General features: G+C 50.0%; 62 protein-coding genes, 1 other RNA gene and 4 riboswitches (1 of these 67 running past the window's edge). Of the genes, 23 read left to right on the top strand and 40 right to left on the bottom strand.

The window, feature by feature from the left end:
• The 4 genes in view from H9X84_RS10130 to H9X84_RS10115 are tightly spaced (at most 53 nt apart) and all read right to left on the bottom strand, a layout consistent with a single transcriptional unit that may run on beyond the window.
• Positions 1–1200: the 5' end (the start) of an SNF2-related protein gene (locus H9X84_RS10130; protein ID WP_205134187.1), read on the bottom strand. 2025 nt of this gene lie to the left of the window's left edge; only the first 1200 of its 3225 coding nucleotides appear in the window; its start codon is at positions 1198–1200; its stop codon lies beyond the left edge, outside the window.
• Between the two features lie 53 nt (positions 1201–1253).
• Entirely contained in the window at positions 1254–4145 is a 2892-nt protein-coding gene (locus tag H9X84_RS10125) for a hypothetical protein (protein ID WP_205134188.1), read from the bottom strand.
• A 2-nt stretch (positions 4146–4147) separates the two neighbouring features.
• Positions 4148–7429, bottom strand: coding sequence for a UvrD-helicase domain-containing protein (locus tag H9X84_RS10120; RefSeq protein WP_205134189.1), 3282 nt, complete (start codon positions 7427–7429; stop codon positions 4148–4150).
• Between the two features lie 30 nt (positions 7430–7459).
• A complete protein-coding gene (locus H9X84_RS10115; RefSeq protein WP_205134190.1) occupies positions 7460–7669 on the bottom strand; it encodes a helix-turn-helix domain-containing protein in 210 nt (69 codons plus the stop codon).
• A 218-nt stretch (positions 7670–7887) separates the two neighbouring features.
• Here H9X84_RS10115 and H9X84_RS10110 point away from each other — a divergent pair, with 218 nt between their 5' ends.
• From H9X84_RS10110 to H9X84_RS10070, 9 genes are all read left to right on the top strand, one after another.
• Entirely contained in the window at positions 7888–8157 is a 270-nt protein-coding gene (locus H9X84_RS10110; protein ID WP_205134191.1) for an Ada metal-binding domain-containing protein, read from the top strand.
• Positions 8158–8169: 12 nt separating this feature from the next.
• A complete protein-coding gene (locus H9X84_RS10105; protein WP_205134192.1) occupies positions 8170–8430 on the top strand; it encodes a hypothetical protein in 261 nt (86 codons plus the stop codon).
• A 227-nt stretch (positions 8431–8657) separates the two neighbouring features.
• Positions 8658–8921, top strand: a complete 264-nt coding sequence (locus H9X84_RS10100) for a helix-turn-helix domain-containing protein (protein WP_205134193.1) — start codon at positions 8658–8660, stop codon at positions 8919–8921.
• Positions 8921–8996, top strand: a riboswitch (cyclic di-GMP riboswitch). (Overlaps the previous gene by 1 nt.)
• 309 nt (positions 8997–9305) lie before the next feature.
• Positions 9306–10679: an AfsR/SARP family transcriptional regulator gene (locus tag H9X84_RS10095; RefSeq protein ID WP_205134194.1), complete on the top strand. Its 1374-nt coding sequence runs from the start codon at positions 9306–9308 to the stop codon at positions 10677–10679.
• Between the two features lie 186 nt (positions 10680–10865).
• Positions 10866–11153: a helix-turn-helix domain-containing protein gene (locus H9X84_RS10090; protein WP_205134195.1), complete on the top strand. Its 288-nt coding sequence runs from the start codon at positions 10866–10868 to the stop codon at positions 11151–11153.
• Positions 11154–11660: 507 nt separating this feature from the next.
• On the top strand, positions 11661–12116 hold the full coding sequence (locus H9X84_RS10085) for a type II toxin-antitoxin system PemK/MazF family toxin (protein ID WP_205134243.1): 456 nt from the start codon (positions 11661–11663) through the stop codon (positions 12114–12116).
• Positions 12117–12171: 55 nt separating this feature from the next.
• Positions 12172–12357 (top strand): helix-turn-helix domain-containing protein, encoded by a 186-nt coding sequence (locus H9X84_RS13325; RefSeq protein ID WP_334298082.1) that lies wholly within the window; start codon positions 12172–12174, stop codon positions 12355–12357.
• A 128-nt stretch (positions 12358–12485) separates the two neighbouring features.
• The gene (locus tag H9X84_RS10075) at positions 12486–13400 is read left to right on the top strand and encodes a helix-turn-helix domain-containing protein (RefSeq protein WP_243423727.1); all 915 of its coding nucleotides are present in this window, start codon (positions 12486–12488) and stop codon (positions 13398–13400) included.
• Between the two features lie 14 nt (positions 13401–13414).
• Positions 13415–14806: a tyrosine-type recombinase/integrase gene (locus H9X84_RS10070; protein ID WP_205134198.1), complete on the top strand. Its 1392-nt coding sequence runs from the start codon at positions 13415–13417 to the stop codon at positions 14804–14806.
• Between the two features lie 608 nt (positions 14807–15414).
• On the opposite strand, the gene H9X84_RS10065 is transcribed toward H9X84_RS10070, so the two are convergent.
• The 7 genes from H9X84_RS10065 to tenA all read right to left on the bottom strand — a co-directional run bounded on the left by H9X84_RS10065 (position 15415) and on the right by tenA (position 20501).
• Positions 15415–16278, bottom strand: a complete 864-nt coding sequence (locus H9X84_RS10065; protein WP_205134199.1) for a YihY/virulence factor BrkB family protein — start codon at positions 16276–16278, stop codon at positions 15415–15417.
• Between the two features lie 4 nt (positions 16279–16282).
• Positions 16283–17035, bottom strand: coding sequence for an SDR family NAD(P)-dependent oxidoreductase (locus H9X84_RS10060; protein ID WP_205134200.1), 753 nt, complete (start codon positions 17033–17035; stop codon positions 16283–16285).
• A 61-nt stretch (positions 17036–17096) separates the two neighbouring features.
• Entirely contained in the window at positions 17097–17225 is a 129-nt protein-coding gene (locus tag H9X84_RS13220) for a hypothetical protein (RefSeq protein WP_275552252.1), read from the bottom strand.
• A gap of 60 nt (positions 17226–17285) precedes the next feature.
• On the bottom strand, positions 17286–18323 hold the full coding sequence (locus tag H9X84_RS10055; protein WP_205134201.1) for an ABC transporter substrate-binding protein: 1038 nt from the start codon (positions 18321–18323) through the stop codon (positions 17286–17288).
• A 4-nt stretch (positions 18324–18327) separates the two neighbouring features.
• Entirely contained in the window at positions 18328–19071 is a 744-nt protein-coding gene (locus H9X84_RS10050; RefSeq protein ID WP_205134202.1) for an ABC transporter permease, read from the bottom strand.
• The gene (locus tag H9X84_RS10045; RefSeq protein ID WP_205134203.1) at positions 19068–19820 is read right to left on the bottom strand and encodes an ABC transporter ATP-binding protein; all 753 of its coding nucleotides are present in this window, start codon (positions 19818–19820) and stop codon (positions 19068–19070) included. Before H9X84_RS10045 ends, H9X84_RS10050 begins: the two co-directional genes overlap by 4 nt.
• Before the next feature lie 21 nt (positions 19821–19841).
• Entirely contained in the window at positions 19842–20501 is a 660-nt protein-coding gene (gene tenA, locus H9X84_RS10040; protein WP_205134204.1) for a thiaminase II, read from the bottom strand.
• A 61-nt stretch (positions 20502–20562) separates the two neighbouring features.
• Positions 20563–20665: riboswitch (TPP riboswitch) on the bottom strand.
• 203 nt (positions 20666–20868) lie between these two features.
• Here tenA and H9X84_RS10035 point away from each other — a divergent pair.
• Together H9X84_RS10035 and H9X84_RS10030 are read left to right on the top strand one after the other, a co-directional pair.
• Positions 20869–21624 (top strand): threonine/serine exporter family protein, encoded by a 756-nt coding sequence (locus H9X84_RS10035; RefSeq protein ID WP_205134205.1) that lies wholly within the window; start codon positions 20869–20871, stop codon positions 21622–21624.
• A gap of 22 nt (positions 21625–21646) precedes the next feature.
• Positions 21647–22123 (top strand): threonine/serine exporter family protein, encoded by a 477-nt coding sequence (locus tag H9X84_RS10030; RefSeq protein ID WP_205134206.1) that lies wholly within the window; start codon positions 21647–21649, stop codon positions 22121–22123.
• Between the two features lie 51 nt (positions 22124–22174).
• Here H9X84_RS10030 and recR read toward each other — a convergent pair whose 3' ends face one another.
• The 8 genes from recR to H9X84_RS09990 all read right to left on the bottom strand — a co-directional run bounded on the left by recR (position 22175) and on the right by H9X84_RS09990 (position 28350).
• The gene (gene recR, locus H9X84_RS10025) at positions 22175–22771 is read right to left on the bottom strand and encodes a recombination mediator RecR (RefSeq protein ID WP_205134207.1); all 597 of its coding nucleotides are present in this window, start codon (positions 22769–22771) and stop codon (positions 22175–22177) included.
• Positions 22772–22786: 15 nt separating this feature from the next.
• On the bottom strand, positions 22787–23122 hold the full coding sequence (locus H9X84_RS10020) for a YbaB/EbfC family nucleoid-associated protein (protein ID WP_205134208.1): 336 nt from the start codon (positions 23120–23122) through the stop codon (positions 22787–22789).
• A 79-nt stretch (positions 23123–23201) separates the two neighbouring features.
• Positions 23202–24800 (bottom strand): DNA polymerase III subunit gamma/tau, encoded by a 1599-nt coding sequence (gene dnaX / locus H9X84_RS10015; RefSeq protein ID WP_205134209.1) that lies wholly within the window; start codon positions 24798–24800, stop codon positions 23202–23204.
• A 144-nt stretch (positions 24801–24944) separates the two neighbouring features.
• An RNA gene (gene ffs / locus H9X84_RS10010) (signal recognition particle sRNA large type) lies at positions 24945–25208 on the bottom strand.
• Between the two features lie 80 nt (positions 25209–25288).
• Complete coding sequence (gene tadA, locus H9X84_RS10005) at positions 25289–25768, bottom strand: tRNA adenosine(34) deaminase TadA (RefSeq protein WP_205134210.1); 480 nt, start codon at positions 25766–25768, stop codon at positions 25289–25291.
• Between the two features lie 7 nt (positions 25769–25775).
• The gene (locus H9X84_RS10000; RefSeq protein ID WP_205134211.1) at positions 25776–27134 is read right to left on the bottom strand and encodes an FG-GAP repeat domain-containing protein; all 1359 of its coding nucleotides are present in this window, start codon (positions 27132–27134) and stop codon (positions 25776–25778) included.
• Positions 27135–27238: 104 nt separating this feature from the next.
• Positions 27239–27772 carry a spore maturation protein gene (locus tag H9X84_RS09995; RefSeq protein ID WP_205134212.1) on the bottom strand — a complete coding sequence of 178 codons (534 nt, stop codon included), beginning with the start codon at positions 27770–27772 and terminating at the stop codon, positions 27239–27241.
• Positions 27769–28350: a nucleoside recognition protein gene (locus H9X84_RS09990; protein WP_205134213.1), complete on the bottom strand. Its 582-nt coding sequence runs from the start codon at positions 28348–28350 to the stop codon at positions 27769–27771. The genes H9X84_RS09995 and H9X84_RS09990 overlap by 4 nt, the downstream gene beginning before the upstream one ends.
• 149 nt (positions 28351–28499) lie before the next feature.
• On the opposite strand from H9X84_RS09990, the gene H9X84_RS09985 reads away from it, so the two are divergent.
• The 3 genes from H9X84_RS09985 to H9X84_RS09975 all read left to right on the top strand — a co-directional run bounded on the left by H9X84_RS09985 (position 28500) and on the right by H9X84_RS09975 (position 30932).
• Positions 28500–28760, top strand: a complete 261-nt coding sequence (locus tag H9X84_RS09985; RefSeq protein ID WP_205134214.1) for an AbrB/MazE/SpoVT family DNA-binding domain-containing protein — start codon at positions 28500–28502, stop codon at positions 28758–28760.
• Between the two features lie 150 nt (positions 28761–28910).
• Positions 28911–29723, top strand: coding sequence for an AAA family ATPase (locus H9X84_RS09980; RefSeq protein ID WP_205134215.1), 813 nt, complete (start codon positions 28911–28913; stop codon positions 29721–29723).
• Between the two features lie 12 nt (positions 29724–29735).
• Positions 29736–30932 carry a vWA domain-containing protein gene (locus tag H9X84_RS09975; protein WP_205134216.1) on the top strand — a complete coding sequence of 399 codons (1197 nt, stop codon included), beginning with the start codon at positions 29736–29738 and terminating at the stop codon, positions 30930–30932.
• Between the two features lie 60 nt (positions 30933–30992).
• On the opposite strand, the gene thiM is transcribed toward H9X84_RS09975, so the two are convergent.
• The 14 genes from thiM to H9X84_RS09900 all read right to left on the bottom strand — a co-directional run bounded on the left by thiM (position 30993) and on the right by H9X84_RS09900 (position 44738).
• The gene (gene thiM / locus H9X84_RS13470) at positions 30993–32486 is read right to left on the bottom strand and encodes a hydroxyethylthiazole kinase (RefSeq protein WP_330612334.1); all 1494 of its coding nucleotides are present in this window, start codon (positions 32484–32486) and stop codon (positions 30993–30995) included.
• Between the two features lie 121 nt (positions 32487–32607).
• Positions 32608–32717, bottom strand: a riboswitch (TPP riboswitch).
• Positions 32683–33117, bottom strand: a complete 435-nt coding sequence (locus tag H9X84_RS09960; RefSeq protein WP_205134217.1) for a hypothetical protein — start codon at positions 33115–33117, stop codon at positions 32683–32685. Its footprint overlaps the riboswitch before it by 35 nt.
• Before the next feature lie 319 nt (positions 33118–33436).
• Complete coding sequence (gene trxA / locus H9X84_RS09955; RefSeq protein ID WP_205134218.1) at positions 33437–33751, bottom strand: thioredoxin; 315 nt, start codon at positions 33749–33751, stop codon at positions 33437–33439.
• A gap of 281 nt (positions 33752–34032) precedes the next feature.
• Positions 34033–34839, bottom strand: a complete 807-nt coding sequence (locus tag H9X84_RS09950) for a hypothetical protein (RefSeq protein ID WP_205134219.1) — start codon at positions 34837–34839, stop codon at positions 34033–34035.
• Positions 34839–35531, bottom strand: coding sequence for an ABC transporter ATP-binding protein (locus H9X84_RS09945; protein WP_205134220.1), 693 nt, complete (start codon positions 35529–35531; stop codon positions 34839–34841). Before H9X84_RS09945 ends, H9X84_RS09950 begins: the two co-directional genes overlap by 1 nt.
• Entirely contained in the window at positions 35528–35899 is a 372-nt protein-coding gene (locus H9X84_RS09940) for a GntR family transcriptional regulator (protein ID WP_330612335.1), read from the bottom strand. Before H9X84_RS09940 ends, H9X84_RS09945 begins: the two co-directional genes overlap by 4 nt.
• A 13-nt stretch (positions 35900–35912) precedes the next feature.
• Positions 35913–36719, bottom strand: coding sequence for a hypothetical protein (locus H9X84_RS09935; protein WP_205134221.1), 807 nt, complete (start codon positions 36717–36719; stop codon positions 35913–35915).
• Between the two features lie 262 nt (positions 36720–36981).
• Positions 36982–37458, bottom strand: coding sequence for a DUF2798 domain-containing protein (locus H9X84_RS09930; RefSeq protein WP_205134222.1), 477 nt, complete (start codon positions 37456–37458; stop codon positions 36982–36984).
• Positions 37459–37604: 146 nt separating this feature from the next.
• Complete coding sequence (murI, locus tag H9X84_RS09925) at positions 37605–38408, bottom strand: glutamate racemase (RefSeq protein WP_205134223.1); 804 nt, start codon at positions 38406–38408, stop codon at positions 37605–37607.
• A gap of 18 nt (positions 38409–38426) precedes the next feature.
• Entirely contained in the window at positions 38427–39500 is a 1074-nt protein-coding gene (locus H9X84_RS09920; protein WP_205134224.1) for a D-alanine--D-alanine ligase family protein, read from the bottom strand.
• 205 nt (positions 39501–39705) lie between these two features.
• A complete protein-coding gene (locus H9X84_RS09915) occupies positions 39706–40281 on the bottom strand; it encodes an ECF transporter S component (RefSeq protein ID WP_205134225.1) in 576 nt (191 codons plus the stop codon).
• A gap of 157 nt (positions 40282–40438) precedes the next feature.
• Positions 40439–40555: riboswitch (FMN riboswitch) on the bottom strand.
• Between the two features lie 134 nt (positions 40556–40689).
• Positions 40690–41313 (bottom strand): copper amine oxidase N-terminal domain-containing protein, encoded by a 624-nt coding sequence (locus H9X84_RS09910; protein ID WP_205134226.1) that lies wholly within the window; start codon positions 41311–41313, stop codon positions 40690–40692.
• A gap of 94 nt (positions 41314–41407) precedes the next feature.
• Complete coding sequence (locus tag H9X84_RS09905; RefSeq protein ID WP_205134227.1) at positions 41408–43558, bottom strand: Tex family protein; 2151 nt, start codon at positions 43556–43558, stop codon at positions 41408–41410.
• Between the two features lie 130 nt (positions 43559–43688).
• On the bottom strand, positions 43689–44738 hold the full coding sequence (locus H9X84_RS09900; RefSeq protein ID WP_205134228.1) for an MBL fold metallo-hydrolase: 1050 nt from the start codon (positions 44736–44738) through the stop codon (positions 43689–43691).
• A gap of 251 nt (positions 44739–44989) precedes the next feature.
• Here H9X84_RS09900 and H9X84_RS09895 point away from each other — a divergent pair, with 251 nt between their 5' ends.
• The 6 genes from H9X84_RS09895 (at position 44990) to rpsR (ending at position 47139) form a co-directional block, all read left to right on the top strand.
• A complete protein-coding gene (locus H9X84_RS09895) occupies positions 44990–45190 on the top strand; it encodes a helix-turn-helix transcriptional regulator (protein ID WP_205134229.1) in 201 nt (66 codons plus the stop codon).
• A 3-nt stretch (positions 45191–45193) separates the two neighbouring features.
• Positions 45194–45628 (top strand): DUF6773 family protein, encoded by a 435-nt coding sequence (locus H9X84_RS09890; protein WP_205134230.1) that lies wholly within the window; start codon positions 45194–45196, stop codon positions 45626–45628.
• A gap of 109 nt (positions 45629–45737) precedes the next feature.
• Positions 45738–45992 (top strand): helix-turn-helix domain-containing protein, encoded by a 255-nt coding sequence (locus tag H9X84_RS09885; RefSeq protein WP_205134231.1) that lies wholly within the window; start codon positions 45738–45740, stop codon positions 45990–45992.
• A 142-nt stretch (positions 45993–46134) separates the two neighbouring features.
• On the top strand, positions 46135–46422 hold the full coding sequence (rpsF, locus tag H9X84_RS09880) for a 30S ribosomal protein S6 (RefSeq protein ID WP_072853122.1): 288 nt from the start codon (positions 46135–46137) through the stop codon (positions 46420–46422).
• Between the two features lie 18 nt (positions 46423–46440).
• Positions 46441–46884 (top strand): single-stranded DNA-binding protein, encoded by a 444-nt coding sequence (locus tag H9X84_RS09875; protein WP_205134232.1) that lies wholly within the window; start codon positions 46441–46443, stop codon positions 46882–46884.
• A gap of 24 nt (positions 46885–46908) precedes the next feature.
• Entirely contained in the window at positions 46909–47139 is a 231-nt protein-coding gene (gene rpsR / locus H9X84_RS09870; RefSeq protein WP_022255722.1) for a 30S ribosomal protein S18, read from the top strand.
• A 135-nt stretch (positions 47140–47274) separates the two neighbouring features.
• Here rpsR and H9X84_RS09865 read toward each other — a convergent pair whose 3' ends face one another.
• The gene (locus H9X84_RS09865) at positions 47275–48111 is read right to left on the bottom strand and encodes a helix-turn-helix domain-containing protein (protein WP_205134233.1); all 837 of its coding nucleotides are present in this window, start codon (positions 48109–48111) and stop codon (positions 47275–47277) included.
• 285 nt (positions 48112–48396) lie between these two features.
• Here H9X84_RS09865 and H9X84_RS09860 point away from each other — a divergent pair, with 285 nt between their 5' ends.
• Positions 48397–48957 carry an RNA polymerase sigma factor gene (locus H9X84_RS09860; RefSeq protein WP_205134234.1) on the top strand — a complete coding sequence of 187 codons (561 nt, stop codon included), beginning with the start codon at positions 48397–48399 and terminating at the stop codon, positions 48955–48957.
• 302 nt (positions 48958–49259) lie between these two features.
• Positions 49260–50114, top strand: a complete 855-nt coding sequence (locus H9X84_RS09855) for a hypothetical protein (RefSeq protein ID WP_205134235.1) — start codon at positions 49260–49262, stop codon at positions 50112–50114.
• 54 nt (positions 50115–50168) lie between these two features.
• On the opposite strand, the gene dapD is transcribed toward H9X84_RS09855, so the two are convergent.
• Positions 50169–50879, bottom strand: coding sequence for a 2,3,4,5-tetrahydropyridine-2,6-dicarboxylate N-acetyltransferase (gene dapD / locus H9X84_RS09850; protein WP_205134236.1), 711 nt, complete (start codon positions 50877–50879; stop codon positions 50169–50171).
• A gap of 189 nt (positions 50880–51068) precedes the next feature.
• Between dapD and H9X84_RS09845 the strand changes: the two genes are divergently transcribed.
• A complete protein-coding gene (locus H9X84_RS09845) occupies positions 51069–52229 on the top strand; it encodes a M20 metallopeptidase family protein (protein WP_205134237.1) in 1161 nt (386 codons plus the stop codon).
• Positions 52230–52282: 53 nt separating this feature from the next.
• Here the strand turns inward: H9X84_RS09845 and H9X84_RS09840 are convergent, their stop codons facing one another.
• From H9X84_RS09840 to H9X84_RS09820, 5 genes are all read right to left on the bottom strand, one after another.
• Positions 52283–53188 carry a DegV family protein gene (locus H9X84_RS09840; RefSeq protein ID WP_205134238.1) on the bottom strand — a complete coding sequence of 302 codons (906 nt, stop codon included), beginning with the start codon at positions 53186–53188 and terminating at the stop codon, positions 52283–52285.
• Between the two features lie 107 nt (positions 53189–53295).
• Positions 53296–53868 carry a uracil-DNA glycosylase gene (locus tag H9X84_RS09835; protein ID WP_205134239.1) on the bottom strand — a complete coding sequence of 191 codons (573 nt, stop codon included), beginning with the start codon at positions 53866–53868 and terminating at the stop codon, positions 53296–53298.
• A 196-nt stretch (positions 53869–54064) separates the two neighbouring features.
• The gene (locus tag H9X84_RS09830) at positions 54065–55111 is read right to left on the bottom strand and encodes a rhomboid family intramembrane serine protease (protein ID WP_205134240.1); all 1047 of its coding nucleotides are present in this window, start codon (positions 55109–55111) and stop codon (positions 54065–54067) included.
• Between the two features lie 240 nt (positions 55112–55351).
• The gene (locus H9X84_RS09825; RefSeq protein ID WP_205134241.1) at positions 55352–55600 is read right to left on the bottom strand and encodes a pro-sigmaK processing inhibitor BofA family protein; all 249 of its coding nucleotides are present in this window, start codon (positions 55598–55600) and stop codon (positions 55352–55354) included.
• Between the two features lie 15 nt (positions 55601–55615).
• On the bottom strand, positions 55616–55843 hold the full coding sequence (locus H9X84_RS09820; RefSeq protein WP_205134242.1) for a DUF2508 family protein: 228 nt from the start codon (positions 55841–55843) through the stop codon (positions 55616–55618).
• Between the last annotated feature and the right edge of the window lie 184 nt (positions 55844–56027).

Here is a 56027-nt window from a genome sequence, read left to right as displayed (position 1 = left end):
ATTTAGATCGACAGAGGAGACTAGTTTCTTCAGCGCGTTGTCTTCCAACGTGTCAGCTATCTCTGTCAGCTTGTCAAGGATTATCTCTTTGTACTCGTTGTATCGATCCAAACGTCCAAGCTGCTGATTAACAGACTTTTGTATGCGCTGCTGCTTTTTCACCATCCATGAGAAACGTTCTGGCGTCATTTCTTCGTATTGTTCAGGGTTAAGCAATGCAAGCAAACGACGATATTCTTCATTTCTATCCTGTATAGGGGTAGCAGAAAGAAGCAAAATATGCTTGACTCTACGACTTAAAGACTGCACATGGTGATACCATTCTTCTTGAGACAGCAGTCGGTGTGTTTCATCGACAATTGCCAAATCCCATGGCGCCATTAATGCCACGCGAGAATTCGATACTTCTTCCATGGGGATAATGCAGATCTGGGACATAGGAGAATTAATCTGCGCTTCCATGCCGAATTTGTAATGCAGTTCGTTTTTCCATTGAGTCGCTAATGCACCAGGGACAATCAGGAGTGTGCGAAGCTTTTTGTTTTCACTTGCCAATATGCTGAGAATGGAGCAGGCTTCAACAGTTTTTCCAAGACCAACTTCGTCGGCCAGCATATATCGAACTGGCATTGTTTCAAAGCATCGTGCAACTGTGCTGATCTGATGAGGCATTAAAAATGCTCGGCATCCAGCGAGAACACTAAATCCATAGGTTGCATTATTTACTAAATGCAGATTGCGACTTACTTTAAGATGGTTTAAAAACCAAGTCGGATTTTGGAATTCATAATTGCGAAACTGTTTTACTGGAGAGTAATTCATCTGAGAATACTCAATTTTTAAGGCGGTTTCGCATTCTTTTATGACTTTACCATTAGGGAGTTTTATCCAATACCAATAAGGCTGATCCTCACTGTACGGTTCAGCTGCACGAGCGAGAATAGTTCCACGTCCGTGGGTAGATTCAACCACCCCGCCCGGAATTGCTTCACAACGGGTAACGGCATCAGCTCGAAAAACATTGTGAACAAAGATGTTGCTGTAATATTCTCCGCTACCGAGAAGATCATGCATTTTTACTTTAATCGCATCAGCCAGCTCATTGTATTCAATTACCTGGGCAAGAACGAAGAAACGAGGGAATTCATCATCGCCTTCTTCGATTACGATAGGGCATCGGTAATAACATCCTTTTATCATGTAAGATCTCTCCTTTGAAGTTTCCCCGCTGGAATGTGGAAAGCGTCTGCTTCTTACTCACCGACGAGGAATGGCTCCATGCACATTCCTCGATGGACACAATAAGTGCACCAATCAGAAGGAATGGCAGTTTTATCTGTGCTTATTGTTTGATTGACATAGTCTCGAGCTTCCGATCTTAAAGCGTCTGCAAGTGGTTGCTGTGCAGGCTGCGGATTTTGTGGCGGAAGCTTATGGAGTGAATATTCCTTTTTAGGCCATGAAGTTGTTGCGAGTGAATCGAATTTGGCATAAGGATTTTTAATTTCCACTTCCGAAATATCGATAATATACTTTGCTAAACCGAACTGTTTTCGAATCTGCATGTGGTTGTGATCAAAAGCAGTAACGATTGTCCCTCGACTTTTATTAATCACTTCATGAAGTAAATAGTTATATGCTCTATGTTCCAGATCGTGTATTTCTGTAGCTTTCCAGAATTTGAAGTATTCCTTCAGTTTTTCGCCTTCATCTCTCACAAACTGATTTAAGTGCTGCGCCGCAGTTGTGCAGGGCTGCTTTTCAATTCTTTTCCACACAGCTTCAATCAAAAGATTTTCGAACTGCTTTTGGTACAAGAAGCTCCCCTGAACTACTGGCGAGTTCTCTGTGACATAATCCAAGAAAAACTTATATGGGCATAAATACATATCCATCATCTGGAATGCATCGTACTTAATTCCTTTTGTTTTTTCTTGCCCAATGTTAATGGACATCGGAATTGATGCGGACGGAGATTCAATTGGTTCCACGGTAGGTTCTTTAAAACCAAGAATTGATAACAGTGCATACGGTTCCGTTTCTTCTTCGCCGTATTGTTTAACGTAACTGATTCTTACATCACACCTATTGAAGCAAAGACCATAGAACAAAGCATATCTAAGGAAATTACTTCTTTCTCCCAACGCGGTGTAATACACCTGAAACTGAAGATCCACTGGAGCGTAGGCCACACGGATAAATTCATTTGTTAGTGGCCAAGGGAGCTGGTCATTTACCGACATGTTCATATCTCTGTCGGACACACATCCGAAGTGGTAAGTTTTGGCCTGTTCCTGTTCAAATTGATGTTTGCTTTGAAGAATGTCACCATCAATCTGTTCGAAGTTCTTTACAATCCAGTCTACGGCAGGTTCCTCGGTTTCTTTTTGTTTCAGATAATAATACAGGCCTTCTCTCAGATCTCTAAATGTTCCAGAAAACTCCGACTTGTCAGGTCTAATTTGGCTAAGTCGTAATTGCAAAGCATTGATTAACTCTCGCTCTTTTGATGTTGCCAGTGAGAGTTCTCTTTGCTTAAGAAATTCCTCTAAATTTTGGAAGTGACTGCCAAAATCAATGTAGTCTCTACGATCGGATTTTTGATCAAATAGATACCTGGCTATCTCGTTGATTTCCTCTATTGCTTTAATCAATGCAAGGATATCTTTTTCGGGCACCTTGTATTTGTTATAAACAGAAAGTGTACGGAGTCCGGTATTGCCGCTGGATGCCGAATTGATTTTCCTGTAATTATTCAAGAACTTGTCGGCGATTTCAGAACGGAACTCTTCATAAGTACTGATATTTTCAAAAAGAATCTCAATGGAATAGAACGTTCTAAGCAGGACTTCTCCCGGAGCAGCATTCAGAATCTTTGAAGACAAGCATTCTTTTAGTGCGGGGATATCAATGCATATAGCCTGTCTCTCGTAATCCCATAACTTATAAATGGCCGAAAAGAACTGACCAATTGGATATGCCAAAAAATGACGATCCTGAGAAAACTCCGGATGATAAATTCGGAGCAGTGTGTGAACGTCCTTGTTGGCTGTATAAACTTGTTCTGTCATAGCATTCAGAACTTTTGCATTGCTTAGCGTCATACTGCCTCTGATTTGAACAGGCGCTTTTTCATAACAACGATGTTTGGCGTCTTCAACATGAGTAGAGACAAAATGTGCATACTCCGTAATGTTTGCAAATTCCCTCAGCTGAATACTCTTGTATAGTTGACGCCATTGAGATAAAAGTGCTCTGTTGACAGAGGCCCTATTTTCGCAAATTTCACCGAGAGCACAAGCAAGAGCATTGCTTGGGTTTTGCATTGTAGGCATCTGATATTCAGCGATGGCAGTATCGTGTTGGATAGGGACTCCAAAACAACTGTAGATGTCGTTCCAAGAAGAGTAAATCTTTGAATATTTTTTCTGGTAATTAAACAGGAAAATTATATTTACTCCTTGCTTGTCCAAATCCAAAAGCAGTCGTAATTGAACTGGAGTAAATTGATGAATTCCATGAACAACTATGCTTGTAAAATCTTGCTTTCCAATCAATTCAGCTGCCCGCTCGCAACGCTTCTTTTCACGTTCTGGACCGCGACAGTCGTCGATTTCTTTTTTTGCAAGAGCTATGAGAACTCCTTTGATTTTCGACAGATTAGGAGTCTCAGGGAATTTAAAAATGCCGTTATTCTGGACACTGCGTAAAATCTCGACAAATAGCTGCTGCTCGGTATTTCCTTGGGAACCATCAATCGACTGTGCAGGGATATCTAACTCGATAAACAGTCTCAAGGCTTCAAGAAAATGCTTTTGATTTTGCATAAGAGCAAGAAGAAACTGATTATCAATAGTCACATTTCCAATCTGTTTTCCAAGAAGACGGCTATAGATAGATGTCAATCGGCTATATTGCTGAACACGAAGATTGATATTATCTGTCCAGGACTTGTATATATCCTCATGCTGCACAAAATCATCAAAAGCGCAAATAAGTCCTTTGATTTCATCACCATAAATATCTTTAAGGCCGTTTACAAGAGTTCTTGCAGAACAAAAATGTGGCAAGGAAGATACTTCGGCCCAAAAATCAGTCTTATCTAATTGATATGGATCTTCATATGTATAGATTTTGAATGACATTTTTAATCCTCCTTGTTGATGAGGTTTTGCCAAGAAAGAGCATTCTTGCCCTCAAGTTCAATCCAAGAAAAAGATCTGATTGCACGAGTCATGGCTACATAGAGAATTCTGGTCTCTTCTCGGCTCTTCTCTGCCTTCTCAACGGCGTTGTCAAAATATAGGTTTTGGATAGTGCTGCCGGTTTCACCGATACTCAGGCTGTAGCCGATATGATACTGCCCATTTTCTTTTGCAACACTAACATGCAGCTGGGAAGACTTGATTCGATCAATAGGAGCAGAACAAAACGGCATAATCACATGACCGTATTCCAGGCCTTTAGATTTGTGTACTGTTATACAGTGAATTGAGTCTGCGTCACTGCTTTCAGAAGGAATTCTGCTGTCAACAGACACCTGTGCAATTATGCTGTTATATAGCTGCTCTCGAAGTGTGTTTATAGTGAGTCGATCCACATTGCATGCATTGATCAACTGCTCAAACAGTAGATCTACATTGAGCTGGTAATAGTGCTGTTTTGTGGTATCGTCAGGGGCATAATTCTTCCAGGGCTCCAGCCTTGCGTAAATTGACCGAATTGCTTGCAATACGGGTTTGGTTCGTAAACTCTCTACAACCAGTTCCCAACTTTTTTCTGGATCTTCTGTATTGGACAACATAGGATTAAGACACTTGATAAGATAGTTTACCTGCTCATGTTCATCTGCTTTTGCACGCCAACCGCCTGTTCGAATTTTCATGCGAATTTCAAACAGATTCGATTTCGGTATATCCAAATTAAAAAAGTTCGAAACAGCGAGATTATATAAATATTCTGCTTGATCATAGTTAACAAGCGCATTTATAAGAGTCATCATATCAAGCGCAGGCTGGGACATATACAAATCACCACCAGTATTCGTTTGAATGTTGGTAATGCCCAGCTTTGCACATTCTTTTCTGACCATTTCGGCTTGCCAATTTTCGCGGACTAAAATAGCAATGCTTCTTTCTTCAGGAGAGAGTTTTGCTCCATTTTGCTTTTCATAAGCAATCCAGCGCTGGATACGTTTGATTTCTTCAACCAAAGCAGGGATTCTTTTCGCCTCATCCTGAACAGAAAGCCTTCTATAAAATCTATTAGTATTGGAAGCAAGGTAAGAATTGTAGTCCTTGGTTCCAATAAGCCTATCACTGCGAGACATCGATACTTGATATGCAAGCAGTCTATCTGCTCGAGCTCCCCAATTTGAGAAGGAACGATCGAAAATGTTCAACAAGGTTGAATCCGTTCGATAGTTCCGCTGAAGAGAGAAGTCCAACCACTTTTCAGGATGTTCTTCAATTCCAAGTTGATTGAAGGCTTCTTCTTCAGCACCACGGAATCTGTAAATGCACTGCTTAATGTCACCGACAACAAACAGCTTGTAATCAAGATATTCGGCAATTTTTAAGAGTGATTCAATCTGGGAATCATCCGTGTCCTGAAACTCATCAACAAACATAAACTGTTGTGCGTTTTTATCTTGCTTCAGTTCGCGAATACGCTTTTCGCTTTCCGGTGCACTAATAAAACGGCTCAACATCGACATCATCATACTAAGATGGACCTTGTTATCTTCTTGAAGCTCTTTCAAATATTCCCGCTCGACTTGAGGGATTACTGCTGCGAGCAATTCATGAAGAGCAGTATGTGAATCATCAGAGGACAGAGACCCGAAATCTGCTGCAGAAATTTCAGCAACATTTACGCTCTTATTATGTAGCTTCCCAATAAAGTCCAAAATATTATCTCTGATGGCATAAACTGGCATGCCGAGCATCTGACCATATTGTGCACTACCATATTTTCTGGCATTTTTGCGAATTTCTGAGTCGAGGATATCTGAAATCTTACGACGACGATTATATTCACTCGAAGTGATGCCAAGGTCAACTCCATATCCGAAGGATGTACCCAACTGAGAAATCAATTGTTTGGCATAAGAGTGGATAGTGCTGATTTGCATGGAATCAACGCGAGAAATAATGCTGAGATACTCAGAATTAGAGGTGAGTAAATAGCAATTACGGAAATACTTTTTTAATTTGCGTTCCATTTGATCGGCAGCTTCATTTGTGAAGGTAATCATCACGATTCTGTCAGCCATTTTTTGAAGGGTGACATTCTGGGTATAGCAAACAAACGCAATACGTGAAATCATAGTGTAGGTTTTTCCTGTACCTGCACCTGCGCGTATTACGATATTTTTATTGGCATCTGCATGTTCGACGAGGTATTGCTCAACGTTAAATGAACTAATACCGGAAAGAGTTTTTAGTGCAGAAATTTGCTGTTCTGTAACACAGCCATTTGAAATCTTAATGGTCGGAATGTTTGTGACCTGGCTGGTAATACACAAAGTGATATGAAAGGCCTTGAAGTCTTTTGCTGCATCGGTGAGCACAGGAATACTTGCGCTCGAATTCTCGAAGGCGTATTCGAGATTCTCCCCGTTTCGAATTATTCCTCGTGATAGGAGTGCTGAATCAACCGCTGCAGCCAAAGCGTGCAGCTGAGAGCCATCAGAGAAAACGCCGTATATTTTACAACCCGCAAGATATTCAGTCACCAAATCATCTAAGTCTTGGCGAGTAAACGACTCATTCGGAGACATATATATAAATCTGGAGTAATCATGCTGATGAAAATCTATATTTGTTATTGAACTTTCACTATCGTTATCTTCGGACAGGTCGATTCCAGTTTCAAACAGATTTCTGACTTCAAGCATTGTTCTCTTGTCGAATGGATCTCGTTTCCATGTAGCCACTTCGCGCAACGCCTGGTCAAGTTTTGCAAAAAAGGCGGTGTTGTCTTCCAAATCTTCTTTAAGAAGGGTAAATCGCTCTTCCATAACAACATCAAGTCGGTTTGCGTGGTAGAAACTCTTTGATACCTGAGGAAGACATACTAGCTGGCAAACCAAAGGGAATTTGTCAATGCTTTGTCTTAAGTGGCGTTCGAGAGAAAAACGATAACCTCTTGCCTGTTTTTGAGGAGAAGAATGTATTTCACCATTTTCCGTTTGAACTACAACATATTCATTGTTTTCAACACGGAGAATGTTTTCTTCGCGCCAGCCTTTAAGCTCTACAACCAGAATTCCTTTTCCGGGCATAAGAATACACACATCAAACTCACGGCCAAAAAGCTGGCGGTTCCAGTAGATGATGTGGTTGTTATCTAAATATTGACAGGCTTTTGATACGAACAGTTTTTCTCCAAAATTTCCTTCGTTCGCACCACCAATTAATCTGGCCATAACACAACCTCGGTTCTATAAATTTGGTTCTCAATTCTCATCAGGTAAAAATTCTACAAAATCATCGATAGGGCAGCCTAATGCCACACTGATCTTACCCAATACTTCAACAGAAACATTTTCGTTTCGTGTTAACTTTTTGGTTGTATATTCATTTATTCCCGCCAAGCGTTCCAAATCTTTCTTTTTCATATCGCGGTCGATTAGAATATGCCAAAGCTTTTTGTAACTGATTGCCATTTTAAGGTCCTCCATGTTCGAGTCCGAAAGTTCACGCATCTTATATTATTATAGCATTTGACTCGGCTGTAGTAAACCGATAACGGCGAAATATCGCCGAACATGTCGAAAAACAGACGAAAAAGGATTGTGAATTAACGGGGCTGATGATAAAATATTACTGATGTTTTATACATGGGATGTATAACGCTAATAAAACCTAAAATGAGGCTGATATCATGAACGAAAAGAAAATTTATCATTTGATAGGGGCCGATGGAAAGTCCTATGATTCTGATATGCCAGGTACTCTGGGCGGCCATTGTAAATTGAAAATATATGGTAGGCTGGATTGTCCATCGGCTCTTCGTTACATTGCCAAAGGACAATATGTTCAGCATCGAGTGTTTTTCAAAGATGAGGAAACAGCAATTGCTGCAGGATACCGTCCATGCGGTGTGTGTATGAAAGAAACATATAAGAAATGGAAAACTCAAAAAAATCAGTGAGATAAAGTTATTATGTTTGGATTTGGTAAGAAGTTGCGAAAGGATCTCCCGGCGATTGATATCAGTAAGAAGAAAGAAAAAGGTCTCTTTGGCCGGGAAAAGATTGTGCCTCGCAGCAAGAAGGAACAGCGAAAATTGAAGGCAGAGCTGATAAAGCAGTATCCTGACCGGTACTTCATTGATGATCTTGGTGAGTACAATTCCATTAAGCCTAGGGATGAGCTCTCCTGGATCGATGATATCGAAGCCTTCGACGCTTTTATGAACGATTAAAGAATTACAAGAAAGGAACTATTAACCATGACATTAGCTGCAGAGAAAAATTCTGGCATCTAATGCCCATCTTGCTCTCGATGGAGCAAAATGCCACAATTCAGCACAAATGCTGCTGATAAAAACAGATTGCTCAAAATATCAGACATATGCTCTATGACGAGAACTGATATCAGAGTCCCTTTTTCCTATAATAAAAGTAACAAAGGAGAAAGGAGGACGGCTCGATGAGCAAGGATGTTTCACCAACAAACCGGGACCGGTTTATCGAACTTGGTATCAAAATCGGAGCTCTTCGCAAGATGCGCGGCATGTCGCAGGAACAGCTTGCAGCAGAAGCTAAAATGAGTCGATCCCACCTTAGTTCTATCGAGGCACCGAACTCGGTTAGACCTTTCTCTCTTGAGGTTCTTTTTAATATTGCAGATGCGCTGGAGGTTGAACCAAGCGAATTACTTATATCTTCCTTCCCTGCACGAAAAGAGAAATAATTTAAAGTTGGCAAACCCGGAGAAATCCGGCGACGCAAAGCTATAGGGCCTGTAAAATGGCAGCCAGTTGCAACATATCGTAGCTGTAATTGACTGTCAGGCCACCATCGGTCTGGCAGTTTTTGTATTCACAGGGGGGTGATAATCATGATCTTTACCATATCAAGCATCCAATTGATGAGGACGGATTCCCACCAACCTGAATGCTGCGAAGGGGCTTGACCCCGAATCAAAAGCAACTTGTTAACTCATCAAATAGGATGCTGCTATCGTTCTTCTACATCGAACGGCAGCAGATATATGGAACCCGCAGAGCTGCCGTAGGTGTACTACCGGTATTGTTCTGCGGGCTTTTTTTCATAAACGAAGGGAGTAATGCATCGAATGACAACGAATTCTGAAAACAATGGTAATCCCGTTATGCCCTCTCAGATGGTCCTGCCAACCGTGGATGTGCAGTATCTGTTCCGCTTTGAGCGCACGCTGGCAGGACTGGAAAAAGGACTTCACAACGACGATGATCCGGAAGAAATCGCTATGCAGACCATTGAGGTTGCTCGTGATTTCTATGATGCCGACTGGTGCGGCCTGATCAGCGGTGACCTGGATGCCGGAATCTTTTATCCATACTGGTGGGTAAACAGAGCTGAAGGAAGAATGGCGCAAACAAAATTTGATGAATTTGAGTTCCTGCAGGATTATGATACCTGGACTCATGCGCTCCTTCATGGAGAAAATGTGGTGCTGAACGGGCTCGAACAGCGTAAAGCCGGAGTGACCAGCAGTGAGTTCCGGCACTATCAGAAGATGGATGTGCAGAGTGTTATCGGCGTTCCGCTCTTCTACCACAAGCCTTGTGGTTTCATGATTGTAAAGAATCCAAAGCAGTATTCCGATCAGCCGACGATGCTAGCCATTCTTGGTTATGTTGTTCTGAACTGCTGGAAGGAGCAGCAGAATCTGGAGGCTTTGAAGCTGCAGATGAAGCAGCCGTGTGCTGAACTGACTTCTGAAAAGGATGTTTACATCCGTCTGTTTGGTGATCCGGAGCTCCACACCCTGAAGGGACAGCTTTCTGCACAGACCTTGAACTCACCAAAGGGATGGAGACTGCTTTCGTATCTCGTTCTGCGAAAAAAGCCTGTACCGATCCGTACTGTTGCGGAGGCGTTGAGTAATGATGAGGAGCTGGATCACGCACAGAATGCACTCCGTGTTGTTATGAGCCGTATGAAACCGAAGCTGGAATCTATTCTGGATCCTAAGGAATCTCTGATTACCAATTCCAACTATAGCTATCGGATTAATGAACACTATAATCTCATTTCCGATCTGGAGGAATTTGAGCGCCATATTGCCACTGCGAAGGCGCAGGTTGATATCTGCCCTCGTATTGATGAGTACAAGCGGGCTATAAAGCTGTACCGTGGTCCGGTTTATAGCGAGGCATCCCACGAACACTGGCTTCTTCCTACAGCAGAACACTATGCTATCGAGTATCTGTTTGCAGTTAATCATCTGCTGAAGGACCTGGCCGAGCTGAAGGATTATCAATCAGTGCAGCATTTTGCAGCCAAAGCACTGGAAATTGAACCCGGCAATGCAGAAGCTGTTTACTGGATGATCTACGCACTGATAAAGATCGGCTCTGTCCAGAGCGCACAGGCGGAATATGACCGCGCAAAGCAGATGCTGCCGGAGCCCGCCTACAAAGAGCTGAATGTAAAGCTCGCAGAAGAAAAAATACATCTGAAATAATGCCTATTATTGCCCGCGTAATGGGAAACGGCACTGTAATAGCTGATGAAACACTGAGGCTATGAGTGGCGTAATCCTGCAACAGGCCGCGTAAGTCCATAGATAACAAGCCATACAACCCCCGAAAAGTAGACTAAAACCAGCTTAAGCGCTTGAGCTGAAATCTACTTATCGGGGGTAATTTTTATGTATTTCGATCAAGTTGATTGCGGCAACCGCGTAAGGAGAGTTCGTACCGCTCTTGGATACACGCAGGAGAATGTCGCAGAACAACTGAATATTTCCCATTCTCATTACTGCAATTTCGAGAAAGGTAAAAGAATGCTCTCTATTGATGCTTTGATAGAGCTGGCAGCTCTGCTGCATCTGTCGCTGGATTTTATGCTGATGGGCCAGGAGCCCCAGAACGATATCATCCGGCATAAGGTTCGATCCATGATTGAATTCATGACAGCCATTGAAAAAGAGCTTTAAGGTTTTCTATTTGAAAATCAGACTTTTCTACCAGCCTATAAAAAATCATGAGCAAAATACTTAAACTTTAATCAGACAGATGGAGCTGACCGCTCCTCCTGTCTCGTACCTTGAAAGCTGAATACACATTCTCCCAGGTAAATCCTCGAAGCAGTAGCCTTCGTCAGCTCGCCGTGACGTTCAAAGGAGCAGAGCGATTCGCTGAAGCAAATGCCGGACAGCAACCGGCGGTGGTAGTGACTGTAAGAGGGATAATGATACTTCCGTAAGACGCGGCCCGGCCACAGTGAAGGCGGGGAGGTTAAATTCCTATGATTGCAGTTAGCTGCTGCGGCCTGGTGAGGCACCGAAAGGTGTCTGAGCGATGAGGAGAAATCCCTGACTTCCGGGGTAGCGAGGCAAAATACGGAGGAAGCATATCAGCAGAAGGTGCTGCCGGATCACTGGTTCGGCGGCATCTTATCCATATAAGTCAAAGACTAAAATGGACTGGAGGATGACCACATGATGAAATCAGGTTGGGTCTTTCGCCGAGGTGATTTATATCTGGCAAATCTGGGTAAGCCGGAGGGCTCCAGACAAGGCGGCGTGAGACCGATTGTGGTGTTGCAGAATGACGTGGGCAATTACTATGCTCCCACGCTGACGCTGGCACCGCTCACATCAAAAACAGAAAAGAAAAAGCAGCAGCCGACACATTATCTGCTGCGCAAGGCAAAGGGGCTCCAGCGTCCCTCAACAGTTCTGGCAGAGCAGCTGGGTACCTTCGATAAAACCTGTATTATCCGTTATCTGGGTCGGGTATCCGGCGGACAGCTGCGAGGTATTGATGAAGCAGTGAAGGTACAGCTTGGCTATTACATTCCTGAAAGATACAGCCGCGACGGACATTTCCGTCATGGCAAGTACTACGATTACAAGGAGGAAACACATAATGAAGGAACACCGGGTGGACAGACCTGACAAGACCAGCATCATCGGATGCATTGAAACCTATGAAGTGGATCCCTCCGCTGCAGTGGCTGCGCCTGAAAAGCGCTGCTATACCGTAGAGGATCTGCAGATTATCCTCGCCTGCGGCAGGGAGACGGTTTACACCTTACTTAAGAAAAATGAATTCCGCCGGTTCCGTGTTGGCGGCAGCGGCGGTGCTTACCGTATCTCCAAGAAGAGCTTTGATGAATGGCTCGATAACAAAATCTGAAAAGCTTGTCAAGGGTGCCGATTCAGCTAATATTGGTTGATCGGCACCGTGGGCTTTTCTTAGCAGAAATGATACGCTTTTCCCGGTCATTGAGATGACCGAAATCAAGGCAAAGGAGGTGCAGCGTGATGATCAAGGAACGTGATGAGTCCATTGAATTCATCAACGAGGAAAGTCCCTATAAGGAAAAAGCTGTTGAAGTGGACCGTACAACCATGTCTGTGCCGGAAATGCGCAGGATGCTGGGGCTCGGCAAGACAGACTCCTACTGGCTTGTGCATAAGAATTGCTTCGAAACCATTCTTGTGGCCGGGAAAATGCGGATCAAGCTTGACAGCTTTGAAAAATGGTACTCGATGCAGATCAAGTACAAGAAGGTAGATGGTCCTCCTCCGGGGGAAGCTCTGAAGCAGCTTTCTTATTCTCCGAGGGACATCGCACAGATGCTGGAGGTCAGTGAGGACATTGTCTACAGCATCATTAAGCGGGATCATCTGGAAACCATCAAGGTGGATTACTGGATGAGAGTTCCGGTGGATGTCTTTGAACGCTGGTATAATTCCCAGACTCGCTATCGCACAAAGGAAGACAGAGAACGCGATGCCCAGCTGGAGCAGGATACGGTCAGTATGCCGGAGATCGCCTGGATGCTGGGAATTCATCGCAAGGATGTGTACGCATTCATCAATGCAAAGGAAAATCAGGGACGCTTCCGTTTTGTTATGGTTGCGGACCGCAAAAGAATTACAAGAGACAGCTTCATGCGCTGGCTGGATACACAGGACAGATATCACATTCTGACTGCAGCCGAGCGTGAAAAGCTGGAACGGGAAAAGGCTCTGGAGGAAGCAAAGAATGCTCCCCGAGAACCTAAAAATCCCAAGTTTTATACCATTGAGGAAATTACATATTTCTTCGGTATTCACAGGTCAAGTATTTACAAGTGGATCAAGGAAGGAACCATTCCTGCCAGAAAGTTTGGCAACAGCTGGAGAATTCCCCGTGAGGAATTTGAAGACTGGATGGATTTCCGCAGCTGCTGAAAGGAGGAAGCAATATGGCATCACTTGTACAGCGCGGCAACCGCTACTGTGTTGTGTATCAGTACACCAATGAAAACGGCGAGCGCAAACAGAAATGGGAAACCTACAAGACCTCTTCCGAGGCGAAGCGACGCAAGAAGGAAATCGAATATAAGGAGGAGGTTGGAACCTTCACCGTTCCGAAGTGCAAATCTCTGGATGATCTGCTGAAGGAATATGTTGCATTATACGGCAAGGCCACCTGGGCCATGTCCACCTACTCCTCAAATGTTGGTCTGATCGATCACTATATTTCCCCGATCATCGGACATATGAAGCTGAACGAAATCACCACCCGTGTGATTGAAAAGTATTATCAGCAGCTTCTGAAGACAAAGCCGGTGGATCCAATCATCGGCAAAAAGAAGAATGAGTTTCTGACACCACACACGGTTCGCTCCATACATAAGCTTCTGCATTCCTGCTTCGAACAGGCAGTTAAATGGGAGCTTATGGAGAAGAATCCAACAGATTACGCTTCTGTCCCTAAGGCAGAATATAAGAAGCGTGATATCTGGACTGCAGAAACCCTGTTTCAGGCCCTGGAGCTTTGCGAGGACGAACGATTGAAGCTCTGCCTTAATCTTGCCTTTGCCTGTTCTCTCCGTATGGGAGAGCTGCTGGGGCTTACCTGGGACTGTGTGGAGATCTCAGATGAGGCTATTGCTGAAGGTAAGGCTTATATCCAGGTCAATAAGGAGCTGCAGCGTGTCAGCCGTGATACTCTGAAAAAGCTGGACAGCAAGGATGTCATGCTGGTATTTCCACCGATGTCCTCCAGAACCACAACGGTTCAGGTGCTGAAGGCTCCGAAAACCTCATCCTCTGTGAGAAAAATCTTCCTTCCCCGCACAGTTGCAGAAATGCTGATCCGGTGGAAGGAACAGCAGATGGAAACCATAGAGGCGCTGGGCGATGAGTATCAGGACTTTGATCTTGTCATTGCCGGTCCTCTTGGTATGCCGACAGAGGCAGGCACCATCAATGCTTCATTCCGCACTCTGATTGAGAAGAACGATCTTCCGAGAGTTGTATTTCACAGCCTTCGCCATTCCAGTATCACCTATAAGCTGAAGCTGAACGGCGGCGATGTCAAAGCAGTTCAGGGAGATTCCGGTCACGCACAGGTTAAGATGGTTACGGATGTGTATTCGCATATTCTGGACGATGACAGACGGAACAATGCAAGACTCTTCGAGGAAGCCTTTTATTCCGGAGCTGGCAAAGATCCGACGAAGCAGGAGCCTGAGCCACAGCCGGAAGCTGCACCGGCTGCAGATGTATCTCCAGATACAGCCCCTCTTCTGAAGCTTCTTCAGAATCCGGAAATGGCAGCACTCCTCAAAACCCTGGCAAAATCCTTATAAACTTACATAGCGGACAGTTTTCCAAAAGGAATCAGCTGCCCGCTATTTTTCTGTCTATGAGGCATCCGGAGGCCTTAGCCAACAGGAGGCTGCCTCCCGAAAAAGGACTTCTGTTGGGACTCGTGCTGAACAAAAAAAAGTAAGCCTCGTGCTGAAAAGCAGGAAAAACGAGCTTTTCCGGCGAAAACAGTCCTCTGAGAGCATCGGAACAATCCATGAGAGCTTTTGATCCGGAAGGACCAGCAGTTCACATTGACATTCATGGTATAATAACGATGAATGGAGCTAAATCGGACTTCTACTCTACATTGACCCTTTTCCCATTTTTAGAAAAATCTAAAAATCGGCTAAAAGACAGGGTCCGATAAGGTAAGACATTTAGCGACAGCGTCGGACACAAAACGGCTCGGACCTTTAAAAAGTTCAGCAATTACCGACAAAAATCGACTTACATAGCAGCAAGTCGACAGTGAAGCGTTTTGCTCCTAAGCGGAAGGCCGTGGGTTCGAATCCCGCCAGGGACGGAACGCCGGAGCAAGGCTTTTGCTCCGGCGTTTTTTTGTATCAAAAACAGACGGAAACGCTCTCTTTTCAGAGGCTTCCGCCTGTTATTTTTTTTCCTGATGATACTCTGTTTGTTCCTTTCTGGCCACCTTTCTGGCCTGATTGAACACCGCCCCCATGAGCATGGTGGCGGCACTGCAGTTGAGCCACACCAGAAAGGCGATGATGACGCCAATGGAACCGTAAATCACGGAATACCGCCCCATATGGTCCACATAGTAGGAAAAGGCCAGAGAAAATAAGATCCATACCCCTACGGAAACCGCCGCGCCTGGCAGCACGTACTCCACCTTCTGCTTTTCCGCCGGAGACAGATAATAAATGGCGCAGAGCAAAAACAGCAGCCCCGCCGCCATAGGCAGGAAACGCAGCTTTGTCCAGCCAGAAATAAAGTCCTCCGATATGGGAATAAACATCCCCACAATATTCAGCACCCTGCCGCCGATCAGCAGCAAAATCAGCATCAGCGGAATCAGAATCAGAGTAAACAGTGTCAGCCCTGCCGTCCGCAGGCCCTGAGGTTCTCCCTTCTCGCAGCCGTAAATGGCCGCCACGGAGCTCATCAGGTTGGATACGGCCCGATAGGGGAACCACAGCGTAAATACCAGCCCTAAAGTCAGGATGGTATTGTTGCTGGTCTGGGTCACATGGGCAATGGCCAGATTCAGCAGTGTCACCACATCATCCGGCAGAAACCGGGCGATTTCCCCATCCAGCGAAATCATCGGCAGCTGCAGCAGCCCCAGAATGGAGGTTACCAGCACCAGAAAAGGAAACAGGGCAAACAGCAGATAATAAGTCATAGACGCCGCGTTCCGCCCAATCTGATTGGTAAAGTATCCCTGTATGGTCAGGAGCAGAACCTTTTTCCAGCCCCTTTGTTTCTCAATGGTTTTTCGCAAATCCATAGGCTTACCCTTTCTTTTTGGATTGAATGGCATAGGTCATCCGCAGCACCAGTTCCTCCGGCAGAAATTTCTGCCCCAGATAGCCCAGCTTAGTAGATACTCCCGGCAGTACCACGGCCTGATTCCGAACCATCCCCCGCAGTCCTGCCCGGGCGGCCTGTTTCGGGGAAATCCCCTTCATCCCGGCCCGGATGCCCGCCCGTTTCTGGAACCCGGTCTGTACCGGCCCCGGACAAAGGGCGCAGATTCTGACGGCGCTTCCCTCCTGCCGCAGTTCCTCATGGATGGCTTCTGTCAGGCGCAGGACGTAGTTCTTCCCGGCGTAATAGGCCGCCATGCCCGGGCCCGCCAGAAATCCCGCCGAGGAGGCCACATTCAGGAGATACCCCCTGTTCCTCCGGCGAAAATCCGCCAGAAATAGCTTTGTCAGAATATGGACTGCCTCCACATTCAGCGCCAGCATTTCCAGCTCCGTTTCCAGCGCCGTTTCAGAAAAATGGCCCAGAACGCCAAAACCCGCGTTATTGATGAGGATATCCACTTTTTTGTTTTTTACCCGTTCATAGAGAGCATAGCAGTCCTCCCGCCGGGTCAGGTCTACCGCCACAATCTCCACAGGCGCCGGGAGCCGATTCTGCATTTCCTCCATCTGCGCCACGTTCCGGCTGGCCAGAATCAGATGGACGCCTTTTTGGGCCAGCTCCTCCGCCAGAGCGGAACCGATGCCGCCGGTGGCTCCTGTTATCAGCGCTTTCACAGCGACACCTCCTTTTTTTCGCAAAAACTTTCTTTTATTATATCTGCCCCCAGAAAAAATTTCAACGAATGGCGGGAATTCCCGCCGCAAAATCCGACCCCCAAAAACCTGTCCTGAACGCAGCTTCCCCTTCAAAAACCATTTCAAATAAAATCTCAAAAAAAGAAGGCTGAAATCCTATGTCATTCATAAGGATTTTAGCCTTCTCGTTTTCTCAGGAAGATACGAAAAAACACTTTCCTCTATATTTTTATTCCGCCGGTGTCTCTTCCAGCAGATTTACCACCAAACCACTGACATCCGCCGGTTCGCTCAGAATTCCTCTTTCATACATCCAGTCGGCGTTCTCCTGCCATACGGAAACCTCCTGATGCAGGAAAGGCGCGTCCGCCGTCTCCATAACCGGCAGCAGCATTTCCATGCTCTGTTTTTCCACGTTTTCCGACAGAGGGAAGTTCGCCTCATTCTGGTTGTTCAGCAAAGTCTGCAAAGAGCCCTCCGGATCTGCCTTCATATCGGCAAAGCCCTTCTGGCAGGCCCGCAGGAAGGCCTGGTATTTTTCCGGATTTTCCGCCACAGCGTCGGCGTTTGCCAAAAATACCAGCTCATAGACCTGGGGCACACCGTAATCCGTCGCATAGAAATAATTGATGTCAAAGCCGTTTTCTTCCATCTGCGGCACCTCATGGTTGACCATGTTGCCGATGGTAGCGTCTACCTGTCCTGTGGTCAGGGCAGACATCAGATCAAAGCCCACGTCAATATATTCGCAGGCATCGGCAGACAGACCCGCGTTTTCCAGCATGGCCTCGATCTGGGCCTCCGCCAGCACCGTACCGCCGTAGCCGATCTTCTTGCCTTCCAGATCCTTCGCCTCCGCAATGCCGCTTTCCTTCTGGGAGATCACCACGTTCAGGCCGCTCTGGGTCAGCGCGCCGATGGAAACGATGGGAACATTCTCCTCCACAGAAGTAAGGATGGCATCCTGTAAGTAATAAACACCTGCGTCCGCTTTGCCGGCGGCAGGCAGGGAAATGCCGTCATTGGTGTTGGCGGGGAAATTGATGACCAGGTTCAGGCCCTCCTCCGCGAAATATCCTTTTTCCATGGCGTTATAGAGGAAGGTATGGATGGCATTGGGATACCAGTCCAGTACAATGGTAAAATCCTCCAACTGGGAGCTTTCGCTGGCATCGGCCGTTTCCTCTCCCGTGTCCGTTCCGCCGCAGGCCGCCAGTCCAAAGACCATGACGCCCGCCATCAGCAGTGCAAGCAGTTTCTTTTTCATGTGTTCAGATCTCCTTTCTCCAATGGATCAGTTGATATTCCAGGACGGTAACGATCCCCACGGCGATCATGGCCGCGGCGGAAAGCAGCACCACAGGCGCGAATACGCCCGCACCATCCAGCTGCGTCATCATGCGTTTGCTGAAATAGCCCAGTCCTTCCTGCGCCCCCAGCCATTCGGCGATGGCTGCCCCAATGACACTCATGGGGATGGCCATTTTAATGGCGGAAAAGAAATTTGGCAGGGCCGTAGGCAGTTTCAGCTTGAAAAATACATCCTTTCTGGAGGCTCCATAAGTCAGAAGCAGTTCCTCCATCTCCCGCTTCGTTGCCTTAAAACCGTCAAAGACCGTAATGGCAATGGGAAAAAATGTAATCAGTATGGTCACCAGCACCTTGCTCCAGATGGAATAGCCAAACCAGAGGATAAACAGCGGCGCGATAGCCGTGGTGGGAATGGTCTGGGAGGCCACAATGACAGGATACAGCGCCCGCTCTATGCGGGGGCTTCCGTCCATGGCCACCGCCAGAGAGATCCCCAGCACAATGGAAATCAGAAGGCCCAGCCCCGTCACACTCATGGTAGCGGGCAGGTGGACCAGAAACAGCGGCTCCCGCAGTTCCCACAGCCGCACACAAATCTGTGTGGGAGAAGGCAGAATATAGGCGGCGTCAATGATACCGGCAATGATCTGCCACAAAACCAGCAGCGCCGCCGCCAAAATCAGGGCGGGCAAATGCTTTCTCATAGACTCACGCTCCTTCTCAGTTTCTCAATGAGCTGTTCCTTCAGCTCCACAATCTCCGGCCGCTTCAGATCCTCCCGGTTTCTGGGATAGGACAGCGGCACTTCCACCCGTTCCATTTTGGAAAAGGGTCTGTCCTGTATGATAAAAATGGTTTTGGACAAAAATACGGCCTCTTCCACGTCGTGGGTAATAAACAAAATCGTTTTATGATAATGCTCCCACTGATGCAGAAGCCATTCCTGCATATCCACTCTGGTCAGATAATCCAGCGCGCTGAAAGGCTCGTCCAGCAGCAGCAGATCCGCCCCGGAAAGGAGCGTCCGGGCAAAGGCCACCCTCTGCTTCATACCGCCGGAAAGGTCCTTGGGGTATTTTTTGGCGTAGGCCGACAGCCCCACCTGTTCCAGCACTTCCCTGCATTTCGTCTCCTGCTCCGCTTTAGGCACCTTCGCCAGTTCCATGGGCAGACAGATATTCTTCTCTATGGTCCGCCAGGGGAACAGCAGGTCCTTCTGGGGCATAAAGGCACTGTAATTTTTCAGTTCCTGCACCGGCCGCTCATCCACCAGAATCCGCCCCTGCTGTAATTTTTCCAGTCCGTTGATGAGGCGGAAAATAGTGCTTTTACCGCAGCCGCTGGCGCCGATGATGGTGGCGAACTCGCCCTCCTCTACCTGAAAATTCAGGTGCTCCATCATGCTGAAATCATCCTCGGCATAGCGAAAGGATACGTTTTCAAATCGCAGCATGGCTTTTGTCGCTCCCTTCGCTTACATTTCCATGGCGTAAGCCATATCCCAGAATTTTGTCTCATAGCGGCTGCAATTTACGAAAATCTCCGTCAGGGCCGCTTCCCGCTCCGGCGTAATGTCCGCCCCCAGCGCATCCACACAGTCGATGATCTCCTGGGTGCTGGCACGGTATTCCGCACTGCAGTAGCCCTGTACCCATTCGCCGTAGAGGGGATGTTCCAGAGCGCCGGGGATCGTCGCGTGGTGCTCCCCGATAACCTGATAGCTCCAGGCGCAGGCCAGCACCGACATCAAAATTTCCAGACAACCGCCCTTATAGGCCTCATCCAGCATATAGGAGGTATAGGACTGGTTATCCAAAGCGGTCTTTGTCGCCGCCACCTCTTCTTCCGTAATACCCAGCCGGGCCATATAGCTTTTATGTACCTTCATCTCGCCGTCCAGCACGTCATGGACCATACAGGCAAAACGCCGCATCAGTTCCTCATCTTCCGCTTTTGCCACACCAAGAGCAAATACTTTGGCGTACTGGAGAAGATAGCGATAATCCTGGATCATATAAAACCGGAATTTGGCCGGGTCCAGCGTCCCCTCCGCCAGCTCCTTCACAAAGGGCTGCTCTAAATAGCCCTGCCAGATCTCCTTTACGCTTTCATAAAGCCGCTGTGTCAATTTCATGGCTTTGCCTCCTTTTTTCCATAAAAAAATCCTTTCCCCCGCAGGGAAAAGGATACCTCTTTTCTTTTTTTGACTGCTTCCCTCCGTTGGTCCTAACCACATCAAGTTCAAAGGGTTGGAAATCTCCTCTCAGCCGCCTTACGGCAGCACCCCCAGCTTGTCTATTCAGTTTCATTTATTATAGTACAAATCAAAACCAGTGTAAACCATTTTTTTGTATACAACGAATCCCGCCCCGCCGCTTCGCACAAAAAAAATACTTCGCAGGCGAAATAATTTTACAGAAAATTCACTTTACATTTTCCGAAAAAAGAATACACTTAGGTATGACAAGAAAGATGAAATCAGTTTGCAGGAGGAGAAAACAGTGGATTATGATACAGAGTTGTTAAATCTGGCTCTGGACGCGGGGGAGGTCATGCTCAAATCCGGCGCCGAGACCCAGCGGGTACAGGATACCATGCTGCGGATTTTATCCGTCAGCGGCAGAGAAAAAATCGAAGCCCTGGCTATGTCGACCATGCTCATTGTCAGCCTGCCCAGAGAGGTCAAGGGGCCTTTGTCCATGGCCAGAGGCGTGCAGGACCGCTCCGTTAATTTCGAGAAAATCTGCGCCGTCAATTCCATGAGCCGTTCCTTTGTGGCGGGGGAGATTTCCCTGCCCCAGGCCACCCAGCGCATGGCGGAGATCCAGTTCGCTCCGTCTTTTCCGCCTCTATGGCGGGTTCTGGGCTACGGCATCACCTCCGGCGGCTTTACCATGGTATATCAGGGGACTTTTCTGGACGGCGTCGCCGCCTTTATCATCGGCATGATTCTGGGGCTGATGGTATTATGGAACGGCAAATGGAAAGCGCCCTATTTCTTCAGCTCCTTCGCCGGCGGCGTACTGACGGGGCTGTTTACCTGCCTGTTCTGTCTGGTCTTTCCTCAGGCCCAGATGGATATGATTATCGTCGGCAGCATCATGCCTCTTCTGCCGGGCATTACCATGACAAAATCCATCCGTGATCTGCTGGAGGGCAACTTCATCAGCGGCAGTTCCAAGCTTATGGAAACCCTGCTGGTGGCCTGTGCCATCGCCGGCGGCGTCGCCATGGTACTGAGTATTTTCCCACTTTGATTCTTACAGGAGGTATGATTTTATGACAGAATTCACCATGCAGGACATCCTGTTCCAGTCCTTCTTTTCCCTGCTGGCCTGTGCCGGTTACTCCGTTGTCTGCAACGCGCCGAGAAAAGAGCTCCTTTGCTGCGGCATCAACGGCTTTTTGGGCTGGTTTGTGTATATGCTGGTCTATGTTAGAACCGGCGGCGCCGTTTCCGCCACTTTGGTGGCTACCATGGCCGTTACGGCAGTGGCAAGATTCCTCTCCTATCACAGAGAGGCGCCCTCTATTTTGTACCATATCCCCGGCGTCCTTCCTCTGGTGCCCGGGGCGGCGGTCTATAAAACCATGCAGGCGGCCATCGCGGGGAATATCCTCTCCACCTACTCCAACGCCCTGACGGGCTTCAAGCTGGCAGGCGCCATCGGCATCGGTTCTCTTCTGATTCTGGTACTGCCCTACAAGACCTTCGAGATCTTCCCCCGGCTGGGAAAGAAAAAGAAAACGGCCTGAAATACAAAAAGCTGAGAAAGAAATTCTTTCTCAGCTTTTTTTGCTTTCTTTTTACATTTCCCTTCTGCCTTCCAGCGCTCTGGAAAGAGTGACCTCGTCCACATATTCCAGATCGCCGCCCACAGGCACGCCGTTGGCGATGCGGGTCACCTTGACGCCCAGCGGCTTCAGCAGACGGCTCAGATACATGGCCGTAGCCTCCCCCTCCACATTGGGATTGGTAGCCAGAATCACCTCGTCTACACTGCCGTCAATGCGCCGCAGCAGTTCCGGGATATGGATATCCTGAGGGCCAACGCCGGTCATGGGAGAAATGGCCCCATGGAGCACATGATAGGTGCCGTGGTATTCCTTGGTCCGCTCATAGGCCGCCATATCTCTGGGGTCCTCCACCACCATAATGGTCCGCTGGTCCCGCTTGGGATTGGCGCAGACGGGACAAGGGTCCTCATCTGTCAGATTGCAGCAGACGGAGCAGTAGCGCACCTGTTTTTTCGCCGCCAGAATGGCCTCCGCCAGAGCGTCCACCTTTTCCTCGGGCATATGGATGATATGGAAGGCCAGCCGCTGGGCCGACTTCCCGCCGATGCCCGGCAGCGCCGAAAGCTGTTCAATGAGCCGGGTAATGGGATTTCCGTAATAATTCATGCTATCCCTCTTTTATCAGAACATACCGCCCATGCCGCCGGTCAGCTTGCCCATGGCGTTGTTGTACATCTCATCCGCCTGACGAATGGCCTCATTGACTGCGGAAAGCACCAGATCCTCCAGCATTTCCACATCATCAGGGTCTACCACGTCGGGATTGATCTTCAGTTCCTTGATTTCTTTTTTGCCGGAGATCACTACTTTTACGGCACCGCCGCCGCTGGTCATCTCCAGTGTCTTTTCGTTCAGTTCTTCCTGCAGGGCCGCCATCTGTTTCTGCATTTTCTGGGCCTGTTTCATCAGGTTGTTCATGTTCATGCCGCCCATGCCGCCAAATCCGCCTTTTGCCATATCGTTATCCTCCTAAAAAATGTGATTTCGTTTCATTCTTTTCTATTTTATATAAACCCCGCTGTTTTCGCAAGGCTTTTTACGGTTCCATATCCGCATCGGCGAAATATGTGCCCATAAGACTGCCCCAGTCGGCATCCTCCTGTGCCTGGTCCGCGTCTTTCGTTTCGCCGTAGGTGGCCTCCCGCCACGCTTCATAGGACGCCTTGTCGGTGGTTTTCAGCTGGAAGGTCTTCCCCAGAGCCTTTTCCAGCCCCTGTCCGATTTCCTCCAGAGATTTTTCCGCCATTTCCTCCAGAGCGGGATACTCACAGACCAGATAGACAAAATCGTCCTCCTTGAATCCAATCTCCACCCGGGAAAGCACCCCCCGCAGCACCGCGTCCCCGAACTGGGTCCGCAGAGAAGGCCACTGCTCCTGCAAGGCTTTTTTATCCTCGTCCAGCGCCGGGGGCTTCCGTTTGGGCTTTTCCTTCTTCTTAGGCGCTTCCGCCGGCGCCGCCGCGGCCGCCACAGGAATCCCTTCCGCAAAACGCCGTTCCAGCCCTGCGATCCGGGCCGCCAGCGCCGTCGTATCCTGCTCCGCCCAGTCAGAGCAAAGGCGGATCAGTTCCACCTCCAGCAAAATCCGCTCATTGGAGGCATAGCGCAGGTCGCTCTGCAAGCCGGAAAACCGTCTGATCCAGAAGGTCAGTTCCTCCGCCGATAGCCTTGCCGCCTGTTCCCGCAGACGTTCGGCGTTTTCCGCCGACAACTCCAGTATGGCCGCCGGGTCAGGCACCGCCGTTGTTACCAAAAGGTTGCGCAGATGAACCAGAAGCTCCGTCAGAAACTGGCGGATGTCCCGTCCGCTTAAAAGCATTTCCTCCACCAGTTCCATGGCTCTTGCGGCGTCTTTTGCCGCCAGGGCATCGGTCATCTCAAAAAATACGCTCTTGTCTACGGCGCCCACCACATCCTGTACCTTCTCCAGCGTCACTTCCTCGCCGCTGAAAAAGGCCAGGCACTGGTCCAGAATACTGAGGGAGTCCCGGAGAGAACCGTCCGCCAGCTGGGCCACATAACGCACCGCCTCTTCCGTGGCCTGCTGTCCCTCCTCCGCCAGATAGCCCATCAGGGTATGGGTGATGTCGTCGGCGGTGATGCGCCGGAAGTCGAAACGCTGGCACCGAGACAAAATGGTGGCGGGCACCTTCTGAGGGTCTGTAGTCGCCAGAATAAAGATCACATGGGCCGGAGGCTCTTCCAGTGTTTTCAGCAGCGCGTTAAAGGCGCTGTTGGAAAGCATATGCACCTCGTCGATAATATAGACCTTATAAGTTCCTTCCGTAGGGGGATATTTGACCTCCTCCCGGATTTCCCGGATATTTTCCACGCTGTTGTTGGAGGCGGCGTCGATCTCCATGACGTTGACGCTGCGCCCCGCCAGAATGGCCTGACAGACCTCGCACTGATTGCAGGGCTCTCCCTCCTCTGTGGGATGCAGGCAATTGATGGCCCGGGCAAAGATCTTCGCCGTGGAGGTCTTGCCGGTGCCTCTGGTGCCGCAGAACAGATAGGCGTGGGAGACACGTCCCGTTTTCATCTGGTTTTTCAATGTTTTTACAATATGGTCCTGGCCCACCACGCCGGCAAAGACGTTGGGCCGGAATTTTCTGTATAAGGCCGTATAAGACATGATGCTCCCTCCCTGGGTTTGGCCGTTTCCCGGCAGAATCCTAATTGTATTATTATATCACACCGGCAGGCTCCTTTTCCATCCCCAAACAAAAAAAGGACAGAGCAGGTCCTTCCCGTTCCATCCTTTTATTTTTATAGGAATCCGTGCATTTGCTGTTGTCGCAGTCTCCAACACGTTACCTCCTTCCGAAACTCCATCCAAGCACCCTTGACACACACAGAAGTAGACTGCTTAGTGCTGCTGCCTTCCGACCCTGACACGGTTCACAGGCTCCTGTTGTGCAAGACTTGAACTTCAACATCCCTTCCAAAGGGCAGGCTGCCAAATTCTGCGCCGAAAGCAAACGTCACCCCCACTATAGCGGATTGTGGGTACAGGGTACCGCTACCACCCCGGCTAGCACGGAAATTTGAAACCAATGTAAAATGCCTTTCCAGTATACACGGCCCGGGCCGTTCTGTCAATGGCGGAGGGGAAAATTTCCCTCAGGAAAGGCTTTCCTCCGGCTTTTTGTTCTTGCGGAACCGCTGGAAAAACCGTTTCATCAGCGCGCCGGCCTCTTCCGCCAGAATGCCTTCCTCTACCTCCACCTGATGGTTCAGCTTAGGCTCATTGAGCACATCCAGCACAGAGCCGGCACAGCCCGCCTTGCTGTTTCTGGCGCCGAATACCACCTTGGGGATGCGGGCCTGCACAATGGCACCGGCACACATGGGACAAGGCTCGATAGTCACATAGAGGACGCAGTCCTCCAGCCGCCAGTCCCCTACAATGGCCGCCGCCTCGTTGATGACGTCGATCTCCGCGTGGCGCAGAGGATTTTTTTGGGTATTGCGCAGGTTATGGCCCCGGGCGATGATCTCTCCCTGGCGCACCATAACGGCGCCAATGGGTACTTCTCCCATTTCCAGGGCTTTCTCCGCCTCCCGCAGGGCCTCCTCCATAAATCTGATCTTTTCTTCCATAAACTCGTTACTCCGTTTCTTCCGCGGCAACGCACAAATATCCCTGCCGCTGGATGCTGTCGGCGATAAACCAGTAATCGTCCTTCCCGTCGGCGTTCAGGTCGCAGGGATAGATGCACTGGCCGTATTCAATATCCTCATTGGAGGAACGCAGCCCCTTTTCCGTCAGAAGATAACGGATGGTGGTGCCGGTCATATCGCAGACATAGACTTCCTTTACGCCGTCTCCGTTCAGGTCGCCGCTGGTAATGGGGCCATACAGGCTTTCCACCCCCAGATGGGTAGACCAGATCTGACGGAAGGCATCGCCGTTTCTGTGGTACAAATACAGATCCATGCCATCGCTCATCAAATATTCCTTCGTGCCGTCGCCGTCCAAGTCTGTAATATGGATGTACTCGGCCCGATGCTTCAGTCTGACGGTTTCTCCCCGCTGCCAGCCCTCGGCGCCCTCTGTGTAGAACTGCACGCTTTGGTCCACGGAAAGCAGCAGCGTACCCTCGTCCCAGGCCAGAGCGCCGGCCCGGACAGATTCCAGTGGGATCTCCGTTTCCGTCAGCTGCATATCTTCATCATAAAACACGATTTTCTCCGACCGGATGGTAGCGATTTCGCCGCCTTCACTGCCTTCCGCCGGTTCTGTCTCCGTAATGCTGGACAGCAGCACCGCCAGACGGCTGCCGCCCTCTCCGTCCAAAAAGACCGCGGAGGTAGCCTCCAGACCGCTGCCGAAGTGCAGCGTCCGCCACAGCCGCAAAACCCCGCCGCTGTAACGATAAATCTGTACGGTCCCGTCCTGTAAGGAGACACACAGCGTATTGCCGGAAGCGTCTTTCCCTACGGAAAGGAAGCCCTCCGCCGGGAAGTTGGCCGCCGACTGGTCAAAACCGGGATGCATACCCGTCCATGTCTCGTAAGCCGTAAAGCCCCCGTCAGAAAGGAAGGGGTTCCGCTCCTGGAGACTGTAATATCCATTGTCATAGCCGCCCTGATAGCAGATACCGGACAAACTGCCGCCCGTAAAATAACAGATCAGCTGTCCCGCCTGATCGCCGTTGTAATGCAGCAGTGCCGCCGTAGCCAGAACGGCGTCCGATTCCGCTTTCGCGGAAAGACTGTACTCGCAGTCCGCGCTGGCAGTAAACAGTCTTGCGTTTTCCTCTGTATTCTCCGGCACAACGGCCTGAGAAAAGACCAGACTGTCTCTGTCATAGGTCCAGTAGAATTCTTCTGTCACATCGTCAATGATCTGTGTATATTTTTCCTGCTGCTCCGCCGTCAGGGAGAACACTTCCTCCTCCTGCCCGCCGCAGCCGCAAAGGCCCAACAGCGCCGCCGTCAGGACGCATAATAGCATTTTTTTCATACGAACCCTTCCCTCTTTGCAAAAAAGCCAGTACTTTCTTTCAACGGGGTATTCCCAATCTCATATTTTACTATTATAGCCCACGGCGGCCTATTTTTCAAACCTCATTTTCCAAAGACCCAGCCTGTGATCGCCAAAGCCGCCCAAACACCGACAAAATTCGCCGCCAGAGCGCACAAAAGCGTATGTCTCGTTTTCGTCACCTTCACAGACAAAAAATACAGGCTCATGGTATAAAACACCGTTTCCGTACAGCACATCATCACCGAAGCCGCCCGCCCCAGAAAGGAATCGGGGCCATAGTCGGCAAACAGCTCCATCAGCAGCCCCACCGCCGCCGAGGAGGACACCAGCCGCACCAGCGTCAGGGGCGCCAAAGCGGCGGGAAAGCCCAGACACGCCTCCAGCGGCGTCAGCAGTGTCGTCAGGAGTTCCAGAAGGCCGCCGGCCCGCAGTACCTCCACCGCCACAAACAGGCCAATCAGTGTCGGCAGAATATCCACCACCGTCTGAAGGCCCGTTTTTGCCCCTTCCAGAAAGGCTTCGTACAGATTTACCCGTCTGAGGGCCCCAAAAACCACAATCACCAGCACCGTTACAGGAATGATAAAATTGGAGAGCACCAGCAGTGCCTTCATGACTTCTCCCTCCCCTCCAGAATTTTCGCCAGAAATATTCCCACCACCGTTGTCAGCAGGGTAGCGGCGATGCCCGGCCCTACGATCTCCGCCGGCGCGGCGGAACCATATTCCGCACGGTAAGCGATGATATTTACCGTCACCAGCTGCAAGGAGGACATATTCACCACCAGAAACATGCACATGGCGTTGCTGGCCCGCACCCTCTGCCGGTTCAGCTTCGCCAGCTCCTTCATGGCCAGAAGCCCTGCCGGTGTGGCCGCCCAGCCCAGCCCCAGAAAATTGGCGGCGAAATTGGCGGCGATATATCTGCGGGCGGGATGATCCCGCGGCACCTGCGGGAACAGGAAGTCCAGAAAAGGTCCCATCTTCTCTGACAACAGCTCGATCATTCCCGCCTTCTCGGCGATTCGCAGCACCCCGGCCCATGCCGCCACTACGCCGGCCATGGCAAAAGCCAGCTCCAAAGCGCTGCGGCCCCCATCAATGACGGCATTGGTCACCAGATCCATCCTGCCCAGAAAGGCCCCTGTCAGAATGCCGCCGATCAAAAAAAATCCCCAGATCACATTCAGCATATTCTCCCCCCTCAGGCAAGTCTATGCGTGTTGTGAGACAAATATTACCGGAAATATACAGTTTTTTCCAGATTTGTATTGTGTTTTCTCTTTTTGTGTGTTAAAATTCTGTTAAGAAAATAAATGCTGAAAGGCAGGGAGGAAACAATATGAAATCAACTGGAATTGTACGTAAAGTAGACGAGCTGGGAAGGGTGGTACTGCCTATCGAACTGCGCCGAAATATGGGGATTGAGATCAAGGACTCCCTGGAGATCTTCGTAGAGGAAAATACCATTATCTTGAAAAAATACGAACCGGCGGATATTTTCACAGGCAGTATGGACGAGCTCATCGACTACAAGGGGAAAAAAGTATCCAAGCAGTCTATTCTGGAAATGGCCAGACTGGCGGGCCTGGACGTAAGATAACAAAAGGGCGGAGCAGCAGGAAGGGCAAAAATTCCTGCTGTTTTTTTGTGTTTTGCGCTATTTTCCCGCCTTCCGGCGGTTTTTTTATTGACAAGGGACCACCCCTTCTCTACAATATTAGCCATATAACGAAAAGAAAGGCGGTTTGACATGACCTCAAAATTTGAAGGAAGTAAAAATTACGTTGCCAGCGAAGAGCTGATGCGTTCTGTAAATATTGCCATGGCGCTGGAAAAGCCCCTGCTCATCAAAGGGGAGCCCGGCACCGGCAAGACCATGCTGGCGGAGGCCATCTCCGAGGCTCTGGGCAAGAAACTCATCATCTGGAATATCAAGTCCACCACAAAGGCCCAGGACGGCCTGTATGTCTATGACGTAGTACAGCGTCTGTATGACAGCCAGTTCGGCAACGAAGGCGTAGACGATATTGCCAAATATGTAAAGCTGGGTAAGCTGGGGGAAGCCTTTTCCTCCGAGGAACAGGTGATCCTGCTCATTGACGAAATCGATAAAGCGGATCTGGAATTCCCCAATGACCTGCTGTGGGAGCTGGACAAAATGGAATTTTATATCCCTGAAACGAAGGAGACCGTAAAGGCGAAACGCCGTCCCATCGTCATCATCACCTCCAACGCGGAAAAAGAACTGCCCGACGCTTTCCTGCGCCGCTGCATCTTCCACTATATCGAATTCCCCGATGCGCAGCAGATGGAGGAAATCATCAAGGTACACTTCGACCATGTGGAGGAGCATCTGCTGGAGCAGGTGCTGGAGACCTTTTACTGGATCAGAGGGCTGTACAGCATCCAGAAAAAACCCAGCACCTCCGAAGTCATCGACTGGATTCACGCGCTGGTACTGGGCGGCATCGACCCCGACAGAATCCGCCAGACCGTTCCCTTCGCAGGGGTCCTGCTGAAGAAAAACGAAGATCTGGACACTCTGAACCGCTATTTACGATAAGCAGGTGATTCTATGTTTACAGCATTTTTCTATCTGCTGCGGGCAAGAGGCCTAAAAGTCTCCCTGAACGAGTGGATGTCTCTGATCGAGGCACTGGACAAGGGACTCCACGGTTCTTCTTTCACAGGCTTTTACTATCTCTGCCGCAGTATATTAGTCAAAAGCGAGGCGGACTTTGATAAATTCGACGGCGCTTTTCTGGAATTTTTCAAGGATATGCCCATAACGGACGATCTGCCCCAGGAGCTTCTGGACTGGCTGGAAAATCCCAAGGAAAAGCCCGGCAGCGAGTTTGACATGGAGCGTGCCATGCAGAATCAATGGCTTTCCCAGCAGGAGATCCAGAAAATGTTTCTGGAGCGTCTGGAGGAACAGAAGGAAGAACACAACGGCGGCAGCTACTGGGTAGGCACCGGCGGCGTTTCCGTATTCGGCAACAACGGCTTCAGTCCCCGGGGCATCCGTGTAGGCGGCGAAGGCGGCCAGAAGCGGGCCTTTCAGGTGGCCAGCGAGCGAAAATTCCGGGATTTCCGTCATGACAATACGCTGGATACCCGTCAGTTCCAGATGGCCTTCCGCAGACTGCGGCAGTTCTCCTCCCGGGCGGAGGACGCCAAAACAGAATTTGACATCGACGGCACCATCCGGGAAACCTGCGACAACGCCGGGAATTTACAGGTGGTCTATGAACGGCCCAGAAAAAATACGGTCAAGGTCCTGCTGCTGATGGACAGCGGCGGCTCCATGGATTATTACAGCCGGCTCTGCTCCGCATTGTTCCAGGCCGTCAGCAAGTCCAACCATTTCAAGGATTTGCAGGTATTCTATTTCCATAACTGCATCTACTCCAAAGTATACAAGGACCCTCGTCTCCTGCCGAAATCCGTGATCCCCACAGAATGGATTCTGAAAAATCTCAGCAGCGAGTATAAGGTCATTATCGTGGGCGATGCGCAAATGGAGCCTTCGGAGCTTCTGGACGGCAGTTATTACAGCTACGGCGTCCGGGACAAGACCTCCGGCATGGAGTGGCTGACCCGGTTCCGGGAAAAATATCCCCATATGGTCTGGCTGAATCCCTCGGAACGTCCTCACTGGGGCGGCTGGTGGGCCAAGACCTACGATATCATCAACAAGGAATTTGATATGCACGATTTAACCATCGAAGGGCTGAACGACGCTCTGAAACGGCTGATGGTTAATCGGTAAAAATAGAAAAGGGAATTTCCTGACACACAGGAAATTCCCTTTTTTCTGTCTCAAATGATTTTATTCTCCCAGCATTTCCTCTACCTTTGCCAGCAGATGCTTCGCCGCTTCGCCGGGATGCTCTTTGGCGAAAATAGCGGAGATGACGGAAACGCCGTCAATGCCGCTGCCCTTCAGCTGCATCACGTTATTTTCATTGATGCCGCCGATGGCCACCACAGGAATGGTCACCGCCTTGCAGATGGCCAGCAGTTCCTCATTGGTCAAAGACTGGGCGTCTTTTTTGGTATCCGTATGGAATACCGCCCCTACGCCGATATAGTCGGCGCCGCTTTCCTGGGCCTTGACCGCTGTTTCCACCGTATTGGCGGAAATCCCCAGAATCTTGTCCGGGCCGATGAGGGCGCGCACGTCCTTACCCACAATATCGCTCTGGCCCACATGGACGCCGTCGGCGCCGCTTTCCAGCGCAATATCAATATCGTCATTGACCACAAAGGGCACATGGTATTTCTTCGCCAGAGCCGCCAGGTCCTTGGCCTCCGCCAAAAAGGATGCTCTGTCCAGCTCCTTTTCCCGGATCTGCAAAAAGGTCGCGCCAGCCGCCAGCACCTCTTCTGTCACATCATGGAGCGTTCTGCCCTTCAGCCAGCTGCGGTCTGTAATGGCGTAGAGCTTCATGGATTCTTTCGTTGCTTTTTCTGCCAAGTCCAACTCCTCCAGTCTCGTTCTGTTCTGTAATGTTTCCGCGTCCAGCAGGCTTACCGTATCCACCAGATGGGTACGGAAGGTCAGTGTACCTGCGCCCTGGGCCTGGGTTTTCTCTCTGGCGATCTCGCCGCTGACCCCCATGAGGGCCACAGCACAGACAGCCGCCTCCAGAATATGGTCCGGGTTGCCGCCGCAGTACGCCCCCAGCAGTGCCGTCAGCATACAGCCGCTGCCGGTGATACGGCTCATCATGGCGTCGCCGTTGCGCAGGGCAAAAACACGGTCTCCAGAAGCAATGATGTCGATAACGCCGGAAATGGCAATGACGGCGCCTGTCTTTCTGGCCATATCCCTTGCCATTCTGCCGAAGGCCCTGTAATTGTTCTCTGTAATCTTATCTTCTTCCGCCGCGTCTACGCCTCTGGTAGAGCCTGTCCCCAGAGCCAGGTGCTTGATCTCGGAGGTATTGCCCCGGATCACGGAAAAACGCACGTTTTCCAGCAGTTTTTTGCCGCCGGCCCGGCGCAGGGAGGTCGCCCCTACGGCCACAGGGTCCAGCACCACCGGCACGCCTGCCTCATTGGCCGCTTTTCCGGCCACCAGCATAGCCGGTACATCCTCCATGGTGCCCATATTCATCACAAGGCCCTGTACGACAGAAGCCACTTCCGCCACCTCGTCCACCTCGTGGGCCATGGTAGGGGAACCGCCTGACGCCAGAATGATGTTGGCGCAGTCATTGACTGTTACAAAATTGGTAATGGCCTGTACAATAGGCTCTTTCTCCCGCACATTGGCCATCAGCTGGGGAAAGGCCCCTAAAATATCACCGCCTGTTCTCATAGGTTACTGCCTCCTTTGCTCTGCGCTTTTGCTTTTGCTTCTGCCTGTCTCCTGCCAACCGCCGGAAATCCATAAAAAAAAGGATCTCCCCTGGAAATCCATCGTCGTCTTCGCCCGGACGGGAAAACCCGCCCCGCGTCCCTCCGTTGGCATTGTCCAAATCAGGTCAAAAGGTCGAAAAATCACATTTTTCCTCTCAGCTCTCCTCTAAGAGCTCCCTTCGCATTCTGCTGTCATTATAGTACGCTTTCGGATCTTTGTCAACGAAGGCGGGCGCAGATAAAAAAGGACAGCGTTCTGCTGTCCTTTTGGAAAGAGGAATTTGCCGTTTTGAGAACGGCAAAGTGCCTGCTCTTTGAAATTTGGCGGGATTTTGTCCGCCGGGTATCTTTGGTGTCTTTTTTCTGCGTTTTGTCTTTTGTAAAATTTGTTTGTTTTTTCTTTGGTATGGTGTTTTCTGGTGTTTGTCTTTTGTAGCTTTTCTTGTTTTATCTTTTGTATTTTTTTGTTTTTGTCTTTTGCAGATCAGGCAGCTTTCTCTTTCGTCTCTTGGATCAATCCATAAAAAAAGGTTCCCCGCTGACTTGCAGGGAACCGTTTTTGCCGAATCCTTTTTCTTTTGGAAAACCATGTTTTCCGCCAAAGACCGGAACAATTTTTTCCGCATGCCAAATCAGCCCTATTTCAACAGTAACCCAGCAGGATCACGCAAATAGCGCTAATTAGGAGCACAATACCATATGTATTTGTACGGAATTTTACAGTGTCCATATCTCTGACTCTCCTTGTATTGATTCGCGAACAAGTCGCAAGAAAAAGATACCACTTTTTTCCTGCTTTCGTCAATGGAAAAAGTGCCTTGTGTTTTTTTTGAAATACATTCTTTTTTGTGACTTATTTCTGAAAAAAGCGTCTTTGCAGACATTTGTCATACAAAGACGCTTTTCTGATTACAGCAGTTGGTTCATTTTTTCCTTCAGAACGTTGGCAGGTACCGCACCGATCACGCTGTCTGCCACTTTGCCGTCCTTAAAAAAGATCATATTGGGTACACTCATGACTTTATATTTCTGCGCCAGTTCCATGGCCTGGTCAATATCTACCTTCACGACCTTCGCCTTTTCGCCGTATTCCGCCTGGAGCTGTTCCAGCACAGGGCCCATCATCTGGCAGGGGCCGCACCATGTCGCGAAAAAGTCCACCAGTACCGGTACCTTGCTTTCCATTACTTCCTTCTGAAAGGCGTCTGCCTTAATCTGCATCATAAAAAATTCCTCCTTCGTTATTTTTATTCTATCCGGTAAATTGCTGTTTATCCTATTTGTTGTTTTTAGTGTAGCAGAGTTTCCCACATATGTCAATAATTTATATTAAATAATAATTGTTATTCTTTAAATTATTTTGCTATGGGAGGTATAACTTTTTCAAAGACGGACATACTGTTCTCGAAGGGTGTGATTCTCCCCCATACAAAATCACATTCTTTCTACTTCTTCCCCTTAACAAAGCGGCTCCACAGACCTTTGGTCTGCGAAGCCGCTTTTCCTTACTGCAAAGAAGTATATTTTTTTACCAGAATTCCCGAAATCACCAGATATATTACTGTAAAACAAAGAATGGCCACCATGGAAGGTAGAAAGAAAGACTGAAGTTCTCTGGAAAAAGCCAAGACATCTACCAGATCAATCATATAGTTCAGACTGCTTTCCAGCGCATCCTGAGAAAGCATAGGGATCAGTTCTGTAATCTTGCCTTCCGCAAAGGTAATGCCAAAATAAAATACCAGCGTCAATATGCCGTTGGCCCGGCGGAAGCAGGGCAGATGGCCCAGTGTCACCGCCAGATAAATTACCGCGATCTGCTCCAAGATGCCCAAAAGCAGAGTAGTTGCCACCAAAAGCAATGTGTTCCGTATATCCGCCATCGCCCAAACATTTCGCACCTCATTCCAGAACTGCTCTGTTGCCGACGGCGCTACAGCGCCGTACAAAATGGAAAAGCACAGCAGGCCGCACAGCAGCCAAATGATAAAACCCCAGACAGCTGCGGCAATAAACTTCCCCACTATCAGCTCCGTCGCGCGCACCGGCAGGGTAAAGGTCAGATAGCCTTCATCGCCGTACATACTTCTTTGGTAGCGCAGGGCCGTATGGACCAGAAACAGGATCACCAGCACCAGAATGGCCACAGTGCAGCCCGTAATCAAAAAAGGGGCTGTTCTTAAATAGGAAAAATCATTGTTGCCTGAGCGGTTGAGGACAGCCGCCAGAGCGAATATCAGCGAAATGACGCAGGCCACGCCGTACAAGGGACTGCACGCCCGCAAATCATGCTTGATTACCTTCCCCAACATTACCGATACACCTCCCGGAAATACTGATCCAGAGACATCCCCGTTTCTGCCCGGAGAATATCCACCTGTTCATTCAAAAAGACTCTGCCGTTTTTCAGGAACACCGCCCGGTCGAAAATCTGCTCCACATCATGGACCAGATGGGTAGACAGCAGTATGGAGCTGTTTTCCGTATACTGGCTCAAAATGGTATGGAGGATATAATCCCGGGTCGCAGGGTCCACGCCCCCCAGCGGCTCATCCAGCACAAAAAGCTTTGCCCGGCGGCTCATCACAAATACCAGCTGTAATTTTTCCTGCATGCCCTTGGACATGGTGCCGATTTTCTGCTTGGAATCCAGATTCAGATCCATAGCCATTTCCATGGCCTTTTTCTCATCAAAATCAGCGTAGAAATCCCGGAACATACCAATGGCGCTGCGGATATTCTCGCTTTTTCGAAAATAGGTCCGCTCCGGCAGATAGGAAATAATGGATTTGCTGCCGATGCCTACCGGCGCGCCGTTGACCAGTACACTGCCGTCATAGGTCTGAATCAGACCACAGATGATCTTCATGAGCGTGGTCTTGCCTACGCCGTTGGGGCCCAGCAGACCAATGATCTCGCCTTCCTCCAGCGTCAGATGCAAGCCTGCCAGCACCGTATGGTTCCCGTAACGGTGTTCCAGATTTTTGATCTCCAGTAAACTCATGTTGTTTCCTCCCCTTTCTCGCCCAAAGCTTTTACATAAGCGGCCACTTCTTCCGTTGTAAAGCCGATCTTTTTCATATAGTCCAGATATTTTTTTGTTTCCTCTCTGGCGAAGGCCTTCCGCTTTTCCGCCAGCACCTGTTCCTCTTTCGTCAGAAAACGCCCGCTGGTCCGTTCCGTATAGACCAGCCCGTCTCGCTCCATTTCCACCATGGCTCGCTGCATGGTATTGGGATTGACGCCGAACTGGGCCGCCAGCTCCCGCACCGGGGGTATCTTCTCACCGGGCTCCATGGCGCCGGACAAGGCCCGCAGGGTCATTTCCTTTACGATCTGCAAATAAATGGGTAACCCGTTGTCAAACTGCACGGAATCACCTCCCTTACGCGATATAATCTAATTTCTTTTCTCCCAGATACAGGATCAGCCCCACATACAGCCCCATCCGCAGCAGCATCACCACCGGCAGCAGTCCCACCACGGCGTAAAACAGCTCCACCGGGATACCGTCCGTGGAATACAGCCCTGCGGCGGCCAGACCTGTCATTGCCTGTAAAATCAGCGCCGCCAGCGGTTCCACCGCAAAAAACAGCAGCACGGCCACACCGACGGTGGCCCATACGGCATGTTTTCGGAACCGGGGCAGATGGCCCGCGGCGATGGCAAAGCAGATGCCGTAGATGGTCCCCATCCAGAGCAGAAACTGTGATGCCAGCATACAGACGATCATGGCGCCGCTTTCCGAGACAAGAAACATCTGCTGCCCCTCAGAAAACAGGGGCGACACCATAAAAATCATCACGCCAGCCACTGCCAGCACAGCCATACCCGCCAGCCATACCAGCGGCGTCAGCAGTTTCCCCAAAAGCACCTGCCGGGGGCTTGCGGGAAGAGTCAACCAGAAAGCCCCTTCTTTTCCAAAAACGCTTTTGGAAAAACGATAGATGGTATAAATGGAAAAAAACACCATGCCGCCTGCCCAGAGCACATACATCCCCATGATGGAGAACAAAGACATCCAATCGCTCAGCTTTGTCCCCGCGAAACCAGATTCTATGGACTGCACCGCCGCCTGGGGCCCTCCGTTGACCAGTACACCGAAAACACCGCTCAAAAGCAGCAGCCCAAATATCACCAGATACACCGGCCTTTGCTGCCGCAGTTCTTCTCTGCAAATTTTTCGCCACATACGGATTCCTCCTTCCTGTATTATTGTATTAACTTAATAATACAATAATACAGGATTGAACCCTTGTCAACGAGCCCGGCACAATCTTAAACATCTCTTAAAGATCTGGTTATTTCCACAAAAAACGCCGCCGGAAAGCAGTTTCCCCACAAGAAAACATCAGTTTTCTTGTGGGGAAACCAGAATGGCTGTCTGCATAAGAAAATCATTCCCTGCCAAATAGAAGCACTGGCAGCCCATAGGTTTGTTCCATCTCCGGCTGTCATGCCGCCTGTTCTGTTTTTGTCGGAAACAGACGCCGGAACAAAAACCGCACCAGCGGCCCACAGTAAAAAATCTGCCAGAAAAAGGCCATGGGAAAATTCCGGATGACTGTTCCCAGCCATTGATTGACAAAATCCCCGCTGATACCGTGGAAGATCAGCGTTGCCCACAGGCTCATGGTGGGACACATGAGGCTGACCGTAATACCGGAGCGCACCAGAATCACCAGAACAGGCAGATCCTTTCCCGGCGTCACCAGACGAAAGGCCAGCTTTTGTGCCAGCTGATCCATGACAAAAAAGCTGCTGACAAAACAAAGGGGCACCATGAACCGCATTTCTCCCAGCATTATGGGGAAAACGGCTCTGGTCCACTCTCCCAGCTGGAGAGAGCCATTGTAAAATTCCATGCCCAGCACCATGAACACAGACATCAGCAGACAAAAGACAACTTCCTGAAACAATGTTTTCGGCATTTTCTACACTCCTTTTCCCATAAAAAAACAGCCTGCCGCGAAAACAACCGGACTTATGTTTTCACTGCACGCTGTTCAGATGATATATTATTTTTTTCTATTGTAGCAAAAATATTTCTGCCATGTAAGTACTATTTTCAAAAATCTCAATATTTCTCAATATCAATGATCTCCGCCTCATACCGCTTTTTCAGGGCCTTCTGGCAGAGGAAACCGAACATATCGGTGGTATCGCTGAGGTAGAACCGCCGCTCTCCCTCGCTTTCGTTTTCATTGAGCTGGCCTCTGGCCGCCAGAAAATCCATGACCTGTCTGGCTGTGGCCTTAGCCGGGTCCACCAGCTTCACGCTGTCGCCTACGGTGGTGCCAATGCACCGCTTCAGCAAAGGGTAGTGGGTACATCCCAGCACCAGAGAGTCGATGCCCTTCGCCAGCAGTTCCGCCAGATAGCTCTGGGCCGTCAGCCGGGAAACTTCGTTGTCCGTCCACCCCTCTTCCGCCAAAGGCACAAAGAGCGGGCAGGCTCTGGAAAACACCTGTATCTCCGGGTTCGCGTCCCGGATCATGGTTTCATAAGCACCGGAACGAACGGTGGCCGCTGTACCGATGATGCCTACTTTTTTATTTTTTGTGGCTTTCACAGCCGCTTCCACCCCCGGCACTACCACGCCGAAAACGGGGATATCCGTTGCCTGACGCATGGCGTCCAGACTGTTGGAGCTGGCTGTATTGCAGGCCACAATAATGGCCTTTACGTCTTTTGTCTTTAAAAACCGCACATTCTGTAAGGAAAACTTTGTAACGGCCTCCTTTGATTTAGAGCCGTAAGGCACTCTTGCCGTATCCCCGAAATATACGATATTCTCATGGGGCATGACCTTCATGACCTGTTTGACTACCGTCAGGCCGCCAACGCCCGAATCAAATACCCCGATTGGTCTTGTATCCATTCTGTTTCTGCTCCTATCTTATCCGCGGATGCCGTTGTCCCGGTCCAAAGCCAGGGCGATCAGGCAGTCCATCAGCTCTGTTTTTGTCATGCCGCGCTCCTCCCACAGCATCGGGTACATGCTGATGGAGGTAAAGCCGGGCATGGTGTTCAGTTCGTTGAACAGGACACGTCCGCTCTCTTTTTCCATAAAAAAGTCCACCCGGGCCAGGCCCGCGCCGTCTACGGCACGATAGATCTTGGCGGCGATTTTGCGCATTTCCTCCGCCGCGGCCTCGTCTACCTCCGCCGGGATCACTGTACGGGAGTCGGCGTTGTTGTACTTGGCGTCATAGTCGTAAAACTCCGCCGCCGCCAGAATCTCCCCTACGCCGCTGACACGGATCTGCTCATTGCCCAGTACAGAACATTCAAATTCCCGACCGTCAATGGCTTCCTCAATAATAACCTTTTTATCATACCGCGCGGCAAAAAGGATGGCTTTTTCCAGCTCCTCTCTGTTTTTCGCCTTGGTAATGCCCACAGAAGAGCCGGCGTTGGAAGGCTTTACAAAGCAAGGATAGCCCAGCCGCCGCTCCGCTTTGTTGAGGATGGCTTCTTTTTTGTCCCAGTCCCGCATATGCAGCCAGATATATTTCGCCATGGGGATTTTCGCCGCCTTGGCAATGAGCTTGGTATAGACCTTATCCATGGAGACGGCGGAAGAAAGCACGCCGCAGCCCACATAAGGGATCTGGGCCATTTCAAAAAGCCCCTGGATGGTGCCGTCCTCACCCCATGCGCCATGAAGGGCCGGCAGTGCTACGTCAATGGAAATCTCCTTATATCTGCCGTTGACCAGCTTCAGGAGGCATTTTTTGGAGGCGTCGGGGCTGAGCACCACCGGTGTACTGTATTTTTCCCACTCGCCTGTACGAATCCGCTCTACCGGACCGCTGTAAATCATCCAACAGCCTTTTTTGGTAATGCCTACGGGGATCACGTCGTACCGCCTGCTGTCCAGTGCCGAGATCATATTAGAAGCGGACATCAAAGAGACTTCATGCTCTGAGGACTGTCCGCCGAAAATAACCGCTACTGTAATCTTCTGCATACACATACCTTCTTTCCTGTCCCCGCACGCGGGAATCCAATCAGTATCATTATATGCAAAAGAGGGCCTCCTGACAATACAAAAGGGGAGAAAATGGCATTTCCCGCCTGTTTTTCATGGATAAAAAACAAAAAAACACAGAGAGTCTATGTCCTTTTGTAACATATGCTCTCTGTGTCCTGTTTCTTTTTCACACGAAGGTCTATTATTCCCCTTTCAGCAGATGGGAAATAGATTTATACAGCAGGAAGGTAATGGCGCAGTTGATGCCGGCTTTCAGCAGATTAAAAGGGATGATGGCCGGAATCAGCATAGCGATAACTGTCTCCATGGGCGCCCCCATAAAGATCGGGGTGAAGATCAGATTCATCACTACCATGGCCGCCGTCATTACCAGCGCGCCGATGACCAGCGCGATGGCCGCTGTTTTCTTTGTTTTATTTCTGTTGTAAATATTGCCCGCTACCAGAACACAGCTGCCCGTAGCGAAGATATGCATGATGACGCCAATAAAGCCGCCGCTGGCCGCGCTGACTGTCGCTCCCTGAATCACGGAAACCACGACTGTCAGCAGGAAGCCTGCCACAGGGCCAAAGGCAAAGGTCCCAATGAGAATCGGCACATCCGCCGGGTCATATTCCAGAAAAGGCGCCGCCGGGATCAGCGGGAAATGCACCGTCGCCACCAGAATAATAGAGATGGCCGCCAGCATCCCCAGACTGGTCAGCTTTCTGACATTGCCTTTTTTCTTCTGCGCTGTTGCTTTTACTACGTTTTCCATTTTCTTTTTCCTCCATTCTACTTTGAAAGACGATTCAGGCTTTCGCCATACAGGGACGAACTTTTTCTTTTTTTCCAAAAGAAAAAGCCTGAAGCTCTTCAGGCAAAAGGAACAAAAGAAATGACGGTTCTGACGCGCCTTTTCCACGCGAAAAAAACCAATCCTTCTCCCATCCAGACTATACTGTCGGTACCGGAATCTCACCGGTTCCTGCGCCGAAGCGCTCGCAGACTTTACTGCCGGTCGGGGATCTCACCCTGCCCTGAAGAATTTTCATCATGTTACTGTACTTTTATTATATCAGTTGTGAAAAAAATGTCAATACCGCTTACTGCTTTTTTCCCAGAACATTTTCCGCGAAAAAGCGGCCTCCCCGCAAAAGGAAAACCGCTTTCTTCCTGAAAAAAATCATCCCGCGGGCTGGGTCACAATCTTCACCGCCGCCCGAGGCGCTTCCGTCCGGTAATATACCGTTACGGTACTGCCCAAAAGCAGGCCCTCCGCCGCGGAAACATCGGCGTTTTCCTTGCCGAATACCCGCAGGGTGCCATCCTCCAGCCGCAATACCAGATTATACATGGCCGCGTCCTCAATGATGCCTGTCACCTGTTCCAGGCCTTCTTTAGACAGTGCCGTCAGGGTCAGGCCGCTGTCATTCTGCGTCAGCGTCACCGGATAATACAGAGAATATATCTCCGCCGGGGCATAGAGCACACCCTCTTTCAGCTCCGGCGCCATCCCCAGCTGTCTTGTCCGGCCCCGGGATGTATAAGCGTCCGCTCCCGGCGCAAAGGACAGGGACAGCGTACCGTCAGAGATGGTCACTGACCGGCTCTCCTTGTCCCAGACTACACGATACCCCAGCAGGCCCGCCGTTTCCCGCACCGGCGCCATGGTGACGCCGCTTTCACTGACATACAGCGGCTGAGCCACTGCCGTTCCTTCTACCGTCATAGCTGTCTGCGCCGCCGCGGGTACGGCAAATCCCAGGGTCATGGCCCCCGCCAGCAACATCATGAAAAATCTCTTCATACACTGTCCCTCCTTTCGGCCCGCCGGGCCGTTTTCTTTTTTTCCAGTTTACCAGAAAAACATTACGCATTTATTACGTTTTTCGAAAAATTCCTTAATTTTCCACATTCCGCATGGTCAGGGAGATCCGTTTTCTGGCCAGATCCACCCCCAGTACCTTTACCGTCACCACATCCCCCAGCTTCACCGCCTCCAGCGGATGCTTGATGAACCGGTCGCAGATCTGGGAAATATGTACCAGTCCGTCCTGATGGACGCCAATATCCACAAAAACACCAAAATCAATGACGTTGCGGACGGTGCCCCGCAATACCATGCCTTCTTTCAGGTCCTCCATAGAAAGGACATCACTGCGCAGAACAGGGGCAGGCGCCTCGTCTCTGGGGTCACGGCCGGGCTTTTCCAGCTCTTTGGCGATATCCAGCAGGGTAGGCAGACCAATGCCCAGTTTTTCCGCCGTTTCCTCCGTCAGACGGACCTTCCGATCCAGCCCCCTCACCTGTCCCTTCGCCACATCCTCCAGCGTGCAGCCCGCCAGCTTCAGCAGGCCCTCCGCCGCCTGGTAGCTTTCGGGATGGACCCCGGTTCTGTCCAGCGGCATATCGCTTTCGGCAATCCGCAGGAATCCAGCGCACTGCTCAAAGGCTTTGGGCCCCAGCTTCGGCACCTTTTTCAGTTCCTTCCGACTGTGGAACAGGCCGTTTTCCTCCCGGTAGGCCAGAATATTTTTCGCGACGGTGCTGTTGATGCCCGCCACATAGGACAGCAGGGCAGGACTGGCCGTATTCAGATCCACGCCTACACTGTTCACGCAGTCCTCTACGACACCACCCAGGGTCTCGCCCAACCGCTTCTGGTTCATATCGTGCTGATACTGGCCTACGCCAATGGATTTGGGGTCAATTTTTACCAGCTCCGCCAGCGGGTCCTGTATCCTTCTGCCAATGGAGACAGCGGAACGCAGGGCCACATCATAATCGGGGAATTCCTCAGCCCCCAGCTTGGAGGCGGAATATACGGAAGCCCCCGCCTCGTTGGCGATGACATAGTATACTTTTTTCTCCAGTTTTTTCAGCATTCCCGCCACGAACTGCTCCGACTCCCGGGAGGCGGTGCCGTTGCCAATGGAAATCAGGTCCACATCATACTTTTTGATGAGCGCTGTCAGCTTCTTCTCCGCCTCCGCCGTCTTGTTCTGGGGCGGCGTGGGATATACCACCGTGGTCTCCAAGGGTTTTCCTGTTTCGTCAATGACGGCGATCTTGCATCCGGTACGATAGGCCGGGTCTAAAGCCAGCACGGTTTTCCCCTTGATGGGCGGCTGCAATAACAGCTGTTTCAGGTTTTCCCGGAACACAGCCATGGCGGATTCCTCCGCCTGTTCTGTCAGCTCCCCGCGGATCTCCCGTTCCAGAGAAGGGGCTATCAGCCGTTCATAGCTGTCGGCGATGGCTTCCCGCAGCAGTTCGGCGGCGGGGCTGTTTTTCCGGATCAGCTTCCGCTCCATTTTTTGCAGGAGCTTCTCCGCCTCCGTTTCCAGCTTCACCGACAATATGCCTTCCTTCTCCCCCCGGTTCACCGCCAGAATACGGTGGCCCGCCGCCTTCTGGAGGGGCTCGCTGTAATCGTAGTACATTTCATAAACCGTAGGTTCCGTCTGTTCTTTGGCGGCTTTTGTCACCAGATGTCCGTGGCGCATGGTTTCTTCCCGCAGCATTTTCCGCAGATCGGCGTCGTCGGAGAACTGCTCCGCCAGAATATCCTTGGCGCCGTCTATGGCCTCCTCCACAGAGGAAACGCCTTTTTCCTCGTCCACAAAAGCGGCGGCGTATTCCTCCAAGGGCACCAGAAATGCCTGTCCGAAAATATACTCCGCTAAAGGCGCCAGCCCCTTTTCTCTGGCCATAGAGGCACGGGTCCGCCGTTTGGGGCGGTAAGGGCGGTAGAGGTCCTCGATTTCCGTCTGGGTCATGGCGGCGTCCAGCTTGGCGGAAAGCTCTTCCGTCATGGCTCCCTGCTCCGTAATGGTCTTGCGCACCATTTCCCGTTTTTCCTCCAGATTCCGCAGGGCCGTCAGACGCTCCGCCAGCTGGCGGATGATCTGGTCATCCAGAGAGCCGGTGGCCTCCTTCCGGTATCTAGCAATAAAAGGCACCGTGTTCCCCTCATCCAGAAGTTTGACGGTATTTTCCGCCTGAAAGGGCTTAATATCAAATTCTGTCTGCAACTGTTTTAAAATATCCATATCCTGTTTCCTTTCTCTTCCAATGCCTGTCCTGCTCCCATTCTACCATAAAACCATGGCCGCCGCCGCAAAGATTTTCGCGCCTTTCGGCACAAAAGGCTTTCCGCGTCCTCCGCGAAAAGCCTTTCTCTTAATCTTCCCGATATTTTTTCCACATACAGTCCAGCTTGGACTTGCACAGTTCTCCGTCCATGGTCAGGCAGTAGGCCCGTTTCCCGTTTTCCATTCTGCGCTCCACAAAGCCCCGGCACAGCAGGAAATCCAGATGGGCAATGGTCTCGCCTACGGCAAACCACCGCTGAGAAAGCGGAAAATCCTCCCACGTCTTTCCCCGCATGCTCCAGCGCAGACAGGCGGCGATCTGTGTGGCGTTGCTGCCGGGGAACCGGCTGACCGCGTCCACCGTCTCCTTCAGCCGCACCAGATGATGCTCTATGATCTGCTCCATTCTGGTATACACATCCATATCATTTTTCCGATGGGCCGGCAGTGTGGTACGGATGGGCAGTTTTCGGATCTTGACCAGAGAATCCAGATAATTGCCCAGAGAATCCAGCGTCCCGATCCAGCAGGTGATGTTGGGCGTAATATCAAACAAAATATGATCCGCCGAAAACAGCAGCTGCTTCTCCGGCTGGTACAGCACCATCTGTCCCGGCGTATGCCCCGGCACCAGAATACAGTGGAAATTCCATTTCCCAACCGTCAGGATGTCCCCGTCCTCCAGCCGCTCCACCTCAAAAAACTCCTCCGGCTCATAGCCCCGGGCCGGGTTCTCGCTGTGCAGCCGCATGATCTGCTCCTGGGTAAAGCCCTCGGAAATATAATTGGCGTCGGAAACCTTCCAGCTTTCTCCTACCATGGCCTCTTTGAAATAATCGTAATCAATGCCGCTCATATAGATCTTTCCGGGCCGGCCCTTCATCAGCGTGGGCGCCAGTCCCGTATGGTCGGAATGAAGATGGGTCAGAAACAGATTCGTTCTGGTCCAGTCGGCTTCGATTTCCTCCACGCCCGCCATCAGGGCGTCCAGACATTCCTTTCGGTTAAAGCCCGTATCCAGAATCAGGGTCTCCCCACCGTCCTGGATGACATAACAATTCAAATTTTTCAGGGGATTATCGGGCAGAGGCACATCCACACGATAAACCGCCGGGTTTTCGTATACCTTCGTCAGCATAGGCGTTCCGTCCTTTCTGTCGTCATTGTTTTTATTATAAAACAAAGTAAAAGGCAGGGACAAGGCGGAAATCAGACGATTTTCCTATGGCTTTTGACAAATTCTTTGGCAGTTTTGCGCAGTGCAGTCCAAAAGTATTCCCCTGTTTCTATCTTCTCAAAGTAAAATTTATATTTTAAAATGCAATATATACTTGACATTTAGATTGATATATTATATAACTAAGATAGAAAACAAAAGGCGGTGATGTTTTGAAAAACTTAAAGTTAAAATCCGCAAGAGCGGCTCTGGATCTTTCCCAGGAACAGCTGGCCCAGAAAGTAGGCGTCACACGCCAGACCATCGGCATGATCGAGGCGGGGAAGTACAACCCCACACTAAATCTATGCATTGCCATCTGCAAGGCACTGGGAAAAACACTGGACGAATTATTCTGGAACGAGGAGGAATGAGATATGTTGAGAGACGAACGCATCGAACAGGCGAGGAATAAAATCTGGGCGGAGATGATGCAGATCCTGTATTTTATCGCCATATTGTCCTTTGTCATAAAAATCCTGTTCCTGCACCAAAGTTTGCAGGACTGCGCCATGGAATATCTGGTTTTGATTCTGACGCCGCTGTACCAGGCCGTCCGGGCCAGACAGCTGGGCGTTGTCCTTTCCGCCGTGGCCGATCCAAAACCAAAACGTCTGGTGGCTTCTCTGGTGGGCGGCATGATCGTGGTCGGTCTGTTCTATGTCCTGCAAGGACAGGAAAAACAGCCCTCGGAAGTCTTTACTATGCTGACTATATTTGTGGTGGTATTTCTGGTGGTGCAGTTCGGTATGTACCGCATGGGCAAACGCAGACAGGAAAAGCTGGAAAAAGAATATGATGATGAGGAATGAACTCCGGATCCCCGAGGAAGCAGCCATGTTTCCCGGGGATTTTTCTTGCTTTTCTTTCTGCGGTTTCCTAAAATAAAAACAGAATATTTCCGTCCACAAGGAGGTACCCATGGAACCGAAAATCAAACAATCCCCCGCCATCCCCATCGGGGAAAACATCCGCCGCATCCGTTTGAAAAAAGACATGGGTCAGACAGAGCTTGTCCGGCAGATACAGCTTCTGGGGGTTCCGCTGACCAGAGAATCTCTGGTAAAAATCGAACGGGGCATCCAGCACATTTCCGCCGTCCAGCTTCGTGCCATTCGTGATGTTCTGGGGACCTCCTATGACGCCCTTCTGGCGGAGCGTCCGCGGAAAAAATAAGATTTTTCCGAAAAAAATCCTTGTTTTTTCTCCCGGTTTATGATATTCTATTCAAGTATGGGCGTATACGTCCATAGATTGTATAATCCTTGCTCTTTCTCAAAAGAAAGGGCCATCAGTCCAAAAGGAGGTGTAACCTGACATGAACAAATACGAATTGGCGTTGGTATTGAGTCCCGCACTTGACGATGAAGGCAGAGCGGCTGAAGTTGCCAAAGTACAGGCTGTCCTGGAAAGATTCGGCGCGAAAATCGAAAAAGTTGATGATTGGGGCAAAAGAAAGCTCGCTTACGAAATCCAGAAAGTAAACGAAGGTTTCTACAGCTTCACAACTTTCGAAGCACCCGCTTCTGCACCTGCAGAAATCGAAGCTCGTATGCGTATTATGGAAAACGTTCTGCGTTATCTCATCATCCGCAAAGAAGCGTAAGAAAAAGGAGGGTTTTCCATGAACAAAGTGATTTTGATGGGCAGACTGACAAGAGATCCTGAAGTACGCTACTCTCAGGGCAGTGAACCTCTTGCCGTTGCCAGATACACTTTGGCAGTAAACCGCCGTTTCAAACGACAAGGCGAGCAGGACGCCGACTTTATCGGATGCGTAGCGTTCGGCAAAGCAGGCGAGTTTGCAGAAAAATATTTCAAAAAAGGACAAATGATCAGTATCGTCGGAAGATTACAGGTTCGCAGCTGGGATGACAACGAAGGCAAGAAACGCTGGTCCACAGATGTTGTGGTAGAGGAACAGTACTTTGCGGAAAGCAAGGCTTCCTTTGAAAACAACCGCAGCCAGTCTGCCGCAGCAGCCCCTGCCGCTCCCGCGAAAAACAGCGGTGCGGACGGCTTCTATCCCATCGACGAAAGCATTGAAGACGATGATTTGCCCTTCTAATTCATCGAAAAGGAGGACTGGAACATGATTCAGAAAAAACGTGGCCGCAGAAAAAAACGCGTATGCCAGTGCTGTGCTGATAAAGTAACAACAATTGATTACAAAGACGTAAGCAAACTGAGAAGATATGTTTCCGAAAGAGGCAAAATCCTTCCCAGAAGAATCACAGGCAACTGCGCAAAACATCAGAGAGCGCTGACAACAGCAATTAAGAGAGCTAGACACGTATCCCTGATGCCTTATACACAGGACTAATCCATAAGGAAATCCCTTTGGATTGGGACATTTTCATCAGAAAACAAAAATCGCTGGAATCTATGAGATTTCCAGCGATTTTATTTTTTAAAAAAATCGGTTTCTGCCAAAGACAGCAGTACGGTTCCCATTTTTTCAGAGGGACTTTTCTTCTTTTTTCTTTTTCAGATAACGCAGCGCCCATGTGCCAAAGGCGGAAAGGGCAATGATCTCTCCCCAGGAACGGAACAGAAACAGCCAGAACAGGCTTTCATATTTCTCATACAACGACAAAAGCCAATCCACAGGCAGAAAGTTGAAAAGAAATACCGCCACAGCCAGCACTACAGCCAACACCACAGCCGCCTTTTGCTTTTTGCCAGTCATGCCGTCCCCTTTACTCAGGACCACAGCCGTTCCTATGACCAGAGCCGCCTCACAGACAAACATCACCCAGGCAATGGCCAGCCGCATATAATTCATTTCATAGGTCCAGTAGGGAGTCAATAAAATCTGGGCCGCCTGTATCCCCGTCGCGGCTACCATATAAGCGTGCACAAGGAAAAAATCCGCCCACAGAGCCCTGAGCACAGGATGCTTTTTGGCAAAAAGGCAAAACAGCGCCGGGACCAGAACCGGCAGGCCCAAAATCACCCCACCCAGACCAAAGGAAACTGCCAATAACAGGGCCAGCACAACAAAGATGCACAGCAGGACAATGCCCGCCTTCTGGGCCTTTGTTCTCTCCCGCACAGGGGCCGGTATCGGCGGAAGTTCCTGTTTCCCGCGCTCCTCTGTTTCTCCTTTCACCAGCCCATCCAGGGATACACCAAAAATCTCTCCCATTTTCACCAGCTTCTCCAGATCGGGAACGGCGGCGTCTGTCTCCCACTTGCTCACCGACTGTCTGGATACCTCCAGTTTTTCCGCCAAATCGCTTTGGCTCATGCCTGACTGCTTCCGCAGACGGCAGATGGTCTCTCCTAATTTCATCCTGTTCCCTCCTTTGTTTTTGTATCAGTATAAACCATTGCCCCTGCCATAGCAACCAACTTTCGCTTCCATTTTGGCAACCGATGGTTGCAGAGGGGGAGAAAGTTCTGTTTATCCGTTTATTTCCTGTGGACTACCGACAAATAGCTTTGCACGAGGCATCCAAAAGAGAAGGTCTTTCTCTTTCCTAAATATGTTATAATTTTTTAAAATTCAGAGAAACGAATGTAGTTTTTCTCTCTGAAACCGTAGTAAATAGATAAAGCAGGGAAAGGGGGCGCAATTATGATAAATGACCGGCAAATCATAGATATGTTTTTCACACGTTCTGAGGAAGCAATCCGAGAATTGGATAGAAAATATGGGAAAATCTGTTATACTCTTTCCTTTCAAATCGTAAACAGCAGGCAGGATGCGGAGGAATGCGTCAATGATGCCTATCTGGGTGCTTGGAATGCGATCCCTCCGGCAAAACCTGATCCTTTGCTGCCCTATGTTTTAAAAATCGTTCGGAACACTTCCCTGAAACTCTACTGGAAAAAGAAAGCGGCAAAAAGAAGCAGTATGTATACTGCCGCTCTGCAGGAAATAGAATCCTGTCTTCCCAATGGGAAAACGGTAGAGGATGAAATCGAAACCAGTGAATTCGTCCGCATCTTAGAGGAATTCTTGGATACACTGACTCCCGAAAACCGTATCATTTTCATGCGCCGCTATTGGTTTTCTGACAGCTATAAAGACATTTCCCATTTTACTGGACTTTCTGAGAAAAATATCTCCGTTCGGCTGACACGTATCCGTAAAATGTTAAAACAACACCTGACAGAAAGAGAGGTGTTCCTATGAAAGAAAAGAAATTTTCTGACGCAATAAATCATCTTGATACAAAATACATAGAGGAAGCTCTCCACTATAAAAAGAAACCAAACCGAAAAAAGTGGGGTGCCATTGCCGCGTGTTTCTTTCTGGCAGTATCCTGTTCATTCTTTCTCCTGAATCAGGAGCATCGTGAAACTCCATCCAAATTAGCACCGATTCATATTTCAGAGCTTGCCGCAAGCGGGATGGGATTTGAAGGATATCTGTATTATAACGCTTTTCAATTAGATCAAGGAAACCCTTGGAACGAATCCATGAAGATTGAATCTATGCCTGTATATATAAATAAAGCGTATGATCCTTCCGCTGCAGGTATGCCACAAGGGCTTTCAGAAGATGAAATGATTTCCCTGTTGGATTATGCTGTAGCCGCTCTGAACGCAGAGAGGCTCTCTATTGAGATTATCACCAGTGAGGAAAAAAACATCCATTCAGTTCCCATTGAGATTCAGGCAGAAACAAATCTGGGCAAAATATCTGTTGCATCTGACGGAAGTATCGTCTATTTCCTGCCAAACGGCGGTCTTTCTCTGCCTGAGGAATACAGCTTCACCTATCATAATACAACCGACAATGAAGCCTATGAAACGATTGCCTACCTATCTCATGTTTACAGCGATCTTCTCGGCATGAAAGAACCAATGGCTGTAACTTGGGGAGACTATAACATAGACGGATCATATTCTCGGAAATATGAACTCTATGATTCCTATGGAAATGATACCGAAGATATTCTGCACTATAGTTTATGCAGCGCATCTTTTTCTCCCAATGATGAAGGAGAACTGTATCTTATCCGAATCAAAAACGCTTTGCTGACAGCGGAAAAAACAGGGGATTATCCCATTATATCCTTGCAGGAAGCAGAACAGAGACTCCTTGCGGGAAATTACCAGACAAGCGTTCCGCTGGCAATGCCCGGCAAAGAATATATTATCAAAGCTAAACTGACATACCGTACAGGATCTATGGAGGAAATGCTTCTGCCCTATTATCGTTTTTACGTGCTTCTGCCAGATATGGGTTATGACAACGGACTGCAGACTTACGGCATTTATTATGTCCCCGCCATTACAGATGAATATATTGAAAATATGCCCGTTTATGACGGTCACTTTAATTAATTTCTTCCATAAAAAAACGCTCCTTTTCCCAAGGAGCGTTTTTCCTGTTTTCGCTTACTTTCTCAGATCTTCCATAAGCTGTGTCTTACCCTCTGTTTTTTCATCTTTCATTTTGATGACTTTCGCAGGAGAACCAGCTACAACAGCTCCGGCAGGCACATCCTCCGTTACCACAGCCCCTGCTGCAACTACTGCATTGGCACCGATGCGCACACCTTCCAGCACCACTGCGTTGGCGCCGATCATAACGCCGTCCTCCACAATAACAGGAGTTGCGCTGGGAGGTTCCAGAACGCCGGCCAAAACCGCGCCTGCGCCCACGTGTACATTTTTGCCTACGGTTGCTCTGGCACCCAGTACGGCATTCATATCTACCATGGAGCCTTCGCCGACCTCCGCGCCGATATTGATGACCGCGCCCATCATAACAACGGCGTTTTTGCCGATCATAACTCTGTCACGGATAAAAGCGCCGGGTTCAATGCGGGCATCCACATAGCGCATATCCAGCATAGGTACTGCGGAATTTCTTCTGTCGTTGGTCAGGTGGGAATACACAATGCTGTCCTTCTTCGCCTCCAGAACAGACTGTACCGCTTCATTATCGCCTACCAGCACCCAGAAATCGCCGGTGCCGAATACCTTCACGCCTTCCGCTTCTGCGCCGCTCAGGTCACCCTTTACATAAACGGTAACAGGGGTCGCCTTTTTGGCCTCTTTGATATATTTCGCGATCTCATAGGGATTTGTCATATCGTAATCCATGATACTCTCTCCTTTGTCTTTTGATTTTTTTCATATGCTATTTCATTATATACGATAACCACGGGCTTTTCCATTCTTTTTTTCAAATTGGATGATCTTCCTTTGCGAAGGGCCGCGCAAGAAATCTCCTTTCCAAAGAAAATCCTCTGTGATACAATGTTTTCAGAAAATGACAAAGGAGGAACTCCCATGAACTATGATTTTGCCCTACTGACGGAAGAACTCCGCCAGATCCGCCGGGACCTGCACCAGATCCCGGAACTGGGCTTACAGGAATATAAAACAAAAGCGTACATTTTGGAAAAACTCCACAGCTTCGGCATTACACAAACGGAGGAATGGCTGGATACCGGCGTGATTGCCCTGATCCCCGGGAAGGAGGAAGGCCCCGCCTTCGCCTTTCGGGCGGACATGGACGCCCTGACGGTAACAGAGGAAACGGGCTGCGATTTCGCCTCCCGCCACCCCGGCTGTATGCACGCCTGCGGCCACGACGGCCATATGACCATACTGCTGGGCTTTGCCAAATATCTGGCGGCGCACAGGGATCAGCTAAAACGAGATGTGCTGCTGATCTTCCAGCCGGCGGAGGAAGGCCCCGGCGGCGCCCAGCTGCTCATTGACGCGGGACTTTTCAAAAAACATCCCGCTTCCTGCATCATCGGCTGCCATATTTTCCCCCAGGTAGCGGAAGGAAAGATCGCCTGCCGAAAAGGCGCCATGATGGCGCGAAACGGCGAGGTAGACGTGCATATTTACGGCCAAAGCGCCCACGGCGCCCAGCCCCATCTGGGCAGCGACGCTGTTCTGGCGGCAGGAGCCGTCATCACCGGCCTGCACACCATACTTTCCCGAAACGTTTCCCCTCTGGACAGTGGTGTATTGACCTTCGGCGCCATCCAAGGCGGCGAGGCCTGCAACATCATCGCCAAGGAGGTAAAGCTGGAGGGAACCATGCGTGCCTTCAGCGACGAGGCCTACGACACCATGACCCGCAGGGTGCAGGAAACGGCGGCGGGCATTGCCGCCGGCTACGGCTGCAAAGGAGAAGCTGTGTTCCGCCATATGTACCGGGTGGTAAACAACGACAGCCGTCTGGTGGAGGCTCTCCAGACCATCGCCGGTCAAGCCTATGAGGAAACGCCGCCCTATATGCTGGCGGAGGATTTTTCCCTGTACCAGCAGGCGCTGCCGGGAATGTTTTTCTTCCTGGGCGCCGGAAATCCGGAAAAAGGGTATACCGCCCCTCTCCACAGCGCCAGCTTCCAGTTTGACGAAAGCATCCTGACAAAAGGGGTAGAAACTTACGCCGGTCTTTTAGAACTGCTCCAAAACAGCGGCACATTTTAATGAACCAGACAAAAAACAGCGTCTTTTCCGGATAGGGAAATGACGCTGTTTTCTTATTCTTCTTTCATAGTTTCCCAGCGGCGCATATAGCCAAAGCCAATGGGATAGGGCCCCGTATGAACGCCAATGGTGGCGCCGATCTGGTACAGAGGCAGGTCCCCGGTATAGCCCATCTGCCGCAGCTTTTCTTCCACTTCCTCATAAAAAGCCGCCGCTTCTTCTTTCCCATAGCCAAAGCCCACCGCGAAACGATACAGATTGATCTCCTCTTTTCTTCCGCCAAAGGCCTTCTCCAGCTCCGCCAGTATGGCGGACAGGGATTTTTTCCGGCTCCGGCTCATGCCCACAGGGAAAAGCTCCCCCGCCTTCATTTCCATGAGGGGCTTGATCTTCAATGCCACCGCCGCCATTTTCATGACCTTGCCGATCCGGCCGCCCTTTTGCAGATAATCCAGATTTGCCGTCGTAAAGAGGATACGGCCGGTCTGTTTGACCTGTTCCAGCAATGCCGCCGCCTCCAAAAACGGCACATCCGCCGCCGCCATCTGTGCCGCCTGCTCCACCAGTAGTCCCTGTTCCGCCGTAGCACAGGCAGAATCCATCACCAGAATCTGAGCGTCCGGAAACTCCTCCAGCACTTCCTCTCTGGCCAGACAGGCCGACTGATAAGAGCCGCTGAACTTAGCGCTGAGGCAGATGCACAGTACCGGCAGACCTTTTTCCGACGCCGGCCGGAAAACATCGGCATAATCCTCAACCGTAGGCATGGAGGTTTTGGGAAACACCCCCGGATGCTCCGCCATCTGGCGGTAAAAGGCCGGCACCGGCATTTCTGTCCGTTCCTTCTGGTAGACCTCCGGCACAAAAGAAACGTAATAGGGCACCAGAAGAATACCCTTCTCCTGTTCCACGCGAGGGTCAATATCACAGGCACTGTCGCTGATGACCTGAAATGTCATGGGAATTCCCTCCTTTTTTCCTGTTTTCTCTGGGATATAACTTCTCTTTCCAAAAGGGAAAATCCTTTTTTGCCGAGAGAAAAAATATCCGCTCCCCCATTCGCCGTTTACAGCAGCGCTTTCAAAGCACGCAGATCCTCCAGATAGGTCTCCGACAGGCTCCTGTTATAGATCACCGCCGCCGGATGATACAAAGGGAAGAGCCGTCTGCCGTCGGGGGTACGCCCCTCCCGGCCATGGCAGTCGCCGATGACGATGGTCTTTTCTCCCGTCACCGCCCGCAGGGGCACATTCCCCAGCGTTACGATCCACTCCGGCTCTACAATGCTAATCTCCTCCAGCAGAAAGGGCCGGAAAAAATCAAACTCCGCCGCAGAAGGGGGACGGTTCACCGGCTTGCCCGTTTTGGGGCTGATCTTTGTGGGCCGCAGCTTTACCACGTTGGAGATATAGACCTCCTCCCGGGTCAGCCCCAAAGTTTCCAGAAAAATAGTCAGGTTGGCTCCCGCCTTGCCCACAAAGGGACGCCCCTGCTTTTCCTCCTCGCCGCCGGGGGCTTCTCCAATGAGCATAATCCGGGGATGCGCCTCTCCGCCGCCAAAGACCAGTGTTTTTTCCCCATAAGGGGACTGCTCCACCGCCGCCAGCAGGGACGCTCTCCACTGCTCCAGATTTTCCATTTTTTCCACTCCTTTTTACTTATCCACATACCCACATAGTTATCCACAGATTTTTTGTGGACAACTTTTTATTTCAAACGCAAGATATAGTATTCCTGATTTCTTTCTTTCCAAAATATATAGGGAAAAACAGGCGTTCTGTTGATAAATCCGACCCATTCACAAAGAGGTGTGTATAACTCCTCTTTTTTCCCCATCAATGGGCGGTCTTTTTCCGCTCTTTTCTCCGGAACAGGAGAAAAAGCGCCATCCCGCACAAAAATCCGCCTAAATGGGCGTAGTTATCCACGCCGGTATCCAGCCAGCCCATGCCCAGCGCCGTCAGCGCCAGCAGCAGCATGGTGGCATAGTTCATGCCCGTGGCCTGTGCGCCCCGTTCCTTTGTCCACAGCAGTGCCGTCCCCAGCAGGCCGAAAATGGCGCCGGAAGCGCCTACCCCCAGCCAGCCGCCGCAAAACAGACTCAGCAGGTTTCCGCACAGCCCCGACAGCAGAAACAGCAGCACAAACCGGCCCCGGCCCAGCAGCCGCTCCACCGGCACGCCGAAATAAAACAGATAAATACTGTTGGCCGCCAGATGAAGGGGGCCGTCATGAAGGAACATGGACGTCACCATCCGATAATACTGCCTCTGTTCCACAACGCCTTCCCAGCCGGAACCAAAGGCATAGATCCATTCCTCCTTCCGCCCGGTCAGGTACATTCCCGCCAGAATCAGGGCGCAAATAGCAAAAATAGTCCATGTCACTACGGGGCGGGTCATCTCCTGTGCCGCCGGTGTCATAGGCACAGGGCCTTCTCCCCCTGCCGCCGCAATCAGCATTTTTTCCAGCCCCAGCATTTTTTTAGGCTGGTCCTTTCCCGTATAAAGGCGGCGCTGATCCAAAGGGAAATACCACCATATGTACTGTATGGGATCGTCGAAAGAAATCTCCCGGGCCGCCACAAAATCCGCCGTTTCCTGGCAGTATGCCGTATCCGTCAGCAGGCAAAGACAGACCTTTCTGGTACAGTGCATCTCTTCCGCCTGCTCCTGCACCGCCTCCGCCGCCGCTGTAAAAACCTCCTGCCACCGCCGGGGATCATCCCGTCCGCCGTCGCCTATGGCGATCACATAAAACACCGGGTTTTCCGCCCGCCAGTATAATCCGCGAAAAAATTGTCCGTCTGTATTCCGGAAAGGGAAAAATCCACGCTCCCGCATCCAGACATCCAATCGCTCCAAAAATTCCAAATGCTCCATATCGTTTTCACCTCGTTATAAGAAAAAAACCCATCGGTTGGGGTCCCGATGAGTTTTTCTGTCAGTGATAAGAAAATGGGGTATTCTTATCATAAAAGAAGACTCTTTTTTGTAAAATTGGGGATAACTAATCAGTTATACACAGGGAAGAACCAGTTATCCACAACTTTATCTACAGGTATCCTATCACAAATCAGACAACTTGTCAATTTTCCCTTTTCCCTTCTTATCGACAAAATCCTACAAAATCAAACTCAGGGCCAGCAGCCCCAGAAAGCCCGGCGTGCCTAAAAGTCCCACCAGCACCACTGTCACCACATTGGCCCCCACCGACAGGCCAAATCCATGGCACAGAGCCAGAACAGCGGCCCCCGCCGCGGCGGACAGACCAAAACGCAGCAGCACACGCAAAGGCTTCGCCAGCGCCGCCAGCACCAGCACCGCCAGACAAACCAGTATTACACCAGAAAGTATTCCCGTTCCCCCCATACATTTTTTCCTCCTTCAGCTGATCTTTCTGCCCGGCTCTACGCTCAGGCCCAGAGCCTTGGCTTCCCGCAGAAAATACTCATATTTTTTGTGCAGTGCCCGTATCTCATAAATACAGCTGTCGATCAGTGCCTCATCGGTCACATTGGCAAAGGCTGACCGGGCCGATTCCAGTTGGTGCTGGATCTGACGGATGGATATGATGATCTTCGTCCCCTCATCCCATAATTCCCGCTTGCCCATGGACATCGCTCCTTTCCTGCTTGTTCCTAATATAAGCAAAAACCGCCCTTTTTATTCCATCCGGGCATTTTTTTCCGCTTGAATTGTCAAGTTAAATGCAACACCTCTGAATAATAAATCTCATAAGGCGTTCTATACCTTAAACATTTTCTGGGACGTTTGTTCATTTCATCCACTTTGCTTT

It is taken from the genome of Anaerotignum lactatifermentans (assembly GCF_016902535.1).
Lineage (GTDB): Bacteria > Bacillota > Clostridia > Lachnospirales > Anaerotignaceae > Anaerotignum > Anaerotignum lactatifermentans_A.
Note: the sequence above shows the minus strand (reverse complement) of the source record. Positions and strands in the feature narration are given on the sequence as shown.

Coding starts and splice junctions, on each gene's coding strand:
- H9X84_RS09920 (WP_205134224.1), bottom strand. CDS start 39,500: ATGCAGAAGATTACAGTAGCGGTTATTTTCGGCGGACAGTCCTCAGAG.
- rpsF (WP_072853122.1), top strand. CDS start 46,135: ATGAACAAATACGAATTGGCGTTGGTATTGAGTCCCGCACTTGACGAT.
- H9X84_RS10110 (WP_205134191.1), top strand. CDS start 7,888: ATGAACGAAAAGAAAATTTATCATTTGATAGGGGCCGATGGAAAGTCC.
- H9X84_RS09935 (WP_205134221.1), bottom strand. CDS start 36,719: ATGTGGCGAAAAATTTGCAGAGAAGAACTGCGGCAGCAAAGGCCGGTG.
- H9X84_RS09890 (WP_205134230.1), top strand. CDS start 45,194: ATGTTGAGAGACGAACGCATCGAACAGGCGAGGAATAAAATCTGGGCG.
- H9X84_RS10090 (WP_205134195.1), top strand. CDS start 10,866: ATGTATTTCGATCAAGTTGATTGCGGCAACCGCGTAAGGAGAGTTCGT.
- H9X84_RS10120 (WP_205134189.1), bottom strand. CDS start 7,429: ATGGCCAGATTAATTGGTGGTGCGAACGAAGGAAATTTTGGAGAAAAA.
- dapD (WP_205134236.1), bottom strand. CDS start 50,879: ATGGATTACGATATGACAAATCCCTATGAGATCGCGAAATATATCAAA.
- H9X84_RS10100 (WP_205134193.1), top strand. CDS start 8,658: ATGAGCAAGGATGTTTCACCAACAAACCGGGACCGGTTTATCGAACTT.
- H9X84_RS10050 (WP_205134202.1), bottom strand. CDS start 19,071: ATGAGAAAGCATTTGCCCGCCCTGATTTTGGCGGCGGCGCTGCTGGTT.
- H9X84_RS09915 (WP_205134225.1), bottom strand. CDS start 40,281: ATGGAAAACGTAGTAAAAGCAACAGCGCAGAAGAAAAAAGGCAATGTC.
- H9X84_RS09835 (WP_205134239.1), bottom strand. CDS start 53,868: ATGGAAAATCTGGAGCAGTGGAGAGCGTCCCTGCTGGCGGCGGTGGAG.
- H9X84_RS10000 (WP_205134211.1), bottom strand. CDS start 27,134: ATGAAAAAAATGCTATTATGCGTCCTGACGGCGGCGCTGTTGGGCCTT.
- H9X84_RS09980 (WP_205134215.1), top strand. CDS start 28,911: ATGACCTCAAAATTTGAAGGAAGTAAAAATTACGTTGCCAGCGAAGAG.
- trxA (WP_205134218.1), bottom strand. CDS start 33,751: ATGATGCAGATTAAGGCAGACGCCTTTCAGAAGGAAGTAATGGAAAGC.
- H9X84_RS09960 (WP_205134217.1), bottom strand. CDS start 33,117: ATGGTTTTCCAAAAGAAAAAGGATTCGGCAAAAACGGTTCCCTGCAAG.
- H9X84_RS10070 (WP_205134198.1), top strand. CDS start 13,415: ATGGCATCACTTGTACAGCGCGGCAACCGCTACTGTGTTGTGTATCAG.
- H9X84_RS10125 (WP_205134188.1), bottom strand. CDS start 4,145: ATGTCATTCAAAATCTATACATATGAAGATCCATATCAATTAGATAAG.
- H9X84_RS10085 (WP_205134243.1), top strand. CDS start 11,661: ATGAAATCAGGTTGGGTCTTTCGCCGAGGTGATTTATATCTGGCAAAT.
- H9X84_RS09910 (WP_205134226.1), bottom strand. CDS start 41,313: ATGAAGAGATTTTTCATGATGTTGCTGGCGGGGGCCATGACCCTGGGA.
- H9X84_RS10065 (WP_205134199.1), bottom strand. CDS start 16,278: ATGGATTTGCGAAAAACCATTGAGAAACAAAGGGGCTGGAAAAAGGTT.
- H9X84_RS09995 (WP_205134212.1), bottom strand. CDS start 27,772: ATGAAGGCACTGCTGGTGCTCTCCAATTTTATCATTCCTGTAACGGTG.
- H9X84_RS09990 (WP_205134213.1), bottom strand. CDS start 28,350: ATGCTGAATGTGATCTGGGGATTTTTTTTGATCGGCGGCATTCTGACA.
- H9X84_RS10030 (WP_205134206.1), top strand. CDS start 21,647: ATGACAGAATTCACCATGCAGGACATCCTGTTCCAGTCCTTCTTTTCC.
- recR (WP_205134207.1), bottom strand. CDS start 22,771: ATGAATTATTACGGAAATCCCATTACCCGGCTCATTGAACAGCTTTCG.
- H9X84_RS09840 (WP_205134238.1), bottom strand. CDS start 53,188: ATGACATTTCAGGTCATCAGCGACAGTGCCTGTGATATTGACCCTCGC.
- H9X84_RS09930 (WP_205134222.1), bottom strand. CDS start 37,458: ATGCCGAAAACATTGTTTCAGGAAGTTGTCTTTTGTCTGCTGATGTCT.
- murI (WP_205134223.1), bottom strand. CDS start 38,408: ATGGATACAAGACCAATCGGGGTATTTGATTCGGGCGTTGGCGGCCTG.
- H9X84_RS09845 (WP_205134237.1), top strand. CDS start 51,069: ATGAACTATGATTTTGCCCTACTGACGGAAGAACTCCGCCAGATCCGC.
- H9X84_RS09905 (WP_205134227.1), bottom strand. CDS start 43,558: ATGGATATTTTAAAACAGTTGCAGACAGAATTTGATATTAAGCCCTTT.
- H9X84_RS09985 (WP_205134214.1), top strand. CDS start 28,500: ATGAAATCAACTGGAATTGTACGTAAAGTAGACGAGCTGGGAAGGGTG.
- tenA (WP_205134204.1), bottom strand. CDS start 20,501: ATGAAATTGACACAGCGGCTTTATGAAAGCGTAAAGGAGATCTGGCAG.
- H9X84_RS09855 (WP_205134235.1), top strand. CDS start 49,260: ATGCCTGTATATATAAATAAAGCGTATGATCCTTCCGCTGCAGGTATG.
- H9X84_RS09865 (WP_205134233.1), bottom strand. CDS start 48,111: ATGAAATTAGGAGAGACCATCTGCCGTCTGCGGAAGCAGTCAGGCATG.
- H9X84_RS09825 (WP_205134241.1), bottom strand. CDS start 55,600: ATGGGGGGAACGGGAATACTTTCTGGTGTAATACTGGTTTGTCTGGCG.
- H9X84_RS10105 (WP_205134192.1), top strand. CDS start 8,170: ATGTTTGGATTTGGTAAGAAGTTGCGAAAGGATCTCCCGGCGATTGAT.
- H9X84_RS09950 (WP_205134219.1), bottom strand. CDS start 34,839: ATGTTGGGGAAGGTAATCAAGCATGATTTGCGGGCGTGCAGTCCCTTG.
- thiM (WP_330612334.1), bottom strand. CDS start 32,486: ATGAGAACAGGCGGTGATATTTTAGGGGCCTTTCCCCAGCTGATGGCC.
- H9X84_RS10115 (WP_205134190.1), bottom strand. CDS start 7,669: ATGGCAATCAGTTACAAAAAGCTTTGGCATATTCTAATCGACCGCGAT.
- H9X84_RS09820 (WP_205134242.1), bottom strand. CDS start 55,843: ATGGGCAAGCGGGAATTATGGGATGAGGGGACGAAGATCATCATATCC.
- dnaX (WP_205134209.1), bottom strand. CDS start 24,800: ATGTCTTATACGGCCTTATACAGAAAATTCCGGCCCAACGTCTTTGCC.
- H9X84_RS09875 (WP_205134232.1), top strand. CDS start 46,441: ATGAACAAAGTGATTTTGATGGGCAGACTGACAAGAGATCCTGAAGTA.
- H9X84_RS09830 (WP_205134240.1), bottom strand. CDS start 55,111: ATGGAGCATTTGGAATTTTTGGAGCGATTGGATGTCTGGATGCGGGAG.
- H9X84_RS10045 (WP_205134203.1), bottom strand. CDS start 19,820: ATGCTGCGATTTGAAAACGTATCCTTTCGCTATGCCGAGGATGATTTC.
- H9X84_RS10075 (WP_243423727.1), top strand. CDS start 12,486: ATGATCAAGGAACGTGATGAGTCCATTGAATTCATCAACGAGGAAAGT.
- H9X84_RS09900 (WP_205134228.1), bottom strand. CDS start 44,738: ATGCTGACGAAGGTATACGAAAACCCGGCGGTTTATCGTGTGGATGTG.
- H9X84_RS13220 (WP_275552252.1), bottom strand. CDS start 17,225: ATGAATGACATAGGATTTCAGCCTTCTTTTTTTGAGATTTTATTTGAA.
- H9X84_RS10055 (WP_205134201.1), bottom strand. CDS start 18,323: ATGAAAAAGAAACTGCTTGCACTGCTGATGGCGGGCGTCATGGTCTTT.
- H9X84_RS09975 (WP_205134216.1), top strand. CDS start 29,736: ATGTTTACAGCATTTTTCTATCTGCTGCGGGCAAGAGGCCTAAAAGTC.
- H9X84_RS10095 (WP_205134194.1), top strand. CDS start 9,306: ATGACAACGAATTCTGAAAACAATGGTAATCCCGTTATGCCCTCTCAG.
- H9X84_RS09885 (WP_205134231.1), top strand. CDS start 45,738: ATGGAACCGAAAATCAAACAATCCCCCGCCATCCCCATCGGGGAAAAC.
- H9X84_RS09860 (WP_205134234.1), top strand. CDS start 48,397: ATGATAAATGACCGGCAAATCATAGATATGTTTTTCACACGTTCTGAG.
- H9X84_RS09945 (WP_205134220.1), bottom strand. CDS start 35,531: ATGAGTTTACTGGAGATCAAAAATCTGGAACACCGTTACGGGAACCAT.
- rpsR (WP_022255722.1), top strand. CDS start 46,909: ATGATTCAGAAAAAACGTGGCCGCAGAAAAAAACGCGTATGCCAGTGC.
- H9X84_RS10020 (WP_205134208.1), bottom strand. CDS start 23,122: ATGGCAAAAGGCGGATTTGGCGGCATGGGCGGCATGAACATGAACAAC.
- tadA (WP_205134210.1), bottom strand. CDS start 25,768: ATGGAAGAAAAGATCAGATTTATGGAGGAGGCCCTGCGGGAGGCGGAG.